Source organism: Streptomyces sp. NPDC021225, assembly GCF_044332865.1.
Lineage (GTDB): Bacteria > Actinomycetota > Actinomycetes > Streptomycetales > Streptomycetaceae > Streptomyces.
Map to the genome: position 1 here is coordinate 740,407 of NZ_JBIRPV010000005.1, position 57,671 is coordinate 798,077.

The 57,671-nt window shown below is 72.7% G+C and carries 40 protein-coding genes (2 of these 40 only partly in view); 11 read left to right on the forward strand and 29 right to left on the reverse strand.

The genetic code is table 11. The features are described 5' to 3' along the window. From ACH4S9_RS25380 to ACH4S9_RS25485, 22 genes are all read right to left on the reverse strand, one after another. Positions 1-65, reverse strand: partial view of a peptidoglycan-binding protein gene (locus ACH4S9_RS25380; protein WP_311728426.1) — the 5' end (the start) only. The gene continues 817 nt to the left of window position 1, outside the view; only the first 65 of its 882 coding nucleotides appear in the window; it begins with the start codon at positions 63-65; the stop codon falls past the left edge of the window. Positions 66-144: 79 nt separating this feature from the next. Continuing rightward, positions 145-1,668 (reverse strand): DUF6519 domain-containing protein, encoded by a 1,524-nt coding sequence (locus ACH4S9_RS25385; protein WP_385348193.1) that lies wholly within the window; start codon positions 1,666-1,668, stop codon positions 145-147. 84 nt (positions 1,669-1,752) lie between these two features. Next, entirely contained in the window at positions 1,753-3,927 is a 2,175-nt protein-coding gene (locus ACH4S9_RS25390; RefSeq protein WP_398373937.1) for a hypothetical protein, read from the reverse strand. Further along, positions 3,924-7,829 (reverse strand): putative baseplate assembly protein, encoded by a 3,906-nt coding sequence (locus ACH4S9_RS25395; protein ID WP_398373938.1) that lies wholly within the window; start codon positions 7,827-7,829, stop codon positions 3,924-3,926. Before ACH4S9_RS25395 ends, ACH4S9_RS25390 begins: the two co-directional genes overlap by 4 nt. Beyond that, positions 7,826-11,014, reverse strand: a complete 3,189-nt coding sequence (locus tag ACH4S9_RS25400) for a putative baseplate assembly protein (RefSeq protein ID WP_398373939.1) — start codon at positions 11,012-11,014, stop codon at positions 7,826-7,828. The genes ACH4S9_RS25395 and ACH4S9_RS25400 overlap by 4 nt, the downstream gene beginning before the upstream one ends. Then, entirely contained in the window at positions 11,011-11,394 is a 384-nt protein-coding gene (locus tag ACH4S9_RS25405; protein ID WP_311728432.1) for a GPW/gp25 family protein, read from the reverse strand. The genes ACH4S9_RS25400 and ACH4S9_RS25405 overlap by 4 nt, the downstream gene beginning before the upstream one ends. Then, the gene (locus ACH4S9_RS25410; protein ID WP_398373940.1) at positions 11,391-11,738 is read right to left on the reverse strand and encodes a hypothetical protein; all 348 of its coding nucleotides are present in this window, start codon (positions 11,736-11,738) and stop codon (positions 11,391-11,393) included. The genes ACH4S9_RS25405 and ACH4S9_RS25410 overlap by 4 nt, the downstream gene beginning before the upstream one ends. A gap of 27 nt (positions 11,739-11,765) precedes the next feature. Further along, positions 11,766-12,299 (reverse strand): phage baseplate assembly protein V, encoded by a 534-nt coding sequence (locus ACH4S9_RS25415; protein ID WP_311728434.1) that lies wholly within the window; start codon positions 12,297-12,299, stop codon positions 11,766-11,768. A 16-nt stretch (positions 12,300-12,315) separates the two neighbouring features. Next, entirely contained in the window at positions 12,316-13,455 is a 1,140-nt protein-coding gene (locus tag ACH4S9_RS25420; RefSeq protein ID WP_358844664.1) for a hypothetical protein, read from the reverse strand. Then, positions 13,445-13,825, reverse strand: a complete 381-nt coding sequence (locus tag ACH4S9_RS25425) for a hypothetical protein (protein WP_398373941.1) — start codon at positions 13,823-13,825, stop codon at positions 13,445-13,447. The genes ACH4S9_RS25420 and ACH4S9_RS25425 overlap by 11 nt, the downstream gene beginning before the upstream one ends. Positions 13,826-13,845: 20 nt before the next feature. After that, the gene (locus ACH4S9_RS25430) at positions 13,846-14,517 is read right to left on the reverse strand and encodes a hypothetical protein (protein WP_398373942.1); all 672 of its coding nucleotides are present in this window, start codon (positions 14,515-14,517) and stop codon (positions 13,846-13,848) included. Continuing rightward, complete coding sequence (locus ACH4S9_RS25435) at positions 14,514-15,212, reverse strand: hypothetical protein (protein WP_385348212.1); 699 nt, start codon at positions 15,210-15,212, stop codon at positions 14,514-14,516. Before ACH4S9_RS25435 ends, ACH4S9_RS25430 begins: the two co-directional genes overlap by 4 nt. 24 nt (positions 15,213-15,236) lie before the next feature. Continuing rightward, the gene (locus ACH4S9_RS25440; protein WP_398373943.1) at positions 15,237-21,773 is read right to left on the reverse strand and encodes a DUF4157 domain-containing protein; all 6,537 of its coding nucleotides are present in this window, start codon (positions 21,771-21,773) and stop codon (positions 15,237-15,239) included. Continuing rightward, complete coding sequence (locus ACH4S9_RS25445) at positions 21,770-22,075, reverse strand: hypothetical protein (RefSeq protein WP_398373944.1); 306 nt, start codon at positions 22,073-22,075, stop codon at positions 21,770-21,772. The genes ACH4S9_RS25440 and ACH4S9_RS25445 overlap by 4 nt, the downstream gene beginning before the upstream one ends. After that, on the reverse strand, positions 22,066-24,102 hold the full coding sequence (locus tag ACH4S9_RS25450; protein ID WP_398373945.1) for an AAA family ATPase: 2,037 nt from the start codon (positions 24,100-24,102) through the stop codon (positions 22,066-22,068). Before ACH4S9_RS25450 ends, ACH4S9_RS25445 begins: the two co-directional genes overlap by 10 nt. A 33-nt stretch (positions 24,103-24,135) precedes the next feature. Then, positions 24,136-25,044 carry a Pvc16 family protein gene (locus tag ACH4S9_RS25455; protein ID WP_398373946.1) on the reverse strand — a complete coding sequence of 303 codons (909 nt, stop codon included), beginning with the start codon at positions 25,042-25,044 and terminating at the stop codon, positions 24,136-24,138. 4 nt (positions 25,045-25,048) lie between these two features. Next, the gene (locus ACH4S9_RS25460; protein ID WP_398373947.1) at positions 25,049-25,780 is read right to left on the reverse strand and encodes a hypothetical protein; all 732 of its coding nucleotides are present in this window, start codon (positions 25,778-25,780) and stop codon (positions 25,049-25,051) included. Beyond that, a complete protein-coding gene (locus ACH4S9_RS25465) occupies positions 25,773-26,585 on the reverse strand; it encodes a hypothetical protein (protein WP_398373948.1) in 813 nt (270 codons plus the stop codon). Before ACH4S9_RS25465 ends, ACH4S9_RS25460 begins: the two co-directional genes overlap by 8 nt. A gap of 47 nt (positions 26,586-26,632) precedes the next feature. After that, positions 26,633-27,157: a phage tail protein gene (locus tag ACH4S9_RS25470; RefSeq protein WP_311728446.1), complete on the reverse strand. Its 525-nt coding sequence runs from the start codon at positions 27,155-27,157 to the stop codon at positions 26,633-26,635. 7 nt (positions 27,158-27,164) lie between these two features. Continuing rightward, a complete protein-coding gene (locus ACH4S9_RS25475) occupies positions 27,165-29,012 on the reverse strand; it encodes a phage tail sheath family protein (RefSeq protein WP_398373949.1) in 1,848 nt (615 codons plus the stop codon). A gap of 497 nt (positions 29,013-29,509) precedes the next feature. Beyond that, entirely contained in the window at positions 29,510-31,528 is a 2,019-nt protein-coding gene (locus tag ACH4S9_RS25480) for a GDSL-type esterase/lipase family protein (RefSeq protein WP_398373950.1), read from the reverse strand. A 248-nt stretch (positions 31,529-31,776) separates the two neighbouring features. After that, positions 31,777-32,037, reverse strand: a complete 261-nt coding sequence (locus ACH4S9_RS25485) for a hypothetical protein (RefSeq protein ID WP_311728449.1) — start codon at positions 32,035-32,037, stop codon at positions 31,777-31,779. A 237-nt stretch (positions 32,038-32,274) separates the two neighbouring features. On the opposite strand from ACH4S9_RS25485, the gene ACH4S9_RS25490 reads away from it, so the two are divergent. Further along, positions 32,275-33,066, forward strand: coding sequence for an IclR family transcriptional regulator (locus ACH4S9_RS25490; RefSeq protein ID WP_398373951.1), 792 nt, complete (start codon positions 32,275-32,277; stop codon positions 33,064-33,066). A gap of 134 nt (positions 33,067-33,200) precedes the next feature. On the opposite strand, the gene ACH4S9_RS25495 is transcribed toward ACH4S9_RS25490, so the two are convergent. The 3 genes from ACH4S9_RS25495 to ACH4S9_RS25505 all read right to left on the reverse strand — a co-directional run bounded on the left by ACH4S9_RS25495 (position 33,201) and on the right by ACH4S9_RS25505 (position 39,673). Continuing rightward, positions 33,201-34,208 (reverse strand): helix-turn-helix transcriptional regulator, encoded by a 1,008-nt coding sequence (locus ACH4S9_RS25495; protein ID WP_311728451.1) that lies wholly within the window; start codon positions 34,206-34,208, stop codon positions 33,201-33,203. 82 nt (positions 34,209-34,290) lie between these two features. Further along, positions 34,291-37,965, reverse strand: coding sequence for a S8 family serine peptidase (locus tag ACH4S9_RS25500; RefSeq protein WP_385351348.1), 3,675 nt, complete (start codon positions 37,963-37,965; stop codon positions 34,291-34,293). A 238-nt stretch (positions 37,966-38,203) separates the two neighbouring features. Then, the gene (locus ACH4S9_RS25505) at positions 38,204-39,673 is read right to left on the reverse strand and encodes an aldehyde dehydrogenase family protein (protein WP_398373952.1); all 1,470 of its coding nucleotides are present in this window, start codon (positions 39,671-39,673) and stop codon (positions 38,204-38,206) included. 198 nt (positions 39,674-39,871) lie between these two features. Here ACH4S9_RS25505 and ACH4S9_RS25510 point away from each other — a divergent pair, with 198 nt between their 5' ends. Next, positions 39,872-43,306, forward strand: a complete 3,435-nt coding sequence (locus tag ACH4S9_RS25510) for a hypothetical protein (protein ID WP_398373953.1) — start codon at positions 39,872-39,874, stop codon at positions 43,304-43,306. A 19-nt stretch (positions 43,307-43,325) separates the two neighbouring features. Here the strand turns inward: ACH4S9_RS25510 and ACH4S9_RS25515 are convergent, their stop codons facing one another. Further along, positions 43,326-44,870, reverse strand: a complete 1,545-nt coding sequence (locus ACH4S9_RS25515) for a helix-turn-helix domain-containing protein (protein WP_398373954.1) — start codon at positions 44,868-44,870, stop codon at positions 43,326-43,328. 280 nt (positions 44,871-45,150) lie between these two features. On the opposite strand from ACH4S9_RS25515, the gene ACH4S9_RS25520 reads away from it, so the two are divergent. Beyond that, positions 45,151-45,783 (forward strand): hypothetical protein, encoded by a 633-nt coding sequence (locus ACH4S9_RS25520; RefSeq protein WP_398373955.1) that lies wholly within the window; start codon positions 45,151-45,153, stop codon positions 45,781-45,783. 257 nt (positions 45,784-46,040) lie between these two features. Here ACH4S9_RS25520 and ACH4S9_RS25525 read toward each other — a convergent pair whose 3' ends face one another. Beyond that, positions 46,041-46,457 (reverse strand): SsgA family sporulation/cell division regulator, encoded by a 417-nt coding sequence (locus tag ACH4S9_RS25525; RefSeq protein ID WP_311725606.1) that lies wholly within the window; start codon positions 46,455-46,457, stop codon positions 46,041-46,043. 229 nt (positions 46,458-46,686) lie between these two features. Between ACH4S9_RS25525 and ACH4S9_RS25530 the strand changes: the two genes are divergently transcribed. Next, on the forward strand, positions 46,687-48,159 hold the full coding sequence (locus ACH4S9_RS25530) for a zf-HC2 domain-containing protein (RefSeq protein WP_398373956.1): 1,473 nt from the start codon (positions 46,687-46,689) through the stop codon (positions 48,157-48,159). A gap of 167 nt (positions 48,160-48,326) precedes the next feature. Further along, the gene (locus ACH4S9_RS25535; protein ID WP_398374017.1) at positions 48,327-49,409 is read left to right on the forward strand and encodes a WD40/YVTN/BNR-like repeat-containing protein; all 1,083 of its coding nucleotides are present in this window, start codon (positions 48,327-48,329) and stop codon (positions 49,407-49,409) included. A 1-nt stretch (position 49,410) separates the two neighbouring features. On the opposite strand, the gene ACH4S9_RS25540 is transcribed toward ACH4S9_RS25535, so the two are convergent. Beyond that, positions 49,411-49,710, reverse strand: a complete 300-nt coding sequence (locus ACH4S9_RS25540) for a YciI family protein (protein WP_311725609.1) — start codon at positions 49,708-49,710, stop codon at positions 49,411-49,413. 30 nt (positions 49,711-49,740) lie between these two features. Between ACH4S9_RS25540 and ACH4S9_RS25545 the strand changes: the two genes are divergently transcribed. Next, complete coding sequence (locus ACH4S9_RS25545) at positions 49,741-50,484, forward strand: endonuclease V (RefSeq protein WP_361189915.1); 744 nt, start codon at positions 49,741-49,743, stop codon at positions 50,482-50,484. 7 nt (positions 50,485-50,491) lie between these two features. Here ACH4S9_RS25545 and ACH4S9_RS25550 read toward each other — a convergent pair whose 3' ends face one another. Continuing rightward, positions 50,492-50,986, reverse strand: a complete 495-nt coding sequence (locus tag ACH4S9_RS25550) for a DUF1203 domain-containing protein (protein ID WP_311725612.1) — start codon at positions 50,984-50,986, stop codon at positions 50,492-50,494. A 187-nt stretch (positions 50,987-51,173) separates the two neighbouring features. Between ACH4S9_RS25550 and ACH4S9_RS25555 the strand changes: the two genes are divergently transcribed. The 5 genes from ACH4S9_RS25555 to ACH4S9_RS25575 form a co-directional block, all read left to right on the forward strand. Further along, positions 51,174-52,112 (forward strand): dihydrodipicolinate synthase family protein, encoded by a 939-nt coding sequence (locus tag ACH4S9_RS25555; RefSeq protein WP_311725613.1) that lies wholly within the window; start codon positions 51,174-51,176, stop codon positions 52,110-52,112. A 50-nt stretch (positions 52,113-52,162) separates the two neighbouring features. Next, positions 52,163-53,641 carry a sialate:H+ symport family MFS transporter gene (locus ACH4S9_RS25560; RefSeq protein ID WP_398374018.1) on the forward strand — a complete coding sequence of 493 codons (1,479 nt, stop codon included), beginning with the start codon at positions 52,163-52,165 and terminating at the stop codon, positions 53,639-53,641. 180 nt (positions 53,642-53,821) lie between these two features. Further along, positions 53,822-54,955, forward strand: coding sequence for a CaiB/BaiF CoA-transferase family protein (locus tag ACH4S9_RS25565; RefSeq protein ID WP_311725615.1), 1,134 nt, complete (start codon positions 53,822-53,824; stop codon positions 54,953-54,955). Between the two features lie 69 nt (positions 54,956-55,024). Then, entirely contained in the window at positions 55,025-56,239 is a 1,215-nt protein-coding gene (locus ACH4S9_RS25570) for an acetyl-CoA C-acetyltransferase (RefSeq protein WP_358844687.1), read from the forward strand. Between the two features lie 75 nt (positions 56,240-56,314). Then, on the forward strand, positions 56,315-57,671 hold the 5' portion of the coding sequence (locus tag ACH4S9_RS25575; RefSeq protein WP_398373958.1) for a 3-hydroxyacyl-CoA dehydrogenase NAD-binding domain-containing protein. The gene runs 827 nt beyond the window's last position; only the first 1,357 of its 2,184 coding nucleotides appear in the window; the start codon lies at positions 56,315-56,317; its stop codon lies beyond the right edge, outside the window.

Below are 57,671 nucleotides of genomic sequence, written 5' to 3' on the forward strand. Positions count from 1 at the left end.
TGGACTTCCAGTCCCTCGTCGCGCAGCGCCTTCAGCAGGCGGTCGGCGGTCAGGGGAGTGGCCATCGTTGTGCTCCTTCGAAGCGGGTACGTGGTGTGGGTACGGATCTCGTCGGCGTGGGGCTCAATCCACCCCGCGCCCGGCCTACTCCTGCGCTTCGTCCTCCGCCCGGGCCTTGGCCTCGGCCTCCGCTTCGGCCTCCGCCGCGAGCGCCGCCGCGTCCGCCGCCGGGACCGGCGCGGCCAGCGGACCGAACGCCATCCGCAGATCCACCTCCGCCTCCTCGGCCGCCACCCACGCGAGCGGCGCGTAGTGCACCCGGATCCCGGACGGGGCCTGGAGCAGCGGCTTGCGGGCCGCGTTCACCGGCCACTCGACGGCGCCCGTGGCCGTACGGGCCGGGATCAGCCAGTGGTCGCCGGAGCGGTAGGTGGCGTCGGGCGCGAAGTACACCTCGACGCCGTCCTCCAGCGGCAGCCAGCGGCCCTCCTCGACCCGGACCGCGCCGTGCCTGAGCCGCCCCGCCGTCCCCTTGCGCGCCCGCCGCGAACCCTCGCGGTGGTCCCAGCGGCGCAGGAACGGCCGCAGCTCCGGGCGGCGCCCGACGCCCGGCTCCGGCTCGCCGGACAGCCGCACCCGCCGCCCCGGCAGGTCGACCTCCTCCACCCGCAGCAGCGGCAGCGGCTCGCCACGGCTGGTGTAGGCCGTGTCCACGAACTCGACCCGGTCCCCGACGTTCAGATCCAGCTTGTCGTCACTGCCGAGGGTGGCCAACTCGACCCAAGTGCCGTCGAGTTCATCGACCGGGAACACCACCGAACCGTTCTCCCGCGACCACTTGAAGGTCGCCTCCTTCGCCGTGCCGCCCTCGTGGATCTCCACCCGGTACAGCTGGTTCTCCGGCCCCCGGTAGCGGGCGTCCGGCCGGATCAGACACGGGTCCTCGTCCGCGTGTTCCGGCCGCTCGCTGCGCGCCGCCAGCCGGGACGTGGCCGCCCCGGACTTCGCCACCCAGTCCCCGAACGCCTTGCGGACCTGGTCCTTGGTCGCGCCGGCCCCGTTCTCCAGGTCTTCCAGCTCCAGGGCCGAGCCCGCCAGCGGCAGCACCTGCCACACCACCTTGACCCGCGCCGCCGTGTCCGGCATCGCCGAGCCGAGCGCCACCTCGCGCAGCGCCGGGTCCTCGGCCGCGGTGACCGACCGCTCCCACACCTTCAGACAGGCCAGGAACGGGCGGTCCGGCAGCCGGTCGCCCGGCCGCTCCGGGTCCCGGTAGGCGTCGGGCTGGTCCCAGTACGACCAGGTGGCGGGCGGCGCGTCCGGCTCGTCGTCCGCCTCACCCTCCGCGGGTTCCTCGTCGTCGACCGCCACCCCGGGCAGCGGCCGGGTCGCGTCGCACAGGATGCCGTCGACGTAGTAGCGGCCGCCGCCGATGAGCAGGTCGTCCAGCTCGCGGCTGCCGGCCTTGAACTTGATGTGGAAGCCGGTGTCCCCGGCCGGGCCGCCGTGCTGCCCGATCAGGTCGGCGGCGATCGTACGGGCCTGGTGGAGCTGGATCGCGGCCTGCTCGTTGGCGTCGGCGTCCAGCTGTACGCGGCCCTGCTGGGCAACCACCGCCGAGTAGTGGCGGTCGGGCCGAAAGGTGAGACGCGAGAGATCGGCGTGCATGGAAGAGGTCCCCCTCGGAGGTTCGGGAAGTCTGGGCGGCGGCTGCGGGCACGGTGTCGGGGTCTCGGGGTCGGGGTCTCGGTGTCATGTCACGGCGATGACTCCCGCGTCCGTGCCCGCCGGGGTGTACTCCGCGAGCCGCGCCCGCAGACTGTCCTCGCGCTGGGGCTGGTACAGGTCGTGGAAGGCGCCCATCTCGGCCCCGTCCTCGGCGCCCCGGCGGATCTCCTCCGCACACCCGGCGGCCAACTGGCCGTACACCGGGGTGCCGTACCGCTCGCCGCTGAACCGCGGCCGCACCCGCCACGCCTCCCCGGCCCCCACCAGGTCCGGCTGGCAGCGGTGGCGGCGCGGGGTGCGCGAGCCCGGCGGCACATAGCTGAACCGCAGACATCCGACACCGCGCCGGGCCACGTGCATCCGCCCCGTGAACACGCTGTTCTCACCGATCTCGACCGCGTGCGTGTGCACCTCGCCGATGACGGTCGTGCGGTGGGCGTACAGCACGGCGTGCGCGTGGCGGCAGTCCGGGGCGGACAGGGCCGGGCGGTCGTGTCCGGTGGCGTCCAGGATGCTGTCGCGGATGTGGATCGCGAGCGGGTCGGTGTGCACCTCCTCGCCGATGACCTCGATGGTGCCCAGGACACTGCGCTCGATCTGCACACACGCGGTGGTGCGCTCCAGCACCAGGCTGGGCTCGTCGGGCGAGCGCGGCTCGCACTCCGGCTCCAGGGACCAGCCGGGGACGAGCGTGCAGTGGCGCAGCACCACGGCGCCCACCGGCCCGGTGACATTGAGGCCGCGCCCCGCGATCAGCAGCCCGTCCAGCACGATGCGCGGCGCCTCGCCGCCGCCGTCATGGTCTTCCCGCGCCCGGATGTTGAGCGCGTCGGGGCGGTTGCTGTACCAGTCCAGCAGCCGGATCACCGGCCGCGTCCCCTCGGCGGCGCGCAGTTCGAGGCGGTCGCCCGGGTCCAGGTCGAAGTCCAGCTGCTCCTGGTAGGCGCCGCTGTGCGTGATCTCGATGATGCCCTCGGGGCCGCACCGCCCGCCCCGCCGGTCGTGCTGCCACTGCCGGTACGCGTCCATGATCCGCTGGTGCGCACACCCCGGGCCGACCCGGTAGACCTCGGCGGCGGGGGAGGTCTCGCGGTCGTCCCGCTCGTACTCGCCACCGCCCATGTCGTCCGGATACGCGTGGTGGTACGTGACCCAGACCCCGTGGCGCGGCGCCGAGCGCGAGCCGAAGGCGATGCGTCCCAGCTCCGGGTCGACCACCACCTGGCCGCGCTTGGCCCGGTAGCGCCAGTCCGTCAGATCGGCCACCACGATGTCCGAGAGCGGCACCGGCTCGTCCTGGCCGTCCCGCCAGATCGTGAAGCTCTTGCCCGGCCCGTAGTAGTCGGCGAGCCGGTCCGCGAGCTGCCTGCGGCGGATGTACGCGGGCACGTTGTCGATGGCAGCGATGTGGGCGGCGGACGGCTCCGGCTCGGGGCGGGTGACCAGCGGGGTGTCGTTGCCGAGGATGGAGAAGGTGTAGAGGTTGCGGGCCCGGTCGATGCAGTACGCGGGCGCGTTGGTGAGGTGGTACGGCTTCAGCCGCCACACGAACAGCCGCACCCCGGCCGGGGTGTAGCCGCCCTGCCCGCGCCGGGAGCCCGCGCGCCGTACGTCCACCGAGCGCGCCACCGTCCCGAACGGCCCGCCCGCGAGGTCCAGCGCCGACCCGTCCCGCAGATCGGCGAGCCGGCCGCGCTCCAGGCGGCGGGTGTCCGCCGCCGCGCCGCCCGTTCCGCCGTACAGCTTGACCGGCTGGTGGTGTGCGGTGAGCCGGGACAGCTCCACGGCCCGCGCGGGCCACCCGGCCACCGATACGGACAGCTCTTCCAGCAGCGCGAGCGTGCCCTTGCGCCGCCGGTTGGCGACGGTGGCCGCCACGTCCCGGCGCGGCGCGAGCGCCTCGGCCAGCCGCAGCCGGGACGCGTGCGTGGGCCCGCCGTCCCGCAGCCCGGTGGCCAGGACCCGCTCGTAGCCGGGCAGCGGGCGGTAGCCCACCAGGTCGCCCAGGTAGGGCAGCACCCACGCGGTGGCGGTCTCCACGAACCAGTCGTCGTATTGGCGCTCGACCCCGTCGCGTACCAGATCGACCTGTTCGGCGATCACGGCGAGCAGGGCGCGCAGGGGCTCGCCCGCCTCCGCGTCCCTGAGGCGATGCCACTGCGGGAGCAGCTCCGCGAGCCCGTCCGGCTCCCTGCTCATGATGTGACCTCCGTGAGAATCAGCGTGTCCGGGACCTCCGGCGAGAACAGCGCGAGCTGGGCCGGGCGGATGCCGCGGAAGACGGACACCGAGCGGCCGCGGGGCAGCCGGCGGGTGTCGGTGATGTCGGGGTTGAGGCGCAGCAGTTCGGCGAGCGGGATGCCGTGGCGCCCGGCGACGCCGGTGAGTGTCTCGCCGTCCGCCGCGCTCACGCGGTACGTCTCCTCGGCGTACTCGGCACACCGGGCGGGGACCGCGGCGCTCGGCTCGGTGAGCCGGGCGGCCAGCTCGGCCAGCTCCCGCGGGGTGCTGGAGGCCGGGACACCGGTGAAGGCGTCCACGTCCACATAGTCGACGCCCGGCACCGCGTGGGCGGTGGCCAGCACCTCGGAGAGCAGGGCCGGCTGCCCCAACTCGCGGCCCAGGTAACCCAGGTTGCGGAGGAGTGCCGCGCGCAGCCGGGGCTCGACGAGCTCCCAGGAGTGGTCCGGCGCCACCTTCACCCGTGCCACCAGCAGAAGCAGCACCAGCTCCCGTACGTCCACGCGCACCGGCAGCCGGGTGTCCCCGTAGGCGGCCAGCGAGGAGCGCAGCGCGCGCAGCACCCGCGAGTCCTCGCCGATCGGCACGTCGTCCACCCCGGCGACCGTCACATGCAGCACCTTGCGCCGCCCGTCGAACAGCTCGCGGGCGGTGGCCCGGCCGATGCCCGCGCGCGAGCGGGCGAAGTCCTCGTAGTCCTGGAGGGACACCAGCCGGTCGAGCGCGGACACCGCGAGCGGGACGGTGCGGCGGGTCAGCCCCGGGCCGTCGCCGTCCGCGCCGCCGGTGGCGGGCTGCGGGTTGGTGACGGCGGTGACGCCCAGCGGCCGGGTCAGGGCCTGGGTGACGCGGTCCGCCGCCACGTTGGCGGCCCGGCCGGTGCCGAAGCGGTAGCGGGCCCGTACGTTCTCGTGGCCGCCGGTCAGCCGCGCGCCGTGCACACCGTCGCCGAACGTCACCGTCGTCCGCCCGTCCGCGGCGGTCCCGGTGACGTACACCCGCTCGCGCGGGCCGCGCCCGGCCAGGCTGTCCACCCGGTGCCAGAGCAGCCCGTCGACGCGCACCTCCAGCGCGGGGACGGCACCCAGCGGGTTGCCGGCCGGGAGCCAGGTCAGCGGGGACTGCCACAGAGCGAACGTCTGGTTGGCGAGGGCGGGGTCGCCGCTGCCGATCGCCTCGTCGCGGCTCTCGCCGTGCGTGGCGGGCACCACATTGCCCTGGACGCGGACGGTGTCGCGGCGGTAGCGGTAGGCCAGATCGGCGGTGAGGGTGAGGGTGGTGTGCACATGGTCGCCGGGCAGTTCGGGGTCGACGCGCTGGTCGACGGCGGCGATCACCGCCAGCTCCGTGCCGCGCACACCTGACGAGTCGGCCGCCCCTGGGATGTCAGTGCGCTCGCCGGAGACGACGATCCGGCGGCCGGGCCGCAGCCCGTCGTACAGCTCCGCCAGCTCGATCTCGTTGCCGTGCACGTCCTCGCCCAGAGGCTCGTCCGCCGGGCGCAGCGCCTCGCCGCCCGCGTGCACGGTGGTGTCGCGGATCGCGGAGAGCACGACGTCGTGCTCGTCGAGCCAGGGGTCGGCGAGCGTCAGCTCGGTGCCGCGCCCCGTGATGCCGTAGTTGGTGTACGCGGCGGTGCGCACGGCCGTCACGCGCGTGGTGACGAACGCGAGCTTCTTGTCGCCCGGGATGCCGTCCGGCTCCGTGGAGCCCTTGCGCGGGCGCTCGATGGCCACCCAGCTGCCGACCGCGAGGGAGCTCTGCACCGAGTCCAGCGGCAGGACATAGCGGTTGGCGGGCTCCGGCACGGTCGCGATGCCGATCTCGACGGCCGGCGGCTCGCTGCCCGGGGTGTACCGGACGGTCAGCTCGTACCGGCCGTAGGTGACGTGGACCGGAGCCTGGCCGCGCGTCAGCGTCCACTGCCGCGGGTCGCCGTTGGCCACGACGACCTGCACCCGGCCGTCCTCGGCGGGCCGGGAGACGAACAGCGTGAGCGCGGGCAGGCCCGGCAGCAGCACCGCCGTGACCCCGGGCTCCTGGGAGTCGGTGGGGCGGCTCCTGAGCCAGCCCAGGTCGTGGTCCTGGCCGACGCGAGTGGACAGCCGGACCTTGCCGGGGCCCAGGTCGAACTCCGTGTCCCTGGGCAGATTCTCGCTGACCTGCCACGAGGTGCCGGTCTCGATGTGCTGGAACTCCGCCTTCGCCGGCACCTTGCCCGCCGGGTCGAACACGACCCGCACGCTGGTCAACTCGCCGCCGGTCAGTGGCCAGTCGGCCTGCCGGATCACCCGGCCCCGGTCGTCCTGGACGGGCCTGAGCGGCGCCGTCGCCCCAAAGGGCGCGGCCGTCACCCGCATCGCCAGCAGCTCGCGCAGCACGGGGACGGCGGGAGCGGCTGGAGCGGCGGGAGCGGTTCTGGGCGGGGCGGCCCGGCGCCACGCCGCGTACATCCCGTCGGCCACCCGCGGGTCCAGCGCGGACAGCAGCCCGGCGGCCAGGTCCGAGCCCGGCGCGAACAGCCGCTCCGGGTCATGCGCCGCCCGGGACCCGGCGCCGGACGGAGGCCGTACGACGCGGGTGCGCAGGGCGGGCAGTACGGCGCCGAGCGCGCGCACGGCGGCGGAGCCGTGCGGCGCGGCGGCCTCGGCCGCTGTCTCAAGGGGCCGGTCCGCGGCGAGCTGCGACCGCGGCCGGACCGTGTCGGACCGGGCGGCCTCCGACTCCCCGGCCCGCTCCCGCAGTTCGCCGATCACCGCCTCCAGCCGCTCGAACCAGGCGGCGACCTCTTCGTACGGGGCGGCCAGCACCTGCGCCTCGGCCAGCCGGTCGTGCGGCTCGGCCAGCCGCCGGGCGAGCTGGCCCGGCGTGGTGATCCCCTCCAGGTCGGCCCGCAGCGGCGCCAGCACCTGCGCGTCGAAGTCCTCGATCAGCCGGCTGACCGGGCGCGGATCGGGGTGGTCGGGGGTGGGCTCGGCGTCCCCCCGGTCGTCCGGGTCCTCCGCCGCCTCCGGGTCGGTGATCCACCGGCGTACCTCGTCCACCAGCTCCTTGAGGGACGGCGGGGCGGACTGCGGCAGCCCGATCGCCGTCACGTCCTCCTCCCGGTCGACGCTCACCGCCGCCACCGGCAGCAGCAGCCTCCCCCAGCTACCGCTGGGAGGTGCCCCCTGACCGCTCCCGGAGTCCGGCGTTCCGCCGAAGACGAACAGCAGCCGGTCGCCGACGGCGAGCGCAAGCGAGGTCCCGGCCAGCAGGAGCCGCGACCGCCGCCGCAGGTCGTCGGGGCCGAGCAGGGCCGGGCGGCGGCGCCGCACCGCCAGCTCGTTCCAGGCCCAGCGGGCCGTCAGGTCCTCGCTCGTCTCGAAGGTCTGCGACTCCTCCCCCGAGGCTGCGGGCACGCTGTGGCTGATGGCCCCGCGCGGAATCGTCACCACCACGTCCTCGGCGCGCGGATCCCGGTCCAGCGTGTACGCGAGGTGGGTGTCGGCCGCCACGCCCGGCCGCGGGACATGCCCGACCAGCCGCCCCAGGAGGGTGAGCGAGCGGTAGTCGTCGGCGGTGCGCAGATAGCCCTCGTCGGCGATCCGCTCGGAGTGGAAGGTGAGCAGATCGCCCAGGACCGCCCAGGCGTCCAGCAGCCCGATCGACGGGTCGTCCGGGGTGCGTACGGTCAGGCCGCGCAGCGCCGGGTAGGCGGGCGAGGCGAGCCGGTCGAGCATGGCGGCCAGGAAGGAGCCGTACTCGCCGACCCGGTAGTCCAGGGCCGCCCGGCCGGGCGGGTTGTGCGGGGCGCCGGGGGCCCGGCGCTCGTCGTGTCCACCGCAGCCACATCCGCAGGTGTTCGGGTGGTCGCTCATTTGGCCCCCTTCAACTCGATGGCCAGGCGGCCGTTCTCGGGCCGGTCGGGGTCGTTGTCGCATTGGGCGATCTCCAGGGGGCCGATCCGCAGCACGCCTTCGTCCAGCGCCTCGCCGCCCGACGTCTCGTACGACGTGCCGTCGTCGGGCTCCTTCGGCCCCTCGAGGCCCTCGTGCCACAGCCGCCGCAGCCGGACCACCTCTACGCTCAGCACCCCCGGCACCGCAGCCGCCACGGCCACCAGGCGGCTCAGCCGCACCGGCTCGCCGAAGGTCAGGGCGTCGGGGTGGAAGAAGCCGAGCCGCCCGCCGGACAGCCGGCGGCCGCCCAGCACCCGGTACAGCTCGGCGAGGATCTGCCCGTGCTGATGCCCGGGCGCCGCGCACACCTCGACCGCGATGTCCAGCGGTACGGGGCGGGCCGGGCCGACCACCAGGTCGTGCCCGATCCGGCGGTAGCCCTCCAGGACGTGCGCCACCGAGTCAAGCAGCGCGGGGGATGGCGCCCCCGTCCCATACGCGTCGACGGCGATGTGCGCCTCCTGCACACTGCCGGTCCAGCGGATCTCCGCCGCCGCCCGCTGCACCCCGGGCAGCCCGGACGCGAGCGCCGCGTAGTCCTCGGCGGTGACGGCCCGGTGCCGGGTGCGCCTGAGGTCCAGCGGGGCCAGCTGGCGCACCTGCTCGACCGGCTCGGGCTCGGTGCCCCCGACGGCGGGCAGCGGATTGCGCACCCCGGCCACCGGCATGGGCCGCCCGGTGTCGGCCGCGTCCGCGTCTCGGCAGAGCACCAGATGGTTGATCGCCTCGGCGCCCACGTTGCCCGCTTTTCCGCCGCCCAGCCGGTAGTGGACCGCGAGGTGCGCCCCGGGCTTCGGCCGGGCGCCGTGCCTGCCGTCGCCGAAGCGCAGCGCGAGCCGGCCGTCGTCCTCCAGCTCGCCGACGAAGTGCCGGTCGCGGGGGCGGGAGCTCAGCAGATCCCGGTGCGGCGTCCAGGTCGCGCCGTCCTCGTCCACGCGTACGGCCGGGAGCGCGGCCCGGGGATCCTGGACGAGCGCGGCGGCAGGACCGTGCAGCACCGGGTCCTCCGGGTGCAGCCCGGCCGCGTACGCGCGGCCCCAACTGTGCGCGATCTCCCAGGCGATGCGCCCGTCCAGGACCGTGCCCGCCCGCGCCCTCGCCGTCAGTACGTCGAGGCGCCGCAGCTTGGGGTCGAGCAGCCGGTCGGAGCGGTGCAGCAGCTCGCGCAGCGCCCGGACGGGATGGCGGGCCAGCTCGAGCCGCTCCAGCACCCGTAGCCCGAACAGGACGGTGAGCTCGGCGACTTCCGCGTCCGAGAGCCCGTCGCGGTCGCGGGCGCTGCGCCACAGTTCGGTGAGGCGGCTCCGGACACGGTCCGGGACGGCGGCCAGGTGCCCGGCCTGACCGGCCGCGATATGGCGCGGGTCGGGGAAGGGCACGGCCTGGGCCACGGGGGAGCGGTGCAGCACGGGGCGGAAGCGGGTGGCGATGCCCGGGTAGACGGACTGGGCGAGGAGCGTCCGCAACGCCTCGGCCTGCGCGTACGCCGTGCCGGGCACCACCTTCTCGCGCCGCTGTCCGGCCAGCTCAAGGCCGATCCCGGCCCGGCCGGTCGGCTCCTCGCCGACGGTGGTGAACAGCTCCCGTACGTCCTCGCCGGTCAGCAGCCGCCCGTGCCCGGTCTTGTCGAGGAGCGAGTCGATGAGGCGTGCGGGCGCGTTCCCCGCGTCCTTGTCGAAGCAGCCGAAGGCGGGCGGGCAGCAGGAGCCGAGGACGGCGGGGACGGGCGGCACGGTGAAGGTCTCCGGGGTGCCGCAGCGATACGTCAGCGACCGGCCGTGGTCGACGAGCACCACATTGCCCCGCGCCACACTCACGTCCTCGATCGGCGCGCAGTCCGTGCCGCCTCGCGTGCCCGCCGTGCCCGACAGACACAGCGGGAAGGCGAGGGCGTCCTCCCGCGCCCAGGTGACCTCCAGGACCGGCTGCTCGGCCAGCCGGTCGACGGCCGGGGTGACGGAGGCCAGGCGCACCGCCTGCCGATGCGCCGGGTCGGCGTCGCCGGGCGTGCCGGAACGCGGCCCCAGCACCTCCTCGAACAGCAGCAGATCGCCGGGTTTCAGGTCCAGCCTCCGGGCCTCGCACTTCTCGTCCGCCCACTCGTCGCGCAGCGTCGCGGAGGTGGCGCCGACGGGCAGCGAGCAGACATCGCCGCCCCAGGTCCACAGGCGGATGGTGTTGTGGGCGGGCAGCAGCCGGGCGGGCCTGTCGGCCACGACCGGCTCGAACACCTGGACCGAGCCGCGCTCGTCCAGCACGGCCAGCTCGCGGTCGTCGAGCACGGTGCCGAGGTCGGGGCGGTCGAGCGGGCCGAGCGTACGGACGTCGACGGCGGCGAAGCGGAATTCCCCGGGGCGCAGCGTCAGCGGCTCGACCGTCTCGACGGTGACGAACGCGCGGGCGTTGCAGCCGTCGTGCATCGGGTAGTCGATGAGCCGGACATGGCGGCGTACGGACACCCGGCGGCGGGCGGTGTCGAGGTACGCCTCGGTGGCCACCGCGTCCTGGTGGTAGCTGATCTGGTCGGCGGTGTAGGCGAGCAGATCGACCAGGGTGGTGCCGAGGTCGGCGGCGTTGCGCTCGACCCAGTCGGGGGTGGTGAGGCGGAGCCGGTCCAGGACGACCTGGCGGAGGGTGTCGTAGTCGCGGGCCGTGTAGTCGATGACCGGGGCGGGGCGGAAGGTGGGCGGGTAGTCCGCTCCTTCGTCCTTGCAGTCGAAGGGGGTGGGACAGTCGGGCCGAAAGGTGAACTCCGCCTGGTGGTACCGCTGGTCGAACCCGGGGAAGGGCTCGGTGCCCGGCTGCCCGTACGGATCGGTCTCGACGACGGAGAGCCGGTAGACGGACGTGTCCCCGGCCCGGTCGACCGTGACGTACAGCTTGTCGTCGAGCTCGGGGTCCTCCTCGCGCTCGACGGAGATCTCGACGACCTCGATGCCGGTGATCCGGCGGCCGCCGTCGACGCGTACGTTCTCCGGGCACAGGCCGTGCGGGGCCTTGCCGAGAAAGGTCACGGTGAGGGTGAGCCCGTCATCGCCGACCTCGACGGCGTCGATCCCGTTGAGGTGGGCGGCCCTGATGAGGCGCCGACGTGTGGCGCTCATGCGGCTCCCCTCCCCTCGAACACCTCGTCGCGGCGGCTGGCGGTGGAGCGCACCACGTACCGCAGATGGACCCGCACCACGTTCTCCTCGCTCACCACGTCCAGGGACTCCACCTCGATCAGCTCGCCGAGCCAGCGCTGTAGCGAGGCCTGCACGGACAGCTCCACGGCGGAGGCCAGCTCCGGGCTGTTGGGGGTGAAGACGAGATCCAGCAGCCCACACCCGAAGTCGGGCCGCATCACGCGCTCACCGGGGCTGGTGAACAGCAACTGTTCGATCAGGTCGCGCACATGGTCGTCGTAGTCGGCATGCGCGGTGCGCCCGCGCCGGTCGACACGAAAGGGAAACGCGATATCGGTCCGTACCGTCCGGGCCCTCATCCGCACCTCACTCCTTGCCGCGCGGCGTCGACGACGGGCGCCCCCTGCGGCACGAGCCCCGCGCTGAAGCACTGTGCCGTGGAGGTGTCGAGCAGTACGGGCACGCCGTCGATCAGCACCGCGTCGCGGTCCGGAGTCCACCGGACGGTGGTGCACGGCAGCGGGACGCCATCGACGGTGTGCGGGCAGCCGGCCACCATGAAGACGTCATCGGCGGTCGGCACGGGCTGCCCGTCGAGCCGCACGCCGGACGACGGAACGGAGGCCGGCCGCGCGCGTCCGCCGTGCGGGCACCTGATCACGGTTTCCGTGTGGCCGACGAGATTCCCGGAATTCCCGGACACGTCTGTTGTCCCTCCCCGTTCTTCGAGCTAACGCTTTTTGGGCACGGTCAGCCGGCCCTCGTTGATGTCGACCTGATTTCCGACCAGCGAAATCGACGCTCCCTGGCCGTTGTTGATGTGCACCCCGCTCGCGTCGATCTTCACGTAGGCCCCGCCGGGGGCCTGGAGCAGAATTCCGTCGGCCGGGACGTCGGACATCACGATCTTGTGTTTGCCCGGCGTCTGGATCACGACGGGATGCGCCGTCGCCGGATCGCTCCGCGCGTCCTCCGGCAGCTGGTCGTTCGCCCCGAACCAGCACCCCGTCCAGATCGGGAAGCTCGGATCCCCCTGCTCGAACTCCACCCACACCCCCGCCCCGACGGACGGCACGACGTACTGCCCGGCGGGCCGCTGCTGATCCCCCGTGAAGGGGAAGCAGGGCATGGCCCAGGTCGACACCTCACCACCGAGCACATCGGGCACCTCGACGGTGATCCGGCCTATTCCGAGCGGGTCCTGGTTGTCCCGCACCCGGCCCCGGAACTTGCCGAGGAATCGGTTGTTGGGGGTTGCCGCCATGGGCGCTCCTGATCCTTTACGGACGAACGGTGCCGCTCCGGGCGATCAGCCCTTCGCGCGAGATGGTGAAGTTCTGCTGGAACGAGCCGGGCCGGATGTTGTGGGTGACCGATTTGACGTAGTAGTCGCCGTCGTAGGTGACCCCCGCGCCCCGGACCCCCACCAACTCGCGCGGCTGGAGGACATACCCGTGCCGATTGACGTCGAGCGAACCGGAACCGGAAATCGCGTCGGCGGAGGTGGCCGCCCTTGCCAGGGCTTCAGCCTCGGCCTGTGGCCGGTCCTTCTTGGCGGTGCCGGAGAGCGTCTTGCGCTTGAGGGCGGGGGTGGCCCGTTTGCCGAGGGGCGGGCGGAGGGGGCTGATATCGGGTTGCGCGAGGAGCGTGGATGTACGGGTCCTTGGATCCTGCACCCGGGCCTGGGGCTCCTCGCGGGCAGTGCCGTCGTAGGCGAAAGTCAGCTGATCGACGGTCGAGTTGACGTCCATATTGACGTTGAGGGCGTGCTGCCGCTCACCGAGCCTTTTCTCCGGGCCCCAGTAGGCGGTGGAGTGGCCGGCCGTGGGCCCGGGGACGAGATAGAAGGTGTAGCCGTTGGCCCGGGCCAGGTCGTTGACGTACTGGAGGTCGGTGCCGGTCTGGTAGTCGACGCGGTATCGCTCATTGGGCGGCTGGAGGATCTGCTCCTTGACGACGTGGGCGTCGATTCCGTAGTCCGTGTACTTGGCGAGAATGCGGGTGACGCGCTGGTAGGGGGCGAGGTTGGGGTAGCGGTCGGTCCGCTCCTCGAGGTCCATGAGGAGGGTCAGGTCCTCGCCGGTGACGGTGAGGGTCGTCTGGCCCGGCTGATTGCTGGCGCCCACCTCGTGGCGCACGATCAGCCCATCGAGGAGAACGACGGGCGTTCCCTTGATGGACGCCGTGACGACCACCCTCGTGCGCGGGTCGAAGAACCCCTCGGGCAGCAACCGCTCGATGATCGCGCCCTTTTTGGTCAGATCGAACGCCATCTGAAAGCCGCTGCGCTCGCCCGCGGTCATGGTGATCTGCGCGGACAGCAGCGCCTCGGTGACCTCGGGCGGCACGGGGCGGGTGAGCTTGGGCCCCATGCGCATCTCGAGATGGATCGGCCCCTGCCCGACGGGCTCATCGGCCATGACCACCTCCCGGGAACCCGCCCGGGATGTCGATCTCCTCACCGGGCTCGGCGGTCAGCTCCCGGGGATCGAGCACCGGGTTGGCGTCCGCGATCCGCCACCACTGGGCGGGGTCGCCGAAGTAGCGCCGGCCCAGGTGATCGGGGCGTTCGCCGCTGCTGACGGTGTGGGGAGCGGTGTCCTCGTGAGTGGTGTCCTCGCCGGGGTCCGGGAGTGGGGGGAGAAGCCTGCGCTTGGCGTATCGGACGGGAGTACCGTCCGGTTGTATGTGCACGCCGATCTCGGCGTCGTGGTAGCGGCTGGATCGGGGATAGGGGTGTGACCCCGGAATCTCGTCCAGCGCGCTCTCGTAAGGCTCAATGCCGGCCATGTCTGCTGTGCCCTCCCCGATCAGATGTCACCGCTGTTGAGCCCCAGCGAGCTGAGACTTCCACTGCGCGCGGCCTTGGCCAGGCGCTCCTTCTGCGCGAGATGCGCGAGGTAGAGCTCGGCGCCTCGGTGGCCGGCCGGGAGGTCGCTGACGGTCAGCACCTTCATCCCGATGCTGAGGGATGCGCGGATGGGGTTGAGGTTCACGTCGAACGCGGATTCGTTGATCGAGAGCTCGGTGATGCGGACGGGCATGACGCGCTTGCTGCCCCAGGTGAAGAGGGTCAGTGGCATTTCGATGGGGCTGATCTCGATGGTGCCCTTCTTGGAGAGGTTGGAGGCGGCGCGGAGTTGGGCGGTGGTCGGCTGCACGAGCATTTCGAGGACGGCGAGTTGGGGGTGGATCCCGTCGGGGGCCGCGACGTCGAACTGATCGGTCGCGTCGATTTCGGCCGTGAACTTCCATGTCTCCTGGGCGGGGCCCTTGAGACGCAGGGCCTCGTTTCTGTCCCCGCCTCCGCTACCGCCTCCGCCGCCGTCTGCCTGGTCTCCGGCGGATTGGGGGGAGAGTGAGCGTTCCAGGGTGTCGGGGTTGAACTGCAACACGATGATGCGTTGGGGGGTGCCGCGCTCGGGGTCGACGATGACGATGCCGGAGCGGATGGGCCTGGGTATGTCTGCGTAGCGGGTCACAGGCGGGCCTCGAGACGGGTGCGAAGGGAAGAGTAGTCGCGGTCCGGAAAGAGTTCTGGAAATACCAGGAGCATGTTCTTGAGGTTGTTTGCGTTCTCCGAGAAATCTTGCCTGCTCAGCGAGATGTCTGCGAATAGATACTGCCAGCCGTACGCCCCCTTGGTAAGGAGCAGCGTTTCGAGATATTCGCAGTAGCCGATTTCAAGCTTAATGAACCCTGGCGGATGGGGTGGCTGCTCGATGTCTGCGATGTCGCTGTACCAGAGTTCAAGTTCCTCGACGTCCGCCTGCATGCGAATGTAGGTCTGAATTCCTGCACCCGATTTGGGTGTTCGATCGATTGGGCATAGCTGCGACAAGAATTCACGATGAAAGTCTGTTTTCCCTCTTCCTGTCCCGGGATCGCTGACCTGGAGGGCGTCGTGAAAATTGATGAGGTTGAACTCGCCCCTGGCATCCGGTAGATCCTTGACAGTTCTCCATGCGGTGCCGAGCTCATAGAACCGAAGATAACAGCCAAGCATGTTTTCGCTGAAACGCACCCCCTCCCATGATTCATCGTATTCTTCCGGAAGGATGCTGGAGAGTGGCCTTTCCAGGTCTGTGCCGCTGCATTGATATTCCAAAAGAGGGCACATTTCGATCTCTTTAATAGAGTCCAGATGTAACTGCTCGTTCCGTGTAAGCGACGACATTGATCTCCTCCGCTCCTTGCCGTTCTACGAGAATGTAAAGTGTCCTGCCCTGTGGCGCTCTTCGACCCGTTTCATCGCCTCGTCGAGCGTGTATAGGGGCATGCCCTTGGATGATTTCCATGTATCTAGTTTATTGCGCATATCTGCAATGTCGATAAAGGGTTGTGAGCGGTTCGGGAGTCCCTTGGCGTATTCCGCGTCCCTCACTTCCTGGACGGCTGTTATAAAGTTGGGTGTCTCTCGCAGGGCCGTATTGAGTTCCTGCTTGCTCGCGGTGTTTATGTTGACTGGAGCCGGCCTGCTGCCGGGTATGGGTGGTGCGGGAATGGGTAGAGTGGCGCTGGTGATCGGGTCGAACTTATCCCAGTCCAAACGGCTTCTTCCATTTGCTTCCGGCTTCCTGCTGTAGAGTCCCCATGATGCCGTGAATGTCTTGGGGAATCCGGGCGGATAGTCTCCCGCAGCGTATTTTTCCGGGTCGATCATCCGCCCCGGATATTTATACGGGGAACCTCCTTCCCAGCGCGTCAACTCGACCTTATACCAGCCCACATTCTCCGGGTTTTTGTTTATTGACCCGAATGTCATGGCTGCAAACTTCTCGAAGCTATCGTAGAAGGGGCCATTGATCGAGTTGAGTGCTGGCACAAAGTTCGATGTCTTGGCGGGCCCGCCAAGCTGCCTGGGGATGAGGTGCATTCGGTCCCACTGAGGCTTTCCAGGGCTGTTGAGGCCATGGTCGTCCACGTATGTCCAGCCCTCGGTGTACTGCCCGCTGGGTGCCTGCCCGTTCCTGTCGGCCCATTTTGCGTTCACAAATGTTGCCTCGGTTTCCTGGCCAGGGCGTCGGCCCATCCGCGGCTGAGGAATGATTTCAGGGTCCGGCAGGCTGTGTTGGTTCAGGTAATCATTCATTTCCTCCGAGAACCCGTTGAGCACGTCCTCTTCGGGGTTAAGGGTCGCCCTGATGTTGAACTTGGGACTTCCTTCCTTGAACAGGCTCGTGAGTCGGTAGTACTGGCGAAGGGCGCCGAGTAGTTGCAGATGAGCCGTCTGCGGTATTCCGGGCTTAAGGCGCTTCCTCAGGATGCGGCGGATGCGCTTGACAGCGTCGCCCAGCCGCTCGTCCTTGGACTGCTTCTCTTCCTTCTTCCGCCCATCCTTTTCTGGTTTGGACTTGGGCCTTCCCGGGCCACTCTTTTCGGGACGGGGCTTGGGCTTGTGTGGGCTCTTCTTATTCGGCCTGGACTTGGTCCGGTCCGGTCCGTCCTTGTCGGGGCGGGGCTTGGGTTTGTCTGGTGTGTCCTTGTCTGGCTTCGGCTTCTTGTCGTCCGGCTCCTTGTTCGGCTTCGGCTTATCCGGCGTATCCTTGCCGTCCGTCTTGGGCTTGTTCGGGTCCTTGCCGTCTTCCTGCGGTTTGCCCCGGGTGTCGCCCCGGTCGTCCTTGGGCTTGTTGCCCGGGGTGGTGTCCTCCTTCGGCTTGGGCTTCGGCTCCGGCTCGGACTTGGGCCTCGCGGGAGGCTCCGGATTTGGCTTGGGCTTCGCGGCCGGGGTTGGGCGGGTGTTCGGGCGGTCTTCGGTGGGCTTGGGCTTGCCGTTCTTGTCCTTGGTCGTGGGGGCCGGGGTCTTGGCGTCGGCCTTCGTCGGCTTGCCTGATGGCTGCGCCGCGGGCTTCGCGGGGTCCGGTTTTGTGGCGGGCCTTGGTTTGGTCGTGGTGGTGGTCGTCGGGCGGGCGGGCGCGGGGGTGTTGTGTTTGTTCGGGTCCGGCTGCTGCGTCTTCTGGCCGCCGGGCTTGTCGCCCCGCTGGTCCGAGCCCTCCGCGCCCGCTCCCTTGCCGCTGGCCCCGCCCTTGTCGCCCTTGCCCTTGCCGAGCCTCGCCGCGACCCCCTTGAGCCGCTTGCCCACCTTCGACACGTACTTGCCGATGCCGCTCAGCAGCCACTGGTACAAGGTCTCCAGCAGCGCGACCACACCCGCCGCGACCGCCTTCGCGAAGAGCACCCCCGCCCCGCCCATGCGGACGGCCTTCAGCCAGTCCAGAACCATCCCCAGCGCCCGCAGGATCGCGCTCAGCGCACCCCAGGCCGTGCGGATGGCGTCGATGACCGCCATCGCCCACCCCGCACCCGGGATCAGCTTGGCGACAACCTTCGTGATGACCAGCTCGCCGATGATCAAGGGGAGTTGGGGAACGACGGCGGCCCACGCCTCCTTGACGATCTGGTCGAGGCTGTAGCCGCCGTTGATCAGCTTGTCCAGGATCGCCTTGGGGACGCCGATGATCTCCTGGATCTTCTCCTGGAACCACTGCTTGACGGCCGAGGAGACCTCGCGGAAGAGGTGGTTCTTCGCGCCGTCCACCGCCGAGTTCTTCGCGCCGCTCAGCCAGCCGCCCGGGTCCATGAGGAAGTCGACGGCGATGAGCATCCACGCGCCGAGCGCGTTCAGCAGCTGGGAGGCGAAGTCCAGAACCGCCTTGACCGCGCTGACGACTGCGTCGACCGCGGCCTGAAGGGCCTTCTTGAGGATGTCGAGGATGCTGCTCAGCAGCTTGCCGAGGGCGTTCAGCAGATCGGTGATGATCTGCTTGAGCATGTTGGCGAGCTTGTTGACGAGGGCGATCGCGGCGTTGATCAGCCCCGTGATGAAGTTCCGGATGCGCTTGGCCAGATCGACGATGGCCCGCACCATCGCCTTGGCGAACTCGATCAGGTCGTTGATGAAGTTCTTGATCGCATCGACGATGGCCTTGCGAGCATCGTTGATCCAGCGCTCGACCGTCTCCTTGAAGTTCTTGATGAAGTTGACGACCGCGTCGCGCGCCTCCCTGATGACGCGGACGATCGCGTTCTTGATCTCGATGACCTTGTCTTTGATCCAGTTGAAGGCCTTGCTGACCCAGTTGCCCGAGTCGTTGACGCTGGCGTCGCGTTTCTTCTCGGCATCCCGTTCGGCCTGGTCGCTCTTGTCCTGGATCTTTTTGTCGCTGTCGTCCTTCTCCTTGCCGACGTCCTTGTCGGTCTGCTCTTCCTTGTCCTTGACGTCGTTGCGGATCTTTTCGTGCCGCTCGGTCTTCTTGTCGCCGAGGGACTGGAGCTCCTTGTCCTGCTCCGAGCGCCAGTCCTCACGCTTGGCGGTGACCTCCGTCATCGCCTTCTCGCGCTCGCTCGCCTGGCTCTTCGTGTTGGTGTCGATCTCGGCGTCGACCTGCTGCTTGTGCTTCTGCTGACCGCCCCGGAAGTCGCGGTCCTTGGCCTGCCGCCCCTCGGACATGCTCTTCCGGCCGTCCGAGAACGCGGCCTGGAACTGCGGCCCGCGCTCGTGCTCCGCCACCTCCGAGGCGGCCTCGGGCGGTACGGCTCCCGTCGACGCGCCGCCCCCGGGCCCGCCGCCTCCGCCGCCCTGCCGGCCGGGGACCTTGGCCGCCATCTCCTCCTTGGGAGCGTCGGGGTAGACCTGGTCCTCGCCCATGGGGCGGGCGGCGTCGTCGCGGCCCGTGTTGACGGTCTCCTGGCCCTTGGTGTCGACGGCGGAGCCCTGCTCGCCGGCCGTCTGGTCGGCGGCGCCCTGCATCTGTACGCCCGGCGCGTTGCCCGCCTGGGCCTGCTTGAGTGCTTCGTCCTTGGTCGGCAGCCCGGCGAACTTGGCCGCCAGTTCCTGCGCGTCCACCTTGAAGCCGACCCAGCTCAGGACCTTGCCGATGCCGAAGCCCAGGGCCATCTTGAAGGTGTCCCAGCCGCCCGGCTCCTCGGCCTTCTCCGCCTCGATCTGGCCCTCGGGCTCCTTGGCGCCCGTGACCTCGGCCTCTTCCTGCTCGGGGGCCTCGGACTTCTGGGCCGGATCCTGCGAGTACTGGGCCGGCGCGTCGGCCTTGGGCTTGCCCTGGAGGGTCTGCGGAGCGCCCGCCGGGCGCTGCATCGAGGGCGGCGCGGCGGCGAGCGCCTTGTGTTCGTCGCCGACGGTCCGGTCCACTGAGCCGCCCACGCCGCTCATGGCCTCAAGCGCCGCGTGGGGCTTGAGCTTGGAGGCGGTGGACAGACCGGCTTCCGGGGACACCTGGGAGAGGTTCGGGGCCGGGCCTGCGTTCTTCTTCTTGCCCTTCGCCGGGGCGGAGGCCTTGCCACCGCCGCCCCCACTTCCTCCACCCCCTCCGCCGCCACCGCCCGGTGCCTTGGCGGCGGGAGCCGACTTGGGCTTCGTGCCCTTCGTGGCCGCTGCCGGGGCGGGGGTTTCGGGCTCGGCGGCCTGCTTGGGTTCCGGGGCGGACGGTGCCGACTTCGCCGCCGGAGCCGCTGCCGGAGCCTCGGCCGGGGCTTCCGTACGCTCCGCAGGGGGACTCTGCTCGCTCTGTGCCCCGCTGCTCGCCCCACCCGGCGTATCCGCGTTGGACCCGCCGGAGACCTGGGTGTCCCGTGCGGGTGAAGGGGATTGTGCGTCGGCCGTCGGCTCGCTCTTGCCCGCCGGAGCCGCGTCCGTCTTCTTCTGCTCCTCCTTGGCCGCGGGCTCCTGGGCCGCCGCCTGACCGCCCGCCGCTTGCTGGGACGCCTTCTCCGGCGCGCCGCCGGACTTGTCGCCCGCCGCGGGGGTGCCCTTCTCCTCCTTCGCGGCCTGTTCCTTGGCCTCGCCGCCCCCCTCGGACTTCCCCGCCGACTGCTGCACCGTCACCTGGGCGTCGACGGGCCCGGCCTTCGGATCGGCGCCGCTCTTCGGATCCCGCGATGCCGCGCCCGCTCCCGGCCGTGTTTCGGCAGCCTGCTCCAGGGCGAGGCCGCCGAGCGTCCCGCCCCCAGGACCGTCCTCGTCCTCCTCGGCCGCCGGCTCCGTGTCGGCAACGGCTTCGGTGCCGTCCTCCTCGGGCTCTGCCTCCGCCGCCTCGTCCTCGGCGTCCTCCGCGTCCCGCTCGGCCTGCACCTTGTCGGCCTTGGTCACCGGGGGAGCGGGGAAGGACGGGACCGGCGGGGTTGCGGACGAGGACGGGTCCAGCCGGTCCGCGGTCGGTACGCCGGACACATCGAGGTCCTGGGCCGGCAGGAAGTCCTCCGGCTGGAGCTTGACGTCCCAGGCGCTCTGCTCCCCGCCCCCGACATCCACCTCCGACTCGCTGCCGGAGGCGAACGGGTCCTCGTCGGCCTTCTCCTCCGGGCCTTCGACGTCCTGATTGCGCTTGCCGTCGAGCGTGGAGAACGGGCCGGGCTGCTGAGTGTCCTCGCCAGACGTCGTCGGCGAACCCGTAGGCCTCTCGGCCCCGCGCTTGTCCTCCTGCTTCAGCTGCTGGCCCGCCACGAGCGAATCGACCGCGCCTGGACGGTTCTTGGCCGCCGACTCCTCCTTGCTCGGGGTCGGGACGCCCTGCTGATCCTGCCCTTCCTTGCCCTTCTCGCCGCCCTCGGACTTCTTCTCGCCGCCGCCCTGTTGCCCGCCCCCGGACTTCCCGCCGGAGGACGAGGACGAGGCCGACTGTTGCTGGGACTGGGGTGCCGCGGCCCGTGCGGCTGGGGCCTGGCCGCCGGATGGCTCGCCGGACGCGGAGCTTCCGCCCTCGCGCCCCGCGCCCGCGCCCGGCTTCCGCTCCTGGCTTCCGCCGCGACCCTCCTTCTCCGCGGCACCGCCGTTCCGCGGCGTGCTGCCGGGGGCGCCCTCCTCGGCAGGCTGGTCCGTCTCCGGGCCCGGTGCCGGAGTGGGCCGCCGCTCCTCCTCGCGTTCCTCCTCCGCCGTCCGCCGCTCCGTATCGCGCTCGAACAGCAGCTCCTCGACCGGATCCGGTTCGACGACCGGGGCGTCCAGCGACTCCCGCTCCGGATCCCCGTCGGCCTCGATCTCGTCCACCAGGTCGAGCACCCGCTCCTGCTCGGAGCTGAGCAGCCTGGTCTCAAGGCGGTCGAGGACGGCGTCCTGCAACTCGTCCGACAGCCGGGCCAGTTGCATACGGGTGCGCTTCGAGCGGTCCTCCGGGTCGCCGCGCAGCGAGCGCACGACCGAGTTGGCCAGCCGGTCCACGAGGGTCGCCGGGTCGATCTGTTCCGTCCGGTGCCGGTCGGCGTCCACGGTGGTGTACCGCAGCCAGCCCGGCGTGGCCCGGCCCTCCTCGACCTGGGCGGCCCGGTCCGGAGCGGCCGCGTTCCCCTCCGCCTCGCGTTCGATCGCGTCCTGCCGCACGGACACCGCGCCCACGTCGCGGCCCGCGCGCAGCGCGCCGAGGCCGTGGGGGTTCTGGACGGTGTGCAGGAGCTCGTGGGCGAGGAGGCGCTGTCCCTCCGCCGTACCGGGCCGGAAGGTGTTCTCGCGGAAGAAGATGTCCTGGCCGACCGCCACCGCGTCCGCGCCCAGCAGCTCCGTCAGCTGCCCCGCGTCGCGGTCGGTGTGCAGGCGGACGCGGCTGAAGTCGTGGCCGAGCTGTTCCTCCAGCTCCCGTCGGACGCTCGGGTCCAGTGGCTGGCCTGCGCCGCTGACGATGTCCTTGGGCTCGGGCGTACGGGAGTTGGCCGTGCGCTCCTTGCGCTTGCGGCGCTTCGCGGACTGGGCCGAGCGGTCGTCCTGGGCCGAGGCCTGGGAGGTGCTCATGGCCGCTCTCGCCCCCTTCCGGACAGGCCCGCGTGCACGGCGCGGGCCAGCGCCTCGCCCAGGCGGGTGGGGGAGGTGGTGGCGGGCAGCGGGGGAAGGTCCGACAGGACGTCCAGAGCGCGGTGTTCGCCGTCCGTCGCCAGCGGTACGCCGCGCTCCCGTACGAGCCGGGACAGCTCGGCCTGGAACGCCGCGGAGACCCGGTCCGGGTCGACCCGCGCGTCGAAGCCGGACAGCGCCAGCTCGCCGATCTCCACGCGCACGGTTTGCGGCTGCTGCCCGTACCCCTCGTTCAGACCCATCCGTGGACCTCCGAGGGCGTGAGCGAGCGTTCCAGCTTCAGGTATTCGGTGCGCGCCGCCGCCAGCATGTGGCGCATCTGGAGCCGGTCGCCCTCCTCGGCCGCGAGGAAGGCGCCGGACAGGGCGATGTTGCGGATCGAGCCGCCCGACACGGTCAGCTGGGCCAGCCGCTCGGCGTCGATGTCCTTCATCGGGGCCTGGGCCGGGAGCACCTTGCGCCAGATCTCGGCGCGTTCGCTCTCGCCGGGGAAGGGGAAGTCGACGACGAAGCGGATGCGGCGCATGAAGGCCGGGTCGAGGGCCTTCTTCATGTTGGTGGTGAGGACGGCCAGGCCCCGGTAGGCCTCCATCCGCATCAGCAGATAGCTGACCTCCAGGTTGGCGTACCGGTCGTGGCTGTCCTTCACCTCGCTGCGCTTGCCGAACAACGCGTCCGCCTCGTCGAAGAGCAGCAGCGCGCCGCCGCGTTCTGCGGCGTCGAAGACCTTGCGCAGGTTCTTCTCGGTCTCTCCGATGTATTTGCTGACCACCTGCGAGAGATCGATGATGAAGAGATCGAGGCCCAGTTCCTTGGCCATCACCTCGGCGGCCAGCGTCTTGCCCGTGCCGGAGCCGCCCGCGAAGAGGGCGGTGACGCCCAGACCCCGGCGCAGCGTCCCGGCGAAGCCCCACTCCTGGTACACGGTGCCCCGCCGGCGTACGTGCGCGACGATCTCGCGCAGGATGCGGCGCTGCCGCTCGGCCAGCACCAGGTCGTCCCAGCCCGCCTCCGGCTCGATGCGGCGCCCCAGCTCGTCGAGGCCGATCCGCGCCTCGGTGAGCCCGGCCCGCCAGGCCAGCTCGGTGGCGTCCAGCTCGTCCTCGTCGGGGAAGTCGCGGCGTACGGTGGCGGCGGCGGAGCGTATGACGTGCGGCGGCAGCTGGAACTGCGCCACCAGGGAGCGGAGGTGGGCCTCCTCGACCTCGGGGACGTCGGCGAAGGCGTCGGACCACAGGCCGAGTTGCTCCTCGTCGTCGAGCCGGGGCACGGTGACCCGCTCGCCGCGCGGCCGGTCGGTGTGGCGCGGGTCCGGGATGGACACCACGAGGGGTACGGCGGCGCCCGCGATGAACGCGTCGGCGGCCGCCGCCTGTTCGCGGTCCAGCTCGCCGACCTCAAGGAGCAGGGCCGCCGGCAGCAGGATCGCCTCGCGCTGCCACAGGCGGGCGAGACGGTCGCGCTCGGCCGGGTCGGTGGGCAGATCCTCCGCGGCCATGGCGTACAGGCCGAGCCCGGAGCGGCGGGCGGCGGCGGCCGCGATGTCCGTACGGGACGGCACGTCGCCGCCGACGAGCTCGACCCGCAGCGGGGCCTCCGGACGGGACTCGGTCCAGCCCGCCGCCACCCGGCTCGCCGCCAGGTCGTACGAGGCGGGGAGTGCCTGCGGGACGGGGGCGCGGCGCAGCAGGCCGTGCAGGCGGGCGTCCAGGTACGGCGAGCCGGCCAGGAAGTGCAGGATCCGCTCGTCGAGGCGCAGCCGGGTGGTGGTCAGCCGGGTCTCGTCCTCCAGCTCGACGAGCCGCCAGCGGCGCAGCGGGGCCACGGGGGTGAGCGCGCTCCAGTGCGGCTCGGCGAGCGCGGCGAGCGCGAGCGAGAAGGTGGGGTACGTACGGGCCGGGTCGCCGCTGGCGGCCGCGCAGCGGGCGGCGGTGGTCGGGTCCAGCTCGGCGGCGGCGGTCAGCAGGACGACCTCGCGCTCGAAGTCGCTGAGCCCGAAGCAGGTGACGAGGGCGTCGAGGGTGCCGGGGTCGCGGGTGGGGGGTGGTGTGACGGGCAGCTCGCCGCGGGGCGCGGGGGCCGGTGTGGTGTCCCCGGCTCGTGCGCCGTCCGCGGTTGGTCTTTCGGCTTCGGGCGGTTCGGCGTCTGTCCCGGCCTTCGCGCGGGCGCGGCGGGCGTGGGCGTCGACGCGGGCCAGGACCGCCTGGATGGCGGCGGCCAGCGCCGTCCCGTCCGCCGTGGCCGGTCCGCTTCCCTCGTGGGTGCTCATGCGTTCACCCGCCCCCGTCTTCCGCACCGCGCCTCAGCTCTCCTGGCCCTTGGGCGTACCCCTGGTGCCCGGTGCCTTGCGGGTGCGAGTGGGGGAGGCTGTGGGGCCGGTGGGTATGGCCTTCTCGGCGGTTGGCTCGGCGGTCTTGTCGGCCGCTTTCGCCGCCGTCTTCGTGGGCTTCCTCGCCGCCGACTTGGACGCGGCGCGTTTCTTCGCGGGCCTCGGAGCGTCCTGGGCAGGCTCGACCGCCTCCGGCGACGTCACATCCGTGGCTTCCGTGGCTTCCGCGGTTCCGTCAGAGCCCGGCAGCCGCGGCGGCTCCGGCGCGCCCGGGGCGCCGAAGGGCGCCGCCCGTACCGTGTACCGCTCCACCGGCTTGGCCGGGACCGGCCGCTCCACGCCCTCCACCAGGACCAGCGACCCCTGGTAGCAGACCGAGAGGGTGTACGGCGTCTGGTAGAGCATGCCCCAGAGCTTCGAGGTTTCGTCGACGTCCATCTGGATGGGCGTGAACCGCACCTTCTGTAGTGACTCCGCGAGGTCGCTGCCCGCCAGATACGGCCGCTCGGCGGCCTCCTCGATCACGTCCTTCGGCAGGACGGGGATCTCGTGCAGTGTGCGCACCACGCACCCGATCAGGCGCTGCCCGACCAGCTCCGTCTCGTCCCCGTACGCGCTGATCAGGAAGTTGAGGTCCATCGCCGCGGCCGGGCGCTTGAGGAGCGTGCCGTCCGAGGCGCGCGTGGGCAGGTCGTTGTGGCGCATGGACGCGTTCGGGGTGACCTGATACAGGAACACGTTGATGGTCGGCTCGGTGGGCGGCTCGGCCGGGGGCTTGCGGGTCTCGACCGAGACCGCCATGTCGATCTCGGGCCGCAGGTTGTTCGCGATGAGGATGGCCAGGGCCTGGGTGACCGTGGCGAAGGCAAGTGCGTTGCTCATGGCCTCAGCTCCTCGTCTCGCCGCGCGTCAGGTAGTCCTGGAGGCTCAGCGCGGGGGCGCGCCGTCCCGCGTGCTCGGGGCGGGCGCCGGGCGGTCGGCCGCCGCCGGAGGCCGCCGTTCCGGCCGCGCTCACCTCGAGCCGCCCGATCTGTACGTGTACGACGCGCTCGGCGGGCTTGGACCGGCGCCGGGTCACCGGGGCGCGGGCCGCCTCACGGCCGAGCGCGGCGTCGCCGGCCCGGAGGCTCGGCGGCGCGGCGGCGGCCGCCGGAGCGAGGATCGCCTCCGGCGACGCGGGCGCGGGCGCCGTGGTCCGCCGCGCCGGGCCGGGCTCGCCGGGCGTCGTGTCCCGCCGCCCGGGGCGCGGGGTGTCGAGGGCGTCCGGCCGGGGCCCGGGGGTGACCTGGGCGGCGGGGCGCAGCAGCGGCGCCGCGGGTCGGACGGCGGTGGCCGGGGCCGGCTCGGTGCGGGGCGCGGCCTCGGCGCGTACGACGGTGTCCCGTACGGTCTCCACCTCGCGCTCGTACCGCACCGACTCGCCGTGCCACGGCGCCGGTTGGGTCGGGGCGGCGAACAGGGGCGCGGGCTCGTCGAGGGCAGGTGGCTCGGCCCGCAGGCTCTCGATCCGCTCGTACGGGCCGGGCAGCCGCGGCCGTACGTGCGCCGTGCGGCCGTCGGCACCCGTCCGCGGCGCGGGGGAGTGCCGCGCGAGCAGCCGGTCGAAGTAGTCAGACATCTGCGCACAGCTCCAGGTAGTAACGGCGCCGCAGCGGGCTGAGCGCCAGGATCTCCGGCTCGCTCCAGCCGTAGGCGGTGGCGAGCAGATGGACGTCGAGCAGCAGGTCCCGCGCCCAGGAGTCCAGTTCGGTCCACAGGTAGGAGGCGATGTCCAGTTCGGCCGAGGTGGCCTCGCCGCACTCCGGACAGGCGATCTTCAAGGTCACCTCGGCGGCGGGGTCGGCCTGCTCGGCGGCCTCGGCGAGCCGCCGCTGCACGGCCTCGGGGAGCCGCAGGCCGCGCAGTTGGCCGGCGGGGACGGGGCGGCCCGCGCGGGTGGCCGAGACGGTGCAGCGGGCGAGGAGCAGCCGGCGGGCGAGCGCGGCGGGCGAGTCGTCACCCGCGTCACCCGCCTCCGCGCTGGAGGCCGCCGCGTCGAGACCCGCCGGACCCGAGCCCGCCGTGACCGCCTCGATGTCGGCGACGGTGGGCAGCCGGAACTCGACCGTCCATTCGCCCTCCTCGACCCGCAGCGGGCCGTCGCCCCGCCGTGGCCGCGCCCCCAAGTCGCCTGCGTCCAGCTCGAACTCCATGTCCTCGCCGCACGCGCCGCACTCGACCCGCACCTGCATCCGCGCGCCGAAGAGCGCGCGGCGCAGGGCGTACAGGTCCGCCTCCCGCTCGCCGACCGGCATCGACAGCAGTTCGTCGGTGCCGGCCTCCGGACGGGCCGCCCGGTGCAGCAGCAGGGCGCGGCCGGGGCCTTGGTGCGCCAGCCCCGCCTCCCAGGTGGCCAGCAGCTCCGCGGGCCCCGTGTTCGCCATCCGTCAGGCCGTCCTGTTCCGTTACGCGCCTCCGTCGCCTCCGTCGCCTACGCCGGATGGGTGAACGAGGGCTCTTGCGGCTCCGGCACCTCGTAGTCCCGCTCCCAGCCCTCGCACTCCAGCTTGAGGCTCTGGATCGCGACCGCGTTGGCGTTGGCGTCCAGCTCGCCCAGCACCTGGTACTCGCTCGGCCAGGTCCGGTAGAGCTTGTGCGAGACGGCGACCTGGCCCGCCTCGTTGAGGACCTGTATGACGATGTCCTTGCGGAAGTCGGCCAGTGAGACCTCCGAGCCGAGCCCCGCGCCGATCTGCCAGACCTTGTTGGCCCAGCGGTCGAACTCGGGGTCGTGGGTGACGCCGCGCTCCAGGGTGATGCCCTCGAACTCGGAGCGGCCCGGGGACTTCCGGGGCGAACTCGGATCGCCGCCGTGGCGGTGCTTCACGACTTCGGTGGTGCGCTTGAGCGGACTGATCTTGCTGATGCCCGCGACCGTACGACCGTCCCACAGGACCAGGAACTTGAAGTTCTTGTACGGGTCGAAGCGATGGGCGTTGACCTGAAACTCAGCCATCACATTCCTAAATCTCGAACTGTCCGGCCATCTGCTGGATCTTGACGATCACGAACTCCGCTGGCTTGACCGGAGCTATACCGACCACGACATTGACGATGCCGTTCGCGATGTCGTCCTCGGTCGTCGTGTCCTTGTCGCACTTGACGAAGTACGCCTGGCGCGGCGTGCCGCCCTTGAACGCGCCCTTCTCGAAGAGCGTGTGCAGATACGCGGACGCGTTCAGCCGGATCTGCTGCCACAGCTGCTCGGTGTTGGGCTCGAACACCACCCACTGCAACCCGCGGCGCAGACTTTCCTCGACATACAGCGCCAGCCGCCGCACCGGCACGTATTTCCACTCGCTGTCGAGCGCGTCCGCGCCCTCCAGCGTGCGCGCGCCCCACACCACCGGGCCCACCACGGGGAAGGTGCGCAGGCAGTTGATGCCAAGCGGGTTGAGCAGCCCGTTCTCGCGGTCGGTCAGCTTGACGGTCAGCGAGTGCACCCCGGCCAGCCGCGCCTCGGTCCCGGCCGGCGCCTTCCACACGCCGCGCTCGCTGTCCGTACGGGCGATGACGCCGGCGAGCGCGCCGGACGGCGGGAAGGAGCGCAGCCGGCCGGTGAGCGGGTCGGTGAGCTGGAGATGCGGGAAGTACAGGCCCGAGTGGTTGCCGCGGACGGCCTCGAAGGCGCCGATCCCGGCGCGCGCGGCGTCCACGCTGCCCCAGGCCGAGGGCGAGTCGACGAGCAGGAAGATCCGCCGCTCCCGGCACAGCCGCTCGGCCGCGGACAGGACGGTGACCATGTCGTCGGTGGACTCGTACGAGGCGAGCTCCGGCAGCGACAGCAGGTTGACGTCGTCCACGTCGCGCAGCGCCTGGAGGCCGGTCTTGCCCGCCTCGCTGCCGATGATGTCCCGGGGGCCGGGCGGGTCGCCGTCCTCGCCGCCGGTCAGCGGGAAGACGGGCGGGTTGACGGAGGCTTCGAGGCCCAGGTCGTTGGCGCACTCGCCGAGGAAGCGCACCACGTCGTCGGGGTCGATGGACCCGGCGACGACCTGGAGGCGGCGGCCGAAGGCGGTGACCTCGGCGCCCGCGAAGGCGTGCTTGCCCGGGGCGTCCGGCAGCGCGCGCAGCTTGCGCTCCAGGAGCAGGGCGAGCTCGGTGACGTTGCACGGCGCCTCGCCGTCGCAGTCGGGGTCGTAGAGCGTGAACGCGCGCTCGACCTCGCCGATCTTGACCGTCAGCTCGACGTTCAGGTCGGGGAGCTCATGGGAGAACGGCTTGGAGACGGTGCCGGAGGGGTCCGGCCGGCCCTCGCCCACGACCTTGACCCGGATCAGCGCGGACGACGAGTTGATCGCGGTCTCGGCGTAGCGGCCGTGGCCGGGGTCCATGGACAGTCCGGTGAAGGACTCGCGGGCGGTGCCGCGCGCGTCGAGAACCTGGAGGTTGAAGGTCTCGTCCGGGCAGGGGGTGTCATGGTCGACGGCCAGCCGCAGGCCCGAGCCCCACAGGCCGGGCTCCTTGGCGTGCACCTCGAGCACCGGGCACTCGCTGTGCCCCTCGGTGGACTCGAGCGTGACGCAGGCGGCCTTGCCGGTGCCGGCCTTGGCCACGCGCACGATGACCGCGACCGTGCCGCCGTTGCCGAAGAACTGGTGCACGGCGTAGCCGACCGCGCTCTGCGAGGTGAGCCCGCCGAAGCGGCGCTCGAAGTCGGCGAAGCTGGTGATCCGCACCGGCGTGTTCAACGGACCCCGGCGGGTGTGGCCCACGAACGCGGTCACCGAGGTGGTGACCGAGGCGATGGTGCGGACGCTGCTGGCAAGCTCTTCGATGTATACGCCGGGATAGCCCGCGTGCGTCGGCATTCCCCCTCCATTCTCTGAGTGCATCAAGAGATGAGGAGAGGAAGTGAAGAGTGCGCGCGGATTACGTGGCTGCTATGCGCACACTTTCTTCAACACTTCCCCCGTCGCACACCCGCGAAATCTGTATCGCAGGGCCCAGCACGTCGCTTGCGGCTCCTGATGCATGAGTGCTTCTTGAGTTTCTTTCCCAGCTTCATGGCAGGTCAAGGAGTTGTTCCGGTCAACTCGCCGATGGCCGGAATTCTAGATCATTTTCTCTTGATCGCTTCTTGAGTAAGCCATTACCCTGCGGAAATGCGGTGCCATTTCGCGCGGGTGGGCCCCCGGGGGCCCGGGTCAATGCGACGGGAACGAGCCGAATAAGTGGAGGTCCCGGCGCGCCGATTTGCGGTCCGCCGGGCCCGGGGATATCGCGCACGAGGGCCCCCGGCCGGACGACCGGGGGCCCTCGACGGGTGTGGTGCGGTGTGGTGCGGCGTCGTGCGGTGTGCGCCGCGCTAGCCGAGCTTGGCGGAGATGATCGGCGCCAGGCGGTCGGTGATGGTGCGGTGGCCCTTGTCGTTGGGGTGGACGGAGTCGGAGAGCTCGTCGGAGGCGAGCCAGCCGGTCGTGTCCACGAAGGAGACCTTGGCGTCGCCGCCGGTCACGGCCGCGGTGACGGCCGCCTGGGTCTCCGGGACGAAGCGGCCGCGGAAGGTCTCCAGGGCGAAGATCCAGGCGTTCGGATAGGCGGCGCGGACCTTGCGCAGCAGGCTGGAGTACGCCGCCTGGAACTGCGCGGACGTCACCCCGCGGCCCACGTCGTTGGTGCCGAGGTTGATGACCACCGCGTTCGCCTGGTAGCGGGAGAAGTCCCAGTCGGGCGTGGCGGCGTTCGGGTTCAACTTGGTGAACTGCTGCTCCAGGCTCATCCGGTCGTCCGCCGTGTCCACGAGGGCGGCGCCGCCCTGGGCGATCTGGGTGTGGTCGGCGCCGAGGCGCTCGCCGATCAGCCAGCCGTACGCGGTACGGGCGTTCTGGGAGGTGGTGGTGCCGACGGTGATCGAGTCGCCGACGAATTCGATCAGTTTCTTCGGGGTGGACGGGGTGAAGGTGGTGGCCCCGCTGTCCAGGGTCAGCCCCTGGAAGACCGCGTCACCGTGGTAGGAGCCCGCGACCACCTGGTAGTTGACCTGAAGGGTGTGGTTTCCGGCGGACAGCGGGGTCGGGGTGAGGTTCACCGTGCCCTTGGCCTCGTCGAAGAACGTCGCGGGGCCGCCGTCGATGCTGGCCCACAAGTCGATCGCGTTGCGCTGCTTGAGCTTGACGGTGCGCCCGGTGAAGCCGGTGCGGAAGTACGCGCCCGCCCAGTAGGGGGTGTAGGCGGTGGCGGAGCTCCTGGTGTCCCAGCGGCCGTAGAACTTGATGTTGGGGTCGCCCGGGTCGCCGGGGGCGGCGGCCGCAGCCTTGGTGGCCCTGCCTGTCTCGGTCGCGGCGCCCGGACTGGCGGCTGCGAGCTTCGCGGAGATCACCGGGGCGAGACGGTTCGCGAACTTGGTGTGGCCGGACTCGTTGGGGTGCCCGTTGCCGTCCTCGTAGTCGGTGCCGTCGGTGAGCCAGCCCGTGGTGTCGACGTAGTAGACCCTGGCGTCCCCGGCGCCGGTGCGGGCGCTGACGGCGGCCTTGGTCTCGGTCACATAGCGCTTCTTGAGGGTCTGGAGCGCGAAGAGGGCCGCGTTCGGGTACTTGGCGCGGATATCGCGGAGGAGGTTGGTGTACGCGGTCTGGAACTCGGCGCCCGTGACGCCATGTCCGATGTCATTGGTGCCCAGGTTGATGACGACCGCGCTCGCCTGGTAGCGGGAGAAGTCCCAGTTCTGATCGCCAGTGGAGCCGATCTTGAAGAACTGGGTGGCCAGGCCCGTGCAGCCGTCCTTGCCCACCAGGCAGTAGCCCGAGCGGGCGATCTGGGTGTGCCGCATGCCCAGCTGCTCGCCGGTCTTCCAGCCGTACGAGTCGAGCGCGAGCCGGTCGGTCAGGGCGCCGGCGGTGATCGAGTCCCCGACGAACTCGATCAGTTTCGAAGGAACTTGCGGGGTTGTCGTGCCCGCGCCCGAGTCCAGCACGAGGCCCTGGAAGACGGTGTCGCCCGAGCGGTAGGAGATCCGGAGGGTGTGGTTGCCCTGGGGGAGGGGCTGCGGGGTGAGGCTGACGGTGCCCCGGACGCCCGCGTAGAAGACGTCGGCGCCGCCGTCGACGCTGGCGTAGAAGTTCACCGCGTCGCGGGCCTTGACCTTCACGGTCGTTCCGGTGAAGGCCGTCTGGAGGTAGCCGCCCGTCCAGTTGGGCACGGCCGCGGTGCCCGAGCTCACGTCCCAGCGGCCGACGTAGGAGATGTTCGAGTCGGTCACCGAGCCGTTGCCCAGGGCGGTGGCGCTGGTGGCCGTGGCGGTGGCGCTGGTGGCCGTGGCGGTGGCGGCGGCGTGCGCGCGGGAGCCGCCCAGGCTCAGCCCCCAGACGAGTAAGGATGTGGTCATGACAAGCAGAAGCATCGCGCGTGCCGTGCGGGCGGCCGCGCGGCCAGGGGCTCTGGTGCTCCTGGTGGGGGGTGCGGTCGGCGACATGGGCCGTCCTCTCTGTGGGCGGGTGCGGGTACCGGCCCGGGAACCTCCTCGGGAGCGCTCCCATCGCGGGCGCGCCCACGATGGAAGCGTTGAATCGGTTCAACGTCAAGAGAGGCGGTCAGGTTCGAAAATTCCCATCGAAAGTTCGCGCCGAAAGCCCGTCAATAAGTTTCGTCCGGGCTCCCGATGACATCCCGGACGGTCTCGACGATCTCCGGCACGGCCCCTGCCGGGGCCGGGTCGAGTGCCACCTGGCGTTCGAACTCGGCCAGTGCCTCCCGCATCATGTACGGCTGTTGCACAAAGGCGAGCTGGACGAGCTCGGCCCCGCAGTCCACATAGTCCCGCTCCCCGTTCTCCAGGGCGGTGACCAGGTCCCACATCAGGCCGACCGCCTCGCTCGCGTCCTGCGGTGAGTGCATGAAACATCCTCCGCTGGTCCCGTGACTCGGTACGGTCCCGTTCTTCGAACTGAGAGTGTCCCGCCTCATCGCGGTGGGCGCAGCCGTAATGCGATAAGCGACAATCCGCCGTCAGGCTTCGACCGTTTTCGGCGCGCGAGCCGTCCGCCGCCGCCCGTTCCGGCCGCCGCCGCTGACCGGACCCGGGACAGGCGGCCGCCGCGGTGCGCCGTGCACGATCCGTCTACGATTCGACCCATGGCCGATACCGGGGGCGTACGCGAAGTGAAGTCCGCGGCCCGCACCGTCGAGCTGCTGGAACTGCTCGCCGCGCGCGGTGACCGCCCGGCCCGGCTGCGCGAGCTCGCCGACGAGCTCGGGGTGCCGCGCAGCAGCATGTACGCGCTTCTCCAGACCCTGATCGACCGCGGCTGGGTGCGCACCGACGCCACCGGCTCGCTCTACGGCATCGGCATCCGCGCCCTGCTCACCGGCACCAACTACCTCGACAGCGACCCGCGCGTCCGCGGCGCCCGGCCCTACCTCGACGAGGCGTCCGACGCGCTCGGCGAGACCATCCACTTCGCCCGGCTCGACGGCGGCGACGTCGTGTACCTCGCCACCCGCGAGTCGCACGAGTATCTGCGCTCCTTCAGCCGCGTCGGCCGCAGGCTCCCCGCCTACGCCGGGGCGCTCGGCAAGGCCCTCCTCGCCGAGCGGGACGACCGCGAGCTGCCGCTCCCCGACGGCCCCTGGGAGCGGCTGACGCCCCACACCCACCCCGACCGCGCGTCGCTCACCGCGGACCTGGCGCGGGTGCGGGAGCGGGGCTACGCGATCGACCGGGAGGAGGGCGTGGTGGGCATCGCGGGTTTCGGGTTCGCCCTGCGGTACGACTCGCCCGCCATCGACGCGATCAGCTGCTCGGTGCCGACGGCCCGGCTGACCGAGGAGCACGAGCGGCGGATCCTCACCGTCATGCGCGAGATCCGCGGCCGCATCGAAGCCGCGGCGCCCGGGGCCACGGCGCCGGTCCCTCAGTGGCGCTGAGGCGGGCCGGCCACCACTTCCACCGGTTCCACCCGGGCGCCCGTGATCACTGCTCCCGTTGAGCAGAGCCCGCCGACTCCAGCGTCCTGGCCGCTTCGTGTTCGCCGCGTTCCTCCCCGAGCGGCGGTCCGTGGCTACGCCCAGCCCCGGTGGGCGGCGCGGACGCCGGCTTGGAAGCGGCCGCCCGCGCCCAAGCGCTGTTGGAGGTCGCTGATCCGGCGGCGCAGGGTTCGCAGGCTGATGCCCAGGTGGCGGGCGATCGCCTCGTCCTTCATGCCGACGGCCAGCAGGCCGACCAGCGTGCGGTCGGCGTCGCCGAGCTCCTCGTCCTCCTCGGCCGGCGGGCCGTCCAGCGGTGTGGCGTGTTGCCACAGCGTCTCGAAGAGCGTCCGCAGCGCGTCGGTGAGCCCGGAGTGTCGTACGATCACCGAGCTGTAGACCGGCCCGGCGTCGACGCTGGTGAGCGGCAGCATCGCGGTCCGGCCGTCGATCACCATCAGCTTCATGGGGACGGTGGGCAGCACCCGCGCCTGTTCGCCGAGCGCGACCATGCCCTCGGCGTAGGCCAGCAGATCCGGGGACTCCAGGGATACCACAGAGTAGAGCGCGCGGTACGCGACACCGCGGCGCAGCACTTCGCTCTGGAGGTCCAACTGGGGGGTGAGCGGGGCGAGGTAGGGCGGGGAGTCGATGAGGCAGACCTCGTGTTCGGCCTGGGCGTACAGCTCCTCCAGCCGGGCGGCGTTGGCGCTCTCCCCGCGCACCACCTCGACGAGGCCGGCCGGTTCGGAGCGCAGCAGCCCCGCCGCGTAGATCTTGGCCATGTCGTCGGCGGTGGCGGCGAGCAGCTCGGACTCGGTTTCGCGCTTACGGATGAGGGCCCGGATGGCGATGCGGGGGTCCACCGGCCGCAGGCCGCCGGTGGAGTCGGGGGCCTGGAGCAGGCCGAGGCGGAGCAGCCGGGCGCAGGCGCGGCGGACGCGGGCCGGGGAGGCCCGGACCAGCTCCGACCAGGTGGTGACGTCGGCGTCCGGCTGATGGAGGATCGCGTGGTACACCGTCTCGTCGAAGTCGGAGACCCCTGCCGCGGCCCAGGGGCTCGGGCTCGTGGCGGGGGTCTCCTCGGCTGCTCTGTGGTCCACTTGCGGCGGCTCCGGCGTGTCGATGCAACGATTCAACGGCACGCTAGACGGAGTTTGTTACCGCCGAGGGGCGGATCTCGGCCTACTTCAGGCCATATGCGCGGGTGACCGTTTGATCGATTCGATTGCCGTCGGCATCGGTGGCCTGGACGCGCAGGGCGACGAAGCCGTTGGAAGCGCCGAGAGCGGGGTGTTTCACGGTGGCCTTGTAGCCCGCGCGGGAGCCGGTCAGCCTGGCCTCCTTCCAGGTCTTGCCGTCGTCGTAGGACACCCACGCCTTGACCGTCTTGACCTTCGATTCCTCCGCGCTCTCCTGGTGGCGGGGTGCCAGCTGGAAGCTGAACTGACGCCCGGCCCTGGTGCGGCCGAACAGGTCGAGGGCCAGGTCGTAGTCCACGGACAGGAGGGGGAGGGCCTTCGCCTCGGCCGTCCGGGCGGAGGTGAAGTCCCATTCGGTGCTGGTCTTCGTCGAGTACGCCGCCCAGGCCGCCGTGCGCTCGGCGTCGATCGTCAGCTTGTACGCGGCCTTGTCGGCGGGCACCTGGAAGGTGCCGGAGCCGTACGGGGCCTCGCCGACCAGCTTTCCGTCCGCGTACAGGCTCGTCTTGACCTTGTCCACGTTGTCCTTGGCCGCGCCCGCCGAGCCGTAGTGACCGCTGCCGGAGTCGGCGTACTCGGGGATGGCGAGGGTGAGTTCATCGCCCTCGCGCTGTGAGACGCCGAACTCGGCGGCGGTCGTCGGGCGGAACACGGGCGACAGCCAGTCCACCGTCTGCTGCGTCCCGGGCCGGTACGTGGCCAGGGGCGCCCACTGCCGGCCGGCGCCGTCGTAGTCCTGCATGGCGGTGCGCCAGACGCGGGTGTCGGGGTCGGCGCTGTAGTACTCGGTGCGCCCGGTGCCCAGCGGCACGTCGTACTTCGACTCCACCGAGAAGAGCTGGTACGGGCGGAAGGTGTGCGTGGCCTCGGCGCCGATCTGCCCCTTGGCCGAGCCGCGGTAGCGGGCGGTGACCTTGGTGGTGTTGCGGCTGTCGAGGCGGTAGGTCAGGTCCTTGCCGATGGCGCCGGGCTCGGGCAGCAGCACGTCGTACACGTACGGGCTGACCGCCGTGCCGCCGAGGTCGAGCGTCACCGCGCTCCGACCCTGCGCGGTGAGCAGGGACAGCAGCTTGTCGCCCTCCTCGCCGGGTATGGAGATGGCCGGGATCGTGGCGCTGTCGACCGCGGTGAGCCACAGGCCGGCCGTGGTCCTGCGGTACACGAGGACGTAGGCGGCGCCCGCCTTGGTGGCGTTGCTGACGGCTTCGTCGGGCCAGCCGTCCGGTGCCAGGCCCACCAGCACGGCCTTGCCCTTCACGTCCAGGCCCTCGAAGTCCTCGGCCGTGCCGCCCTTGGCGTCCACCAGCCGCACCTTGCGGTTACCGGTGATCTTGACGGGCCAGCCGGTGTACGTGTCCACGTACTGTGGGTTCAGCGTCACCCGCTCCGGGCTGGTGACGCTCGCCGTCAGCTTCCGCTTCTCCAGCCGCCATCTGCTGTAGAACTCGAAGGAGCCGTCGGTGACCTGCTTGGTCGGGGCGGCGTAGATGTGCTTCTTCCACTTGCCCATGACGTAGGTGAGCCCGAAGGAGCTGCCTCCCTCGCGCTCCCGGTGCCAGGAGGTCGTCACGCCCTGGAGCTCGGCGTCCTTCTCCTTGGTCTGTGGCTTGATCTCGACGGCCTTGCGCGCGTCGAGAGTGAGCGAGGTGTCGCCGGTGACCTCGATCTGCGGGTCGCCGACAATGCTCGTCCCGACCTCGTGCCGCCCGCTGTCGAGGATGGGGATCCAGGTGGCGAGGGAGTAGGTGCCCTTCTCCACCCGGAAGGTCTCGGAGCCTCCCATGGCGCCGAACTGGTTGTACGTGTAGTCGGCGAGGTTCTGGAAGGTGAAGAGGGCCGACCGCGCCGGCTTGCCCTCGCGGTCCAGCAGTTCGACCTTCAGGTCGTACAGATCCGCCTCCCGCTCGTAGCCGACGGCCGTGGTGGCCTTGACCGTGCCGTCCTCACTGGTCGCCGTGATGTACCCGGTGTGGCGGCCGACGTCGGCCTTCGCCGGGTCGACGGTCACCGGGACCTTCGCGGCGCCGTTCGCCGGCACCGTCACGCTGTCGGAGCCCAGCGAGAGCGACCCGCCGTCCACCGAGGACGCCAGCCTCAAGGTCACCGGCTTCTCGGTGGCGTTGGTGTACGCGATCGTCTTGGTGTCGGGCGCGTCGTCGCTGTACCCGTACAGGCCGTAGCTGAGCGCCGGGGTCGCGAAGACGTTCTGGGTGACGGCGCGGGGCACGTCGACCCGGCCGTCGCCCTGTTGGAAGGGGCCATTGGCGGTGTTGGTCTTCGCGGTGCTGGCGAGGGACGCCTTGATCTGCTGGCCGGTCCAGTCGGGGTGCGCCTGGGCGACGATCGCCGCCGCGCCCGCGACGTGCGGCGTGGCCATCGAGGTGCCGTTGGCCGTGGTGTACAGGTCGTCGACCGGAGTGCCCATGCTCGTGCCGGCCGCGCGGGCCGCCGTGATGGCGACACCCGGCGCGGTGATCTCCGGCTTGACCCCGTAGTCCCCGATGCGCGGGCCGCGGCTGGAGAACGACGCCAGCTTGTCCTGCTTGTCGACGGCGCCGACGGTCAGGGCCGAGTCCGCGATGCCGGGCGTGCCGACGGTCTGCTCGAACGGGCCGGTGTTGCCCGCGGCGATCACGAACAGCGCTCCGGACGACGCCGACAGCTGGTCCACCGCCTCGCTCAGCGGGTCCGAGGGGCCGCTCGCCGTGCCGCCGAGCGACATGGAGATCACCTTGGCGCCGGAGGTCGCGGCCCACTCCATGCCCTCGATGATCCACGAGGAGTAGCCCTCGCCCGCGTTGTTCAGCACCTTCCCGACCAGCAGTTTCGCGCCCGGTGCCACGCCTTTGCGCCGGCCGTCGGAGGCGGCGCCGCTGCCCGCGACCGTGGCGGCCACGTGGGTGCCGTGCCCGAAGCCGTCCTGGACCGTCTCGTCCGGGACGAAGCTCTTGGAGTCGGCGACCGAGTCCTTGACGTCCGGGTGCGCCGTGTCCACGCCCGTGTCCAGCACGGCGACCTTGACGCCCTTGCCGTCGTACCCGGCCTTCCACATCTCCGGGGCGCCGATCTGCGGGACGCTGACATCGAGGGCGGCCTTGACCTTCTGGTCGAGCCAGAGCTTCTTCAGGCCCTTGTCCTGCCTGATGTCGGCCCAGAAGGCGGCTGCGTCGGCCTTGCGTGCGCTGAACGCGGCGCCGCCGACGCTGGACAGGGTCAGCGTCTTCCGTGCGCCGTCGGGTGTCGGATGGGCGCCCTTGCCGCGATAGGTGGCGATGACCGGTAACGAGCCGGTCTTCGTGTCGTCGTAGCCGTCCCTGACGAGGCGCGTGATGTTGAACAGGTTCGCGTCGAGCCGGCCCGCGGACAGCAGCCTGAGCGCGTCGTCGGGGACGACGCTGATCTCCTTGCCGTTCTGGTTCGCCACGAAGTCGACCGATTCGCGGCCCGCGCCTCGCTTCACATCGACGGCGTACCGGCCGTCGTCGCCGGTGGTGACGGTGACCGTATCGCCGGTGATCAGGGTGACCGTGCGTTCCGTACGGACCGGTGGGGCCTTTGGGGCAGCCTCGGACGGCTGCCCGCTCGCCACCGGCATGGCCAGGCCGCTGAGCAGTCCGGCCGCGCCGGTGACAGCCAAGAAGCGACGCAATCTTCGCATCGGCTGGCTTCCTCCCTCATCGCATCCGACTCTCCTTGTCGGAAGGTGCGATCAGGGTGGTGGGCGGGAGTGGACGGGCTCAAGGGAATCCCGTGGCCAGGCTGTGCCAACGCCTCTATCGGTCACGGAGTGACGCCGGTGGGGCCGGGTCGGGGCGGGTACGGCGGGTACGGCGGGTCGCGCGGGGAGTCGGGAGGTGGGCGGTGGTGGTAGGTTGCGCCGGCGACGGCTGATCGCGCTACTCGAACCAGCGCCGGGGCCGGGGCGCCGTGTTGCGCCAGATGTGCTTGGTCTCCTGGTACTCCGCCAGCCCCGCGCGGCCCAACTCCCTCCCGATGCCGGACTGTTTCATCCCGCCCCACTCGGCCTGCGGCACATACGGGTGGAAGTCGTTGATCCACACCGTCCCCGCGCGCAGCCGCGAGGCCATCCGGTGCGCCCTGGCCGCGTCCTGTGTCCACACCGCCGCGGCCAGGCCGTAGACGGTGTCATTGGCCAGCGCGAGCGCCTCGTCCTCGTCACGGAACCGCTCCACCGTCAGCACCGGGCCGAACGACTCCTCCTGGACCACGGACATGTCCGGGGTGCAGTCGTCCAGCACGGTCGGCAGGTAGTAGTAGCCGTCCTCGAGCATCGGGTCGGCCGGGGGCGTCCCGCCGCAGCGCAGCACCGCGCCCTCGTCCAGCCCGGCCGCCACATACATGGCCACCTTCTCGCGGTGCGCGGCGGAGATCAGCGGGCCGGCGCGGGCGTTCTCGTCGAACGGGCCGCCGAGCCGGATCTTGCGGGCGCGGTGGACGAACTCGTCGACAAAGGCGTCGTGCAGCTTCTGCTGGACGAGGAGGCGGGCGCCGGCCGAGCGGACCTGTCCGGCGTTCAGGAGCACGGCGGTCAGGGCGTGGTCGACGGCGGTGTCCAACTCGGCGTCGGCGAACACCACATTGGGGTTCTTGCCGCCCAGCTCCAGCGCGACCCTCTTGACCGTGGGCGCGGCGGCGGCCATGATCCACCGCCCGGTGAGCACGCCGCCGGTGAACGACACCATGTCGACCCGCTCGTCCGTGGCCAGGGGCGCGCCCGCCGTCGACCCGGCGCCCAGGACGAGATTCGCGGTGCCCGACGGCAGCCCGGCTTCCGTGAGCAGCCGCATCAGGCCGATCGCGGTGTGCGGGGTCAGCTCGCTGGGCTTGAGGACGAAGGTGTCACCGGCCGCGAGCGCGGGGGCCACCTTCCAGCCGGCCTGGAGCAGCGGGTAGTTCCAGGGGGTGATCAGCGAACAGACGCCGACCGGCTCGTGCACCACCCTGCTGTCGATCTCGGGGCGGCCCGCCTCGATGACCCGGTCCGCTCCGTCGGCCGCGGCCAGATCGCCGAACCAGCGGAAGCAGGCGGAGACGTCGTCCAGGTCGCACTCGCTCTCGGCCAGCCGCTTTCCGGTGTCCAGCGACTCGGCGCGGGCCAGCTCGGCCTTGTCGCGCCGCAGCAGGTCGGCGACGCGCAGCAGCAGTCTGCCCCGGTCCGGGGCGGGGACCCGGGGCCAGGGGCCGCGGTCGAACGCGTCCCGGGCGGCCGCCACCGCGGCGGAGGCGTCCTTCGGCCCGGATTCGTCGACCGTGCCGACCGGCATGCCGTCCGCGGGGCAGCGGATCTCCCTCACCTGTCCGTCGAGAGCGGCGGTCCACTGGCCACCGATGAACAGCTCCGGCATGGGGTGCCTCCGGGCTCGGAGGGACGGTGCGCGGACCGTAGCGGCGCGCAGACCCGTACATTCCGAGCCTAAGCGGCGTCCCCCGCCCTCGCACGGCGTGCCGCGGCCGGGCCGGGCGGTGCCGTGCCCGTCCCCGTCGGGGAGCCGCGGCCGGGGGCGCGGTCCCCGGCCGGCCGCGCGGCGTGCACAATCCCTGCCATGGTCCGTGATCCGCAAGCCTCGCACGCCCTGGCCGACGAGCTGCTCGCCGCCCTCGATCCGCTGCCCTACCGGCGCCGCATGCGGGAGTTGGCCCTGCGGGCGAGAGCGGCGAGCGCGCACGGACAGCTCGCCGGGCTGCTCGAGGCGCTGTCGGAGCGCGGCGGATACGAGCGGGGGCTGGCCGCCATGGCCGCGGCGGTCGGCGGCCGCACCGCCTATCTGGAGGGGCGGCTGACCGACCCCGACCCCGTGGTGCGCGGCCACGCCCTCAAGGCCGCGCGCCGCGGACAGCTCACGGACGCCGCGCTGGAGGCGGCCTTCGAGGACGCCCCCGCCGCCATACGGGGCCGGCTCGCCCGTACGGTCGTCGCCCGGCGGCGCACCGCGCTCGCCGACCGCCTCGTCGACCCGCTGCGGGAGCGGTGGGGCGACGTAGAGGCGGCGCGGGTGCTGCCCGCCTGCGGACCCGAGACCGTCGCCCGGCTGCTCCCCGGCCTCTTCCACGCCGTCGGCAGCTGGCGCGCGCTGGCCTCCCGCCACCCCGCGGCGGTCCTCGACGAGGCCGAGCGGCAGCTGGCCGCGCTCCCCGAGGCGCTGCGCGGCGACTGGTGGCTCCGCCACGCCTCCTGTGTCGCCCTCGCGGCGCGCGCCGAGCCGCAGCGGGCCCTCGGGCTGCTGGAGCGGCTGTGCCACGGCCTGCTGCCGCTCCCGGTGTGGCACCGGCTGGGCGCGCTGGCCGCCGCCGAACCCGGCCGCACGATACGGCTCCTGCTGACGCCCGAACGCGCCGGTGTCCTGCGCGGCCGGGGCCTGGACCGGGCCGTGCTGCGCCGCCTGGTCCGCGCGGACCCGCCCGAACTGGCCCACCTGGCACGGGCGCTGGGCCACGACGCCCAGGCCCTGTCCCGGCTGCTGGCCGCCCTCCCGCCCTCCCGCCGCCCCGCCTTCTTCGACGCGGCCGTCGCCGAACGCGACCTGACCCACGCCGAACTGGAGCCCGTCCTGCTCGAGGTGCTGCCCCGGCCGCGCCGCGAGGCGGAGGCGCGCCGGATGGCCGAGCGGGCGCGCGAGCGCGGCGCGCCCTGGATCACGGTGCTGGAGGCGGTCTCGTATCTGCCGGTCGGTGAGGCGCGCGAGGAACTGCTGCGGGCCACCCGCCGCTCCTCGGCCGACGACCGGGCGCTGGCCTACCCCCTCCTCATCCGCAACGCCGCCCGCTCCGGCGACCCGGAGGCGGTCACCTCCCTGCTGGCCCTGCTGGAGCGGCTGCGCAACGAGCAGGACCCGGTGCGGTCGGCCGCGCTGCGCGCGCTGTCCGGCACCCAACCCTCCCTCTTCCTCGACGCGGCCGCCGAACACCTCGACCGGGTCGCCACCGACGCCATCCAGGCCCGCGACTCCTCGCCCGCGACCCGGCAGGCCCTGCACCGGCTGGCCGTCGCCCTCCTGCGGGAACACGCGGTCACCGGCCGGCGCGAGCTGATCGGCTGGGCGCTGCGCACCGTCACCCGGCTCGCCGGGAACGTCGGCCGCGGCGATCTGGGGCGGCTCGAGGCAACGCTGCGGCGCGGCCAGGAGCAGGCGGTCTTCGAGGCGCTGCGGCCGTGGCTGGAGGCGGGCGCGGACCGGGTCGACCACGAGCTGACCTTCGCCCTCGCCCGCTCGCTCGGGCGCCGCGCGCACGCCATGCCCGAGCTCCAGGAACTGCTGCGGCAGGCCATCCAGTTCGGCAGCAACGACACCGTCCGCACGGCCGTGGGGCTGTGGCTGGAGGACCCCGCCCGGCGCGACGAGCGGGTCGCCGAGCTGCTGGCGCTCGAGCCCTCGACGGCCGTGCTGCCGTCCGTCCTCGACGTGCTGACGCACCGCCGCACGGATCTGCTCGATGTCGTGCTGGACGACACCCCTCCCTACGGCCGCTTTCTGACGCCCGGCAGTCACTGGACGCCCCCGGTCGACCACGGCATCGGCCGCTGGCTGCCCCGGCAGCGCGCCGCCGCCGCCCGGATCCTCGCCCGCGCCGCCGCCGACGGCTCGCTGCGCACCGACCAGCGCGTGGGGGCGATCGCCGCCGCCGCGCGCATCCCGGACCACGGCGCCGAGGCCGCCCTGGCCTGGACCGGCTCCGACGACGTGGTCCTGGCCGAGGCCGCCCTCGCCGCCCTGGCCTGGACCGACCGCCCGGCGGAGCACCTGCCCCTGTTGCTCGCCCACGCGGGCGGCGACCGGGCCCGGGTGGCGGTCTACGCGGCGACGAGAGCGACCCTCTTCATGGCGCCCTCGCGGCTGGAGGGGCTGCTGCGCGGGGTGCTCGCACCGGGCGAGGGGACGGGCGCCGCCGGGGAGGGCGGGGCGGCCGTGCCCGCGAAGGTCACCAGCCGCAAGGAGGCCGCGCGGCTGGCCGCCACCCGGCTTCCGGCCCCCGACGCCGCCGCGCTGCTCGCCGACGCGTACCACGCGCCGGGACAGCACCACGACGTGCGGGCGGCCTGTGTGGCCTTCGCGACCGGGCTGCTCGGCCACGAGTCCGCCTGGGAGCTGCTGTCGGCCGCCGCCCGCGGGCGGCGCGAGCCGCGCTGGGCCGTGCTGCGCACCCGCCCCCTGGACCTGCCGGAACTCCACCGGGAGCGCTACGCCCGCCTCATCCGGGACGTGTGCGACACCGACGACCCCGAGGTCGTCGGGGCGGGCCACGCGGCGCTCGCCATCTGGGCCCCCTGGGCGCCGGACGCGGCCGTGGTGCTGGTGGCCGCCGCCACCGACCTGGACGACCGGGCCGGCTGGCAGTCCGCCGCCGACGCGCTGATCGACCTGATGGCCGCCGTCCCCGACGGCATGCCCGAGGACAACCCCCTGGCCTGGGTCCTCGCGGCCCTCGCCGCCGCCGACACCGACCCGCGGACGCCCGACGCCGACCCGGACCGCGACCGCCCGGCCCGCCGCCGCATCGGACGCATCACGGCCAGGCTGGCCCAGCACAGCCGGATGCGGCCGGGCACGATGCGGCCCGTCGCGACCGCGGCGGCCGAACTCCTCGCCGGCTACGAGCCCTTCGTCGCGGACGCCGCCCAAGTGCTCGTCAACGCCGTCGACCTGGACGCCGAGCCCGGGGTGCTCACCGCCGCACTCGCCCGGCTGGCCCGTCTGCACGCCACCCGGCCCGCGCTCGCCGCCCGTACCGCCGACGCCCTGCACCAGAGGCTGCGCACCGCCGCGCGGCCCGGCCGGAGCGAGGCCCTGCTGCGGGCCGCACAGGACCTCGGCGACGACGGGGCGCACGCCTCCGGGCTGTTCGCCGTCACCCTCACCGAGGTGGGCGGCGCGCGCACCACGTGGACGGAGCCCTGGCGGACCCGGCTGCGCGCGCTGCGCCGCCATCCGCACCCGGACGTCCGCGACGCCGCGCTTCTCCTCTCGACCGCACAGGAGTAAGCGCCCCTGGCAGCAACGCCTAATCATCGCGGTGCCAGACGTGTGTTTCGAACTGATAGCCGTACTCCGGGCGCCCCTTGACGGCGCTGGTGCGGAACGGCGCGCCGTGGTCGTCGATCCGTATCCTCCCCTCGCGGTCACCACTGGTCCACTCGAGCTCCAGGTACCAGTCGCAGTCGCAGCCGGACGTGCGGGCGTTGATCAGCAGCACCTCCGGGTCCGTGTCGGACACGCGATACGGAAAGCGGACGGCGGGGATCGGCTCGCCGGCGTCGTTGCCGTCCGTCGGGACGGCCAGCGGGCGGGCGGCGTCCAGGTTGACGGAGAAGAGACGCGGGGTCAGGGAGCCGCCGCAGCCGTTGTTCATCGCGAAGGACGACCAGGGCAGCGGGGTGCGCCGCCCCACCACCCGGACGTGCAGGTCCCGGAGCACCACGGCCGACTCGGAGCGGCCCTTCACCGTCACCTCCACGTTCGTGGTGCCGCCGTGCACCGCGCCATGGGCGGACGCCCAGGCCGCGGCGTCCTGCTCGACGGGCGGCGGGGCGACCTGGGACGGCGGGCGGTTGATGAGATAGCGGTGGTCACACCTGCTCTCCCAGACATGGGAGCGGGTGCTGAGCGTGAGCGGGGTGCCGCTGCCGGGCTTGTCGTCCCGGCCGCCCTCCGAGCCGCCCGAGCCGCCGCCGTCCGCGCCGCCGCCGGATCCGCCCCGTCCCGGCGACGCGGAGGGGGACGCGGCGCCGCGCCGCCCGCCGCCCCGGGGCGAGGCCGACGCACGCTCGTGTGCCGTGTCGTCCTTCTTCAGGTCGCCCCGCGCGGTGGGCCTGGCCGGCGGTGTGGACCCGGACGGGGCCGCCGAGGGCTCGGGGGACGCGGCGGCGTCCTTCCGCTCGTCCCCGCTGGGCGGCCGCACCTCCACGGCCGTGATGGCGAGGACGGCCGCCGCGGCCGCCCCGAGCACCAGCGCCCACGGCCGGGTCCGCCAGACGCGGAGCCCGGCCCCGACCGCCCCCACCGGCCGCCCGACCGCCCCGCCCGCCGCCGGAACGGACCGCAGCCGCCCCTGGTCCGCCGCGCGCCGGGCCTTCCCCGCGGCCTTCGCCGCCCGCGGGCCCGCGGCGCTCGTCGGCGGCGCGCCGCCCTCGGCGCCGCTCCCGGCCGCCCGGCCCGGCTGATCCGCCGCGGCGGCGCCATCGGGAGACGGGCCCGCCGCGACGCCGATCGTGTCGTCAGTCGCGTCATCGGTCGCGGCATCGGTGCTGCCGTCGGGCGGGGCCGGCCGGACGACCCCGCCGCGGCCGGAGGCCGCCCGTCTCGCCGCGTCCGCCAGGATCCACCGGCGGTGCAGGGCGACCAGCTCCTCCGGGGTGGCCCCGCACAGCCGAGCTAAGCGCTCCGCCATCGCGTACTCCGCCGGCACCGCGTCGCCGTTGCAATAGCGGTGCACCGTCGACGCGCTGACATGCAGCCGCGCCGCCAGCACGCCGTAGCTGCGGCCCGAACGGTCCTTCAGCTTGCGCAGACTCTCCGCGAACTCCGCGATCTCTTCCCCGCTGCCCACCTGAGCCACCCCCCATGAATCCATACACCGCCGCCCGCACTCACGTTCCACCGTTCCGCGACCGCGTTCCAGGCAGTTGTCATTCCCCCAAGTCAGAGTACGTGCAGGCATTCCCGCGTTCCGCATGCCGCGCCACCCCTGGCGGCGGCGGCACAGCGCCGCCCACGCTGGGGACCAGTCGCCGCGAGCGTTGCGGCGGATCACAGACCCGGGCCGCACACGCTCGGGCCGCACGACCCGGACCGCGTGGACGCGGACCGTAGAGACGGGGAAACACCGCATGCACAACCACAACCACAAGCGCTCCCGCCGCGCCGCCGCCCTCGGCGCGGCCGCCGCGGCCGCCGCCTTGGCCGTCGTCGGCGCCGGGCCGGCCCAGGCGAGCGTCCAGTCGGTTCCGGCCCACCTGGTGCCGAAGGAGCTGCCGCCGCACCCGGCGTCGGACTGGTACGCGAGCGACGTCACGAAGGGCCTGCCCGAGACCCCTCCGTTCTGCGTCGAGAACACCCTGCCCTCGGCGGGAGCCACCCACCGGACGTTCTGGACCGAGTACGACACGGGCGCCGCCCAGATCGTGGTCAGGACCCGGACGGTGGACGCCGCCCGGAAGCTCGCCGCGGCCGCCGAGAAGAAGATCCGGAACTGCGCCGCCGACTGGGAGCGGCAGTTCCCGCAGGGCACCGCCTCCTGGCGGGACTACGGCGCGCTCCAGGCCGAGGACGGGGCGCACGTCTACGGCGTCCACACCTCGTACCCGGACTCGGAGCCGGGCATCCACCTCTTCGGGGTGGGCCGTGACGGGCGGACGGTCACCATCGTCCGGTGGGGCGAGATGGGCGGATACGACCAGGCACCGCTGGCCGACTTCAGGCGGACCACGACGACCGCGGTCGTCAAGCTCTACCAGGAGTAGCGCTCAGCGGCGGCTGAGGGACGGGGGGAACGGGGGGAACGGGGGGACGGGGGAAGCGGGGGGCCGGGGTCCGTGCCCGGATGTGCCGGCTACGCGCGCGCAAGGGGGGTGCGCGTCGCCGTCACACTGAGCAACGGGCGCCGAACGGGGGGCGGGGGCAGGAGGGGGCGGGGCAGGGGGAAGCAGGGTGCCCGGGAGAGGGGGCGGGCCCGGCGTCGGCGCCGGGCACGGCGGGCACCGCAGGCGGCCCTGCCCCCTCAGGCCTCCCGCAGCAGCGCGGCCAGGCCGTGGTCCAGGTCCAGCCGCGCGCTCTCGCTGCCCTCCGGCACCAGGGCGTACGAGCGGCTGAGGAAGTGCCGGAGATCGTCGGTGTCGAACTGGACCATGGCCATGCCCTCCGGGGCGTGGAACTCCAGGACGGTGCGGTGCGGGCCACACGGCCACACCAGCACATCGCCGCTGCCCGCCGGGCCCCGCAGCCCGGCCGTCAGCAGCTCGCGCCCGAAGGTCCACTCCACCGCCGCCCCGTCGAGGGACGCGGCGGGCGGGAAGGAGACGCGCACGGCGAACGGGTCCTCGCGCTCGTAGCGCAGGCATGCGGGAATCGCGCGCGCCTCGGGCGTCGACGCGATGAGGCGGGCCTGGACGGCTTGATCGATGACGGTGGTGGTCAACGCCTGCTCCCTTGCGATCGGTGCGGGTCCTTGCCTCTCTCTACGCCTTTAAGACGTATGGGCGATCACCCCAGTGCACCCGCTGCGGACGTGACGTGTGTCACGACCATGTTTTCGGGTGGAGATGCGACATTTAGGCTTGCGGAATCCACGCAAAGTCTCAGGTGCCGTGCTGAGCTGTTACAAAACCGCGGCCGCGGCGAGGCATCACTTCAGGGGTTGTTCCACCATGACCGAAGGTCCCACAGCGCCGGACGCGCATACCTACATCCGGCGCCACCAAGACCACCATCCGCACCTCGTCGGCTTCGCCCGCACCTTCGTCGGCACTCCCTCGGCCGCGGAGGACGCCGTCGCGGAGGCGTACTTTGTCGTCTGGCGGCGGCTGCGGTCCGGTCAGTCCGTCGGCGACGTCCCGGCCGCCCTGAAGGCCGCCGTGCGCGACCTCGCCCTGGCCGCGGCGAGTCGCGACCGCGGGCAGACCGTCTCCTACGCCGAGCTGCTGGCAGGCGTCATAGAGGATCTGCCGCAGCGGTGGGTCAAGGCGCTCTGGCAGGCGGAGGCGGAGCGGCAGGCGCCGGTGGCGTCGACCGGCCGCCGGGGCGAGGCGGGGGTGAGCCCCGCCGCCGCCCTGGAGCGGGCCCGGGACGGCATGCGCCAGCACTTCCTGCGCGCCCAGCCGGGCGCCCCGGCCGACCCGGCCTGCGGGTGGTGCTGGGAGCGCCTCCCCGAGCACGTACGGGGCGTCGACTCCCCGTCCCAGGCGGAGCAGGTCGCGGTCCATGTGGCCGGCTGCGCGGACTGCCGGGCGCGCATGGAGCGGCTCATGGCGGCCGACGCCCGGCTGCCCGCGCTGGTGGGCCCGGCCCTGATGGTTCTCCTGGCCCGCGGGACCGCGGAGTACCTGGTGCCGCTCGCCCGCGAGGGCGGCGCGGTGGCCGCCCTGTCCTCGGGCGGGGCCCACGCCGCCCCGGCGACCGTCAAGCTGGCGACCGTGGCCCGCACCGCCGGCAACCGGGTGCGCGGGCGGGCGACCCGGGCAGGGCGGCCGGTCGCGGTCGCTGCCGCGGCCGGTGCGCTGGCCCTCGCGGGGGCGGCGGTCGCGGCCGGGCTGGTCCTGACGAACGGCGACTCGCCCGGACAGGACCAGGGCACGGCGGCCTCGACGCCCTCCTCCGCGCCGTCCTCGGACGGGTCCTCGCCGGCGTGGGGCGCGGAGTCGGCGCGGTCCGGCGCGTCGGGGCAGGCGTCGGGCGACGCCTCCTCGGGGCGCTCCGCCGCGGACGGCCCGTCGAGCGGCGCCGCAGACCGTTCGCCGTCCCCGTCCCCGTCCACGCCGTCCCCGTCGGCTTCGTCCGCTCGCGGCACGACCGGCGCATCCGGCGCCCCGCAGAGCGCGTCGGCGTCCCCGGCGCCGTCGGCGCCGACCACAGGGGCCGGCGGTGGCGGGAAGGCCACGGCGACGACCCCCACCCGGCCCCCGGCCACCCAGCCGACCCCGACGCGTACGCAGAGCGCCACGCCCAAGCCGACCCAGACCCCCGGCCAGACCGTGAGCGCGACGCCCGAGCCGACCGCGTCGCCGACCGAGTCGCCCGCCGCGGAGCCGGGCAAGCCGGCCAAGTCGAACAAGACGGCCGATGCGAGCGAGCAGCCTTCCGCGCCCGGCCGCGGCGGGGCCAACGGCTGGGACAACAACTAGGTCCCGCCGGCACAGGGGCGCCCGCTCACGAGCGGGCGCCCTTCGCGTGAGATCCCGCGATTCGGCGTCCGGCCTCACTCGCCCGTGGACGGCGTCCCGCGCATGGGCTAGCTTCCGGCCCCATGAGGGACAAGGGGATCAAGGGCATCAAGGGCATCAAGGGGACGATGAGACGCGCGGTGGCGGCCGGGGTGTGTGCTGCGGCGCTCGCGTCGGCGCTGGCCGCCGCGCCCGCGCAGGCCCAACCGGCGCGCGACAAGGGCCTGTCGGAGGCGGGGTGGCGGCTGAAGGACACCGGCACCGACGCCCGGTTCCGCGGGCTCGCCGCCGTCAGCCGTACGACGGCGTGGGTGGCCGGCTCGAAGGGGACCGTGCTGCGTACGCACGACGGCGGGCGCAGCTGGCGCGACGTGTCGCCCCCGGGCGCGGAGGGGCTGGAGTTCCGCGACGTCGAGGCGTTCGACGCGCGCCGCGCGGTGGTGCTGGCGATCGGTGAGGGCGAGGCGTCCCGGGTCTTCCGTACGGACGACGCCGGCGCGACCTGGACGGAGAGCTTCCGCAACACCGACCCGCGCGCCTTCTACGACTGCCTGACCTTCTTCGACGCGCGCAACGGCATCGCGCTCGGCGATCCGGTCGACGGCAAGTACCGCGTCCTGTCCACCGGTGACGGCGGCCGCAGCTGGCGCGTGCTGCCCTCGGACGGGATGCCCGCCGCGCAGCCGGGCGAGGCGGCGTTCGCGGCCGGCGGGCAGTGCCTGGTCAGCGCGGGGCGCCGGGACGCGTGGTTCGCCACCGGAGGCGCGGCCACCGCGCGCGTGTTCCACTCCGCGGACCGCGGTCGCACATGGACGGTGGCCGACGCGCCGCTCCCGGCCGGCGACCCGGCGCGCGGCGTCTTCGCGCTCGCCTTCCGCGACACCCGCACCGGCCTGGCCGTCGGCGGCGACTACCGCGCCGGGCAGCCCTCCCCGAAGGCGGCCGCGGTCACCCGGGACGGCGGGGCCGTCTGGACGGAGGCCGCCGAGCCGCCGCCCGCGTACCGTTCGGGCGTCACCTGGCTGCCGCACAGCCGTCGCGCCGCGCTCGCGGTCGGCCCGACGGGCACGGATGTGACGAGCGACGGCGGCCGCACCTGGCGCACGGTGGACCAGGGCTCGTACGACACCGTGGACTGCGCCGCGGACCTCGGCTGCTGGGCGGCGGGCGAACGGGGCCGGGTCGCGCGTCTGGAGCCGGCCGGGGGGTGAGTCAGGACGGCGGCTGCCGGCGGTGGGCGGCCAGCTCGGGAGCGGTCTTCGTGGCCAGGAACTCCGTGATCCGGTACTCGCACAGGCCCGCGACCGAGAACGGGTCGGTCGCCACGAGCCGCTCGACCCGGGCCCGGTCGTCGCCGACCGCCAGGATGATCCCGCCGTCCCGCGGCACCTTGCGGCCCGAGGCGATGATGTCGCCCGAGGCGTAGAGCCCCTCCAGCCAGGTCACGTGGTCGGGGAGCGCGGCTTCGATGCGCTCGATGGGCGCGGTGTAGGTCAGCTCCAATACGAACATGATCGCGAGGCTAGTAGCGTGGGGGACACCATGACCAGCACTTCCGACCCCGCTGCCGCCCCTGGGCCCGCCGCCGAGCCCAGCTACGAACTCCCGCCGGGCTGGCCGACGACGGAGGCCGAGGCGGCCGCTGCCCAGGAGCGGCTGCGCGGCTCCGTCCTGGTGGGCGGGGACCTGCCCGCGCCGGGCGGCGGCGCGGGCACCGTGGTGGGCGTGGACGTCGCGTACGACGACGAGCGGGGCGTGGTCGCGGCGGCCGCCGTCGCGCTGGACCCGCGCGGCCTCGCGGTCGTGGGGGAGGCCACGGCGGTCGGCCGGGTCACCTTCCCGTATGTGCCCGGCCTGCTGGCGTTCCGCGAGATCCCGGCCGTCCTCGACGCGCTGGCCACCCTGGACCGGCTCGGCCACCGCCCCGACGTGGTGGTCTGCGACGGCTACGGCCTCGCCCACCCGCGCCGCTTCGGGCTGGCCAGCCACCTGGGGGTGCTCACCGGGCTGCCCACCATCGGCGTGGCCAAGAACCCCTTCACCTTCCACCACGACGCCCCCGGCCCGCGCCGCGGGCAGTGGTCACCGCTCCTGGACGGGGCGGAGGAGGTCGGCCGCGCGCTGCGCACGCAGGACGGCGTGAAGCCGGTCTTCGTCTCCGTCGGCCATCGGGTGAGCCTCGCGGACGCCTGTGCGTACGCGCTGCACCTGGCCCGCGACTACCGGCTGCCCGAGACCACGCGGCGGGCCGACGCGCTGTGCCGCCGGGCGCTGGCGGGCGCGTAACCGGCGGTCAGCCGGCCGTCCGCCGCGTCTCCACCTGGAAGCAGCCGTACTCGACGGCGCGTACGTGCACCGCGACCACCTCCGGATCGCGGTAGACCTCTCTCAGCCCCTCCTCGATCGTCGTCTCCCCGCCGTTCAGCAGCAGCCCGCCGAGGATGTCGCCTTGGGCGGAGTACGCCCGCAGCACCCGCCGCTCGCCCCGCATGGCGTCCGGGTAGCCGCCGCCCGGCCAGCCGCCGCAGTCCTCGACGTGGATGAAGACCGGGCCCACCTCGCTGTACGGGCCGGGCGTGGCGCCCGTCTCGAGCGCCCAGCGGCGCAGCGGGGCGTACGAGACGAGCGCGATCGTCTCGCCCGGCCGGCTGCGGCCCAGGCAGCAGCGCAGCGGGTTGCCTCCCTCCTCGTCGACCACCATGCGCGGCGGATCGCCCGCGTCGTCGGCGATCCGCAGCTGCTTCAGCACCTCGGGCGCGATGGCCCGGATCTCGTAGTTCTCACTCATGGCGTCCATGCTGGCCGCCGGGGGTGGCGGGTGCTGGCGGGATTCGGACGGCGCGCTGGGGCCGGCGCCGATGCGTACGGGGGCTTGACACGGTGGTGGCGCTCCGTCAGATTCAGCCGCGAACATAGGACGTCCGACGTCCTGAATGACCGAAATATCCGTTCGATTGTCAGAAGGCTGGGTCTCGATGAGTCTGTCGACTCCGCTCACCGGTGTCGTCCCACCCCTGTGCACCCCGCTCACCCCCACCGGCGAGGTCGACACCCGCTCCCTCGCCGCGCTCGCCGAGCGGCTGATCGGCGCCGGGGTGAGCGGCCTGTTCGTCCTCGGATCCAGCGGCGAGGCCGCCTATCTGAGCGACCGTCGGCGGCGCGCCGTCCTGGAGACCGTGACCGAGGCCGCGGCCGGGCGGGTGCCGGTGCTCGCCGGGGTGATCGACATGACCACCGAGCGGGTGCTCGACCACGCCCGTACGGCGGCCGGGGCGGGCGTGGACGGCCTCGTCGCCACCGCTCCCTTCTACACCCGCACCCACCCGGTGGAGATCGCCGACCACTTCCGGCGCATCCGCGGCGGCGCCGGGCTGCCGCTCTTCGCCTACGACATCCCGGCAGCGGTCCACACCAAGCTCACCCCGGCCACCGTCCTCCCGCTCGCGGCCGAGGGCACGCTGGCCGGGCTCAAGGACAGCAGCGGGGACGACGGCGCGCTGCGCCGCCTCCTGGTCGAGGTGCGGCGACGCGGGCTGCACACCGCCTTCTCGGTGCTCACCGGCTCCGAGCTGGCCGTGGACGGCGCCCTGCTGGCGGGGGTGCACGGCGTCGTCCCGGGCCTCGGGAACGTCGACCCACAGGGCTATGTGCGGCTGTACGAGCACGCGCGGGCGGGTCGCTGGGAGCGGGCGGCGGCCGAACAGGACCGGCTGGCCGCCCTCTTCGCCATCACCGACGTCGGCGACCCGGCCGCGATGGGCGGCAGCTCCTCCGCCCTGGGCGCCTTCAAGGCGGCCCTGCACCTGCTGGGCGTCATCGACTGCCCGGCCACCGCCCCTCCCCAGGTGCCGCTGGGCGACGCCGCGGTGAAAAGCGTCCGCCAACTTCTCGAAAACGGAGGGCTCTTGCCGTGACCATAACCCCGCCCTGGTACCGGGAGGTCTCCCGGCGGCAGTGGAAGGCGATGTTCGCCGCCTGGATCGGCTATCTGCTCGACGGCTTCGACTTCGTCCTGATCACGCTGGTCCTGACGGAGATAGCCGACGAGTTCGACCTGAGCGGCGCGTCGGCCGCGAGCCTGGTCTCCGGGGCGTTCATCACCCGCTGGCTGGGCGGCGCCCTGCTCGGCGCGATGGGCGACCGCTACGGGCGCAAACCCGCCATGATCGCCAGCATTCTGCTCTACTCGCTGGGCACGTTCGCCTGCGGCTTCGCATGGGACTACTTCAGCCTCTTCACCGCCCGGCTGCTGATCGGCATGGGGATGGCGGGGGAGTACAGCGCGAGCGCGACCTACGTCCTGGAGAGCTGGCCGACCCGGCTGCGCAACCGCGCCTCCGGCTTTCTGATCTCCGGGTTCGCGGGCGGCTCGATCATCGCCGCCGAGCTTTACAAGTGGGTGGTGCCCCACTGGGGCTGGCGCTGGCTGTTCTGGATCGGGGTGCTGCCGGTGTTCGTGGCGCTGTGGGTGCGGCGCGCGCTCCCGGAGGCCGGGGACTGGAGCGCGGCGGGCGGCGGCGGGGCGGCGGACGGCAAGGGCGCCGGGGGCGGGGCGGTCGGCGGCGGGGCCGGCGGTGGGGCCGCTGGTGGGGCCGCTGGTGGGGCGCGCCCGAACCCGTTCGGGCCGCTGTTCACCGGGCGCGGCCGGGCCTCGCTGAACACGGCGCTGGCCGTGCTCGCGAGCGTCGCGCTGTTCTGCGTCTTCACCCCGGTGGGCAAGGGGCTGGTGTGGCCGCTGGCGCTGCTGGCGGCGGGCTGTCTGTTCGCCTTCGCCGCGCAGCTCGGCGGGCGCCGCCGCTGGGTGCTGTACGTGGCGCTGATGTGCACCGTGTTCTGCGCCTTCCTCTACAGCTGGCCCATCCAGGCGCTGCTGCCCACCTATCTGAAGGAGGAGCTCGACTATTCGCCGAGCGAGGTCACGGACATGATGTTCTACGCCGGGTTCGGGACCATGGCCGGCTGCTGGCTCGCCGGGTTCGTGGGGGACTGGCTGGGCACCCGGCGCGCCTACGCCTGGACCCTCCTGGCCTCGCTCGCCTTCGTCTTCCCGGTGTTCGCGGTGCAGGACAGCCTGGTCGGGCTCGGGGTGCTGCTCTTCTTCCTGCTCGCCCTCAGCCAGGGCATATCCGGGATCCTGCCCAAATACATCGCGAGCCACTTCCCGACCGAGACCCGGGCCGCGTCGCTCGGCTTCGTCTACAACACCGGGGCGCTCGGCGGCGCGGTGGCGCCGGTGCTGGGCGCCCACCTGGCGGAGGGCATGTCCCTCGGACGGGCGCTGGCGGCGCTCACCTTCGGGCTCACCCTGCTGGTGATCGTGCTGGTCGGCGGCAATGTCCCGCAGCGTCTCGCCCGGCTCACCGACCCGGAAGCACCCGATGACCACCTCGTGCCGGAGCGGCCGTTGTCGGCGGCTGCCGCTAGCGTGGAGAAGGCCGGGTGAGGACGGGCAACCACCGAGTCGGCCGACGCCCGCGCCCTGCCCGTCAAATACCCGGCGGACCAGCCTTTTTGAGTTTCCGTCCGGTTATCCACAGGCCCGCCGTGGGGGCTTGTGGAATGCCGGGCGCGTTCTTAGCATCAGCGGTGTTACAGCGGTAGTGTCACACGGTTTGGGGACGGCATGGCGGCGACAGAGCACGGCCCGCTGGCAGGGGTGCGCGTGGTGGAGCTCGCGGGGATCGGGCCGGGCCCGTTCGCCGCGATGGTCCTGGCCGATCTCGGCGCCGACGTCGTCCGCGTCGACCGGCCCGGCGGCCCCGGCGGGCTGAAGATCGACCCGGCGTACGACCTGGCCAACCGCAACAAGCGCTCCGTCCTCCTCGACCTCAAGACCGAGCCGGGCCAGGCGGCCGTGCTCGACCTCGTGGAGCGCGCCGACATCCTCGTCGAAGGGCTCCGCCCGGGCGTCGCCGAGCGCCTGGGCGTGGGCCCCGACGCATGTCTGGCCCGCAACCCCCGCCTGGTCTACGGCCGGATGACCGGCTGGGGCCAGCACGGCCCCCTCGCCGACACCGCCGGCCACGACATCGCCTATATCGCCGTCACCGGCGCGCTCGGCATGATCGGCGCCCCGGACGGCCCGCCCGCCGTCCCCGCCAACCTCCTGGGGGACTACGCGGGCGGCGCGCTCTATCTGGTGATCGGCGTCCTCGCCGCCCTCCAGCACGCCCGCACCTCCGGCGACGGCCAGGTCGTCGACGCCGCGATCGTGGACGGCACCGCCCATCTGACCGCCGTGATCCACGGCATGATGGCGGCGGGCGGGTGGCAGGACCGGCGCGGCGCCAACCTCCTCGACGGCGGCTCCCCCTTCTACGGCACCTACGAGACCGCGGACGGCGGCTATATGGCCGTCGGCGCCCTCGAACCCAAGTTCTACGCCGAGTTCATCGAGCTCCTCGGGATCGCCGAGGAGGCGCCGGGCCGCCGCGAGTTCGACCGCTGGGGCGAGCTGCGCGCCCTCATCGCCGCCCGCTTCAAGCAGCGCACCCGCGAGGAGTGGACGGCCGTCTTCGCCTCGTCCGACGCCTGCGTCGCCCCCGTCCTCTCCCTACGCGAGGCCCCCGGGCATCCGCATCTGGCCGCCCGCGCCACCTTCGTCGACCACGGCGGCATCACCCAGCCCGCCCCCGCCCCGCGGTTCTCCGCCACCCCGGGTTCGGTGCGCCGCCCGCCCGCCCGGCCGGGGGCGGACGCCGCCGAGGTGGCCCGCGACTGGGGCGTGCCGTCCTTCCCGCAGGAGGGCCCGCCGTGAGGCGCCGCGCCGCCGCCGCGCCCGTGCCGTGCCTCCCGCCCCGTCCGAACATCCCGAAAGGCTGCTGACGTGAGCACCGAAGCGTATGTATACGACGCCATCCGCACCCCGCGCGGGCGCGGCAAGGCCGACGGGGCCCTGCACGGCACCAAGCCGGTGGACCTCGTCGTCGGCCTCATCCACGAGCTGCGCCGGCGGCTGCCCGGCCTCGACCCGGCGGCGATCGACGACGTGGTGCTCGGAGTCGTCAGCCCCCTCGGGGACCAGGGCTCCGACATCGCGAAGGTCGCGGCCATCGCGGCCGGGCTCCCCGAGACGGTCGCGGGCGTCCAGGAGAACCGCTTCTGTGCCTCGGGCCTCGAAGCCGTCAATCTGGCGGCGGCCAAGGTCCGCTCGGGCTGGGAGGACCTGGTGCTGGCGGGCGGCGTCGAGTCGATGTCGCGGGTCAAGATGGGCTCCGACGGCGGCGCCTGGTTCGCCGATCCGATGACCAATTACGAGACCGGCTTCATCCCACAGGGCGTCGGCGCGGACCTCATCGCCACCATCGAGGGCTTCTCCCGCCATGACGTCGACTCGTTCGCCTCGCTCTCCCAGGAGCGCGCCGTTCAGGCGTGGAAGGAGGGCCGCTTCGACCGCTCGATCGTCCCGGTCCTCGACCGCGCGGGCCTCACGGTCCTCGACCGCGACGAGCACATCCGCCCCGGGACGACGCCCGACTCCCTGGCCGGGCTGAAGCCGTCCTTCGCCACCATCGGCGCCGCGGGCGGGTTCGACGCCGTGGCGCTCCAGAAGTACCACTGGATCGAGGCCATCGACCACGTCCACCACGCCGGAAACTCCTCCGGGATCGTGGACGGCGCGGCGCTCGTCGCCATCGGCAGCGCCGAGGTCGGCGAGCGCTTCGGCCTCACGCCCCGCGCCCGTATCGTCTCCGCCGCCGTCTCCGGCGCCGACCCGACCATCATGCTGACCGGCCCCGCGCCCGCCACCCGCAAGGCCCTCGCCAAGGCCGGGCTGACGATCGACGACATCGACCTGGTCGAGATCAACGAGGCCTTCGCGGCCGTCGTGCTGCGCTTCGCCCGGGAGATGGGCATCGACATGGACAGGATCAACGTCAACGGCGGGGCGATCGCCATGGGGCATCCGCTCGGCGCCACCGGGGCGATGATCCTGGGCACGCTCGTCGACGAGCTGGAGCGGCGGGGGCAGCGCTATGGGCTGGTCACGCTGTGCGTCGGCGGCGGCATGGGCATCGCGACCGTGGTCGAACGCGTCTAGGACACGGCCTTGGCCGGGCCGCAGCGCCCGGGCCCACCCGCACCGCCTCCACGACTTCCCAGGGAGCCAAGAACCATGAGCACCCCCACCGCCGCGACCGCCATCCGCTGGGAGCGCGGCGACGACGGCATCGTGACCCTCGTGCTGGACGACCCCGACCAGTCCGCCAACACCATGAACGCCGCGTTCATCGCCTCCCTCACCGCGGTCGCCGACCGCCTGGAGGCCGAGCGGGACTCGATCCGCGGCGTCGTCATCACCTCCGCCAAGAAGACCTTCTTCGCGGGCGGCGACCTCAAGGACATGATCAAGATCGGGCCGGGCGACGCCCAGCGGGCGTACGACACCAGCATGGAGGTCAAGCGCGGCCTGCGCCGCATCGAGACCCTCGGCAGGCCCGTGGTCGCCGCGATCAACGGCGCCGCCCTCGGCGGCGGCTTCGAGATCGCCCTGGCCTGCCACCACCGCGTCGCCCTCGACGCCCCCGGCTCCAAGATCGGCTGTCCCGAGGTCACTCTGGGCCTGCTGCCGGCCGGCGGCGGCGTCGCCCGTACGGTCAGGCTCCTCGGCGTCGCCGACGCGCTGCTGACGGTCCTGCTCGAAGGCCGGCAGTACGCCCCGCGGCGGGCGCTGGAGGCGGGCCTGGTGCACGAGGTCGCGGACTCCCCGGAGGACATGCTGGCCAAGGCCCGTGCCTTCATCGACGCGCACCCCGAATCCCAGCAGCCCTGGGACGTCAAGGGCTACAAGATCCCCGGCGGCACCCCCGCGCACCCGAAGTTCGCCGCCGAACTGCCCGCCTACCCCGCCAACCTGAGGAAGCAGCTGGGCGGCGCCCCCTACCCGGCGCCCCGCAACATCCTGGCCGCCGCCGTCGAGGGGTCCCAGGTCGACTTCGAGACCGCGCAGATCATCGAGGCCCGCTACTTCGTGGACCTGGTCACCGGCCAGACCGCCAAGAACATGATCCAGGCGTTCTTCTTCGATCTCCAGGCGGTCAACTCCGGCGCCAGCCGGCCCGACGGCATCGCGCCGCGCCAGGTCCGCAAGGTGGGCGTCCTGGGCGCCGGGATGATGGGCGCGGGCATCGCCTACTCCTGCGCCAGGGCCGGTATCGACGTCGTCCTGAAGGACGTCTCGGCCGAGGCCGCCGCCAAGGGCAAGGCCTATTCCGAGGGGCTGCTCGCCAAGGCCCTCGCCAAGGGCCGTACGACCGAGGCCCAGCGGGACGAACTGCTCGCCCGCATCACCCCCACCGCCGACCCCGGCGATCTCGCCGGCTGTGACGCGGTGATCGAGGCGGTCTTCGAGGACCCGGCGCTCAAGCACAAGGTCTTCCAGGAGATCGAGGGCATCGTCGCCCCCGACGCGGTGCTCTGCTCCAACACCTCCACCCTCCCCATCACCCTGCTCGCCGAGGGCGTCCAGCGCC

Excerpts from the sequence above, each read along its gene's own strand:
- ACH4S9_RS25385 (WP_385348193.1), bottom strand. The coding sequence starts at position 1,668 with ATGCACGCCGATCTCTCGCGTCTCACCTTTCGGCCCGACCGCCACTAC.
- ACH4S9_RS25390 (WP_398373937.1), bottom strand. The coding sequence starts at position 3,927 with ATGAGCAGGGAGCCGGACGGGCTCGCGGAGCTGCTCCCGCAGTGGCAT.
- ACH4S9_RS25395 (WP_398373938.1), bottom strand. The coding sequence starts at position 7,829 with ATGAGCGACCACCCGAACACCTGCGGATGTGGCTGCGGTGGACACGAC.
- ACH4S9_RS25400 (WP_398373939.1), bottom strand. The coding sequence starts at position 11,014 with ATGAGCGCCACACGTCGGCGCCTCATCAGGGCCGCCCACCTCAACGGG.
- ACH4S9_RS25405 (WP_311728432.1), bottom strand. The coding sequence starts at position 11,394 with ATGAGGGCCCGGACGGTACGGACCGATATCGCGTTTCCCTTTCGTGTC.
- ACH4S9_RS25415 (WP_311728434.1), bottom strand. The coding sequence starts at position 12,299 with ATGGCGGCAACCCCCAACAACCGATTCCTCGGCAAGTTCCGGGGCCGG.
- ACH4S9_RS25420 (WP_358844664.1), bottom strand. The coding sequence starts at position 13,455 with ATGGCCGATGAGCCCGTCGGGCAGGGGCCGATCCATCTCGAGATGCGC.
- ACH4S9_RS25425 (WP_398373941.1), bottom strand. The coding sequence starts at position 13,825 with ATGGCCGGCATTGAGCCTTACGAGAGCGCGCTGGACGAGATTCCGGGG.
- ACH4S9_RS25435 (WP_385348212.1), bottom strand. The coding sequence starts at position 15,212 with ATGTCGTCGCTTACACGGAACGAGCAGTTACATCTGGACTCTATTAAA.
- ACH4S9_RS25440 (WP_398373943.1), bottom strand. The coding sequence starts at position 21,773 with ATGAGCACCTCCCAGGCCTCGGCCCAGGACGACCGCTCGGCCCAGTCC.
- ACH4S9_RS25445 (WP_398373944.1), bottom strand. The coding sequence starts at position 22,075 with ATGGGTCTGAACGAGGGGTACGGGCAGCAGCCGCAAACCGTGCGCGTG.
- ACH4S9_RS25450 (WP_398373945.1), bottom strand. The coding sequence starts at position 24,102 with ATGAGCACCCACGAGGGAAGCGGACCGGCCACGGCGGACGGGACGGCG.
- ACH4S9_RS25455 (WP_398373946.1), bottom strand. The coding sequence starts at position 25,044 with ATGAGCAACGCACTTGCCTTCGCCACGGTCACCCAGGCCCTGGCCATC.
- ACH4S9_RS25460 (WP_398373947.1), bottom strand. The coding sequence starts at position 25,780 with ATGTCTGACTACTTCGACCGGCTGCTCGCGCGGCACTCCCCCGCGCCG.
- ACH4S9_RS25465 (WP_398373948.1), bottom strand. The coding sequence starts at position 26,585 with ATGGCGAACACGGGGCCCGCGGAGCTGCTGGCCACCTGGGAGGCGGGG.
- ACH4S9_RS25470 (WP_311728446.1), bottom strand. The coding sequence starts at position 27,157 with ATGGCTGAGTTTCAGGTCAACGCCCATCGCTTCGACCCGTACAAGAAC.
- ACH4S9_RS25475 (WP_398373949.1), bottom strand. The coding sequence starts at position 29,012 with ATGCCGACGCACGCGGGCTATCCCGGCGTATACATCGAAGAGCTTGCC.
- ACH4S9_RS25480 (WP_398373950.1), bottom strand. The coding sequence starts at position 31,528 with ATGACCACATCCTTACTCGTCTGGGGGCTGAGCCTGGGCGGCTCCCGC.
- ACH4S9_RS25485 (WP_311728449.1), bottom strand. The coding sequence starts at position 32,037 with ATGCACTCACCGCAGGACGCGAGCGAGGCGGTCGGCCTGATGTGGGAC.
- ACH4S9_RS25490 (WP_398373951.1), top strand. The coding sequence starts at position 32,275 with ATGGCCGATACCGGGGGCGTACGCGAAGTGAAGTCCGCGGCCCGCACC.
- ACH4S9_RS25500 (WP_385351348.1), bottom strand. The coding sequence starts at position 37,965 with ATGCGAAGATTGCGTCGCTTCTTGGCTGTCACCGGCGCGGCCGGACTG.
- ACH4S9_RS25505 (WP_398373952.1), bottom strand. The coding sequence starts at position 39,673 with ATGCCGGAGCTGTTCATCGGTGGCCAGTGGACCGCCGCTCTCGACGGA.
- ACH4S9_RS25510 (WP_398373953.1), top strand. The coding sequence starts at position 39,872 with ATGGTCCGTGATCCGCAAGCCTCGCACGCCCTGGCCGACGAGCTGCTC.
- ACH4S9_RS25520 (WP_398373955.1), top strand. The coding sequence starts at position 45,151 with ATGCACAACCACAACCACAAGCGCTCCCGCCGCGCCGCCGCCCTCGGC.
- ACH4S9_RS25530 (WP_398373956.1), top strand. The coding sequence starts at position 46,687 with ATGACCGAAGGTCCCACAGCGCCGGACGCGCATACCTACATCCGGCGC.
- ACH4S9_RS25535 (WP_398374017.1), top strand. The coding sequence starts at position 48,327 with ATGAGACGCGCGGTGGCGGCCGGGGTGTGTGCTGCGGCGCTCGCGTCG.
- ACH4S9_RS25540 (WP_311725609.1), bottom strand. The coding sequence starts at position 49,710 with ATGTTCGTATTGGAGCTGACCTACACCGCGCCCATCGAGCGCATCGAA.
- ACH4S9_RS25545 (WP_361189915.1), top strand. The coding sequence starts at position 49,741 with ATGACCAGCACTTCCGACCCCGCTGCCGCCCCTGGGCCCGCCGCCGAG.
- ACH4S9_RS25550 (WP_311725612.1), bottom strand. The coding sequence starts at position 50,986 with ATGAGTGAGAACTACGAGATCCGGGCCATCGCGCCCGAGGTGCTGAAG.
- ACH4S9_RS25555 (WP_311725613.1), top strand. The coding sequence starts at position 51,174 with ATGAGTCTGTCGACTCCGCTCACCGGTGTCGTCCCACCCCTGTGCACC.
- ACH4S9_RS25560 (WP_398374018.1), top strand. The coding sequence starts at position 52,163 with ATGTTCGCCGCCTGGATCGGCTATCTGCTCGACGGCTTCGACTTCGTC.
- ACH4S9_RS25565 (WP_311725615.1), top strand. The coding sequence starts at position 53,822 with ATGGCGGCGACAGAGCACGGCCCGCTGGCAGGGGTGCGCGTGGTGGAG.